At 72.6% G+C, this 56,305-nt stretch carries 51 protein-coding genes, 2 tRNA genes and 2 pseudogenes (2 of these 55 cut by a window edge); 14 read left to right on the top strand and 41 right to left on the bottom strand.

The genetic code is table 11. From position 1 onward, the window contains the following. The 3 genes in view from AC2RP6_RS26440 to AC2RP6_RS26430 are tightly spaced (at most 42 nt apart) and all read left to right on the top strand, a layout consistent with a single transcriptional unit that may run on beyond the window. Positions 1-749, top strand: partial view of a metal ABC transporter ATP-binding protein gene (locus AC2RP6_RS26440; RefSeq protein ID WP_486448444.1) — the 3' portion only. Its footprint begins 70 nt before the window's first position; 749 of the gene's 819 nt are visible here — the last part of the coding sequence; its start codon lies beyond the left edge, outside the window; the stop codon is at positions 747-749. After that, positions 749-1,612 (top strand): metal ABC transporter permease, encoded by an 864-nt coding sequence (locus AC2RP6_RS26435; protein ID WP_486448443.1) that lies wholly within the window; start codon positions 749-751, stop codon positions 1,610-1,612. Before AC2RP6_RS26440 ends, AC2RP6_RS26435 begins: the two co-directional genes overlap by 1 nt. Positions 1,613-1,654: 42 nt before the next feature. Further along, entirely contained in the window at positions 1,655-2,083 is a 429-nt protein-coding gene (locus AC2RP6_RS26430) for a Fur family transcriptional regulator (RefSeq protein ID WP_078626133.1), read from the top strand. A gap of 15 nt (positions 2,084-2,098) precedes the next feature. Here AC2RP6_RS26430 and AC2RP6_RS26425 read toward each other — a convergent pair whose 3' ends face one another. The 5 genes from AC2RP6_RS26425 to AC2RP6_RS26405 form a co-directional block, all read right to left on the bottom strand. Continuing rightward, positions 2,099-2,632: a YcxB family protein gene (locus AC2RP6_RS26425; RefSeq protein WP_486448442.1), complete on the bottom strand. Its 534-nt coding sequence runs from the start codon at positions 2,630-2,632 to the stop codon at positions 2,099-2,101. Positions 2,633-2,655: 23 nt separating this feature from the next. After that, a complete protein-coding gene (locus tag AC2RP6_RS26420) occupies positions 2,656-3,477 on the bottom strand; it encodes an isoprenyl transferase (protein ID WP_486448441.1) in 822 nt (273 codons plus the stop codon). Between the two features lie 11 nt (positions 3,478-3,488). After that, positions 3,489-4,235, bottom strand: a complete 747-nt coding sequence (recO, locus tag AC2RP6_RS26415) for a DNA repair protein RecO (RefSeq protein ID WP_486448440.1) — start codon at positions 4,233-4,235, stop codon at positions 3,489-3,491. 94 nt (positions 4,236-4,329) lie between these two features. Beyond that, the gene (locus AC2RP6_RS26410) at positions 4,330-5,895 is read right to left on the bottom strand and encodes a nucleobase:cation symporter-2 family protein (RefSeq protein WP_486448439.1); all 1,566 of its coding nucleotides are present in this window, start codon (positions 5,893-5,895) and stop codon (positions 4,330-4,332) included. Between the two features lie 536 nt (positions 5,896-6,431). Beyond that, on the bottom strand, positions 6,432-7,127 hold the full coding sequence (locus tag AC2RP6_RS26405; protein ID WP_486448438.1) for a TerB family tellurite resistance protein: 696 nt from the start codon (positions 7,125-7,127) through the stop codon (positions 6,432-6,434). A gap of 150 nt (positions 7,128-7,277) precedes the next feature. On the opposite strand from AC2RP6_RS26405, the gene AC2RP6_RS26400 reads away from it, so the two are divergent. Next, positions 7,278-8,036, top strand: a complete 759-nt coding sequence (locus tag AC2RP6_RS26400; RefSeq protein WP_486448437.1) for an SDR family NAD(P)-dependent oxidoreductase — start codon at positions 7,278-7,280, stop codon at positions 8,034-8,036. 69 nt (positions 8,037-8,105) lie between these two features. Here the strand turns inward: AC2RP6_RS26400 and leuA are convergent, their stop codons facing one another. Further along, on the bottom strand, positions 8,106-9,869 hold the full coding sequence (gene leuA, locus AC2RP6_RS26395; protein ID WP_486448436.1) for a 2-isopropylmalate synthase: 1,764 nt from the start codon (positions 9,867-9,869) through the stop codon (positions 8,106-8,108). A 450-nt stretch (positions 9,870-10,319) separates the two neighbouring features. Here leuA and AC2RP6_RS26390 point away from each other — a divergent pair, with 450 nt between their 5' ends. The 4 genes from AC2RP6_RS26390 to AC2RP6_RS26375 all read left to right on the top strand — a co-directional run bounded on the left by AC2RP6_RS26390 (position 10,320) and on the right by AC2RP6_RS26375 (position 13,378). Next, the gene (locus AC2RP6_RS26390; protein WP_486448435.1) at positions 10,320-11,393 is read left to right on the top strand and encodes a M4 family metallopeptidase; all 1,074 of its coding nucleotides are present in this window, start codon (positions 10,320-10,322) and stop codon (positions 11,391-11,393) included. A 9-nt stretch (positions 11,394-11,402) separates the two neighbouring features. Next, positions 11,403-11,672 carry a protealysin inhibitor emfourin gene (locus tag AC2RP6_RS26385; protein WP_486448434.1) on the top strand — a complete coding sequence of 90 codons (270 nt, stop codon included), beginning with the start codon at positions 11,403-11,405 and terminating at the stop codon, positions 11,670-11,672. 27 nt (positions 11,673-11,699) lie between these two features. Continuing rightward, positions 11,700-12,527, top strand: coding sequence for a GNAT family N-acetyltransferase (locus tag AC2RP6_RS26380; RefSeq protein WP_486448433.1), 828 nt, complete (start codon positions 11,700-11,702; stop codon positions 12,525-12,527). 131 nt (positions 12,528-12,658) lie between these two features. Continuing rightward, complete coding sequence (locus AC2RP6_RS26375; protein ID WP_486448432.1) at positions 12,659-13,378, top strand: SAM-dependent methyltransferase; 720 nt, start codon at positions 12,659-12,661, stop codon at positions 13,376-13,378. A gap of 23 nt (positions 13,379-13,401) precedes the next feature. Here the strand turns inward: AC2RP6_RS26375 and era are convergent, their stop codons facing one another. The 3 genes from era to AC2RP6_RS26360 form a co-directional block, all read right to left on the bottom strand. Further along, the gene (gene era, locus AC2RP6_RS26370) at positions 13,402-14,352 is read right to left on the bottom strand and encodes a GTPase Era (RefSeq protein WP_168714643.1); all 951 of its coding nucleotides are present in this window, start codon (positions 14,350-14,352) and stop codon (positions 13,402-13,404) included. 983 nt (positions 14,353-15,335) lie between these two features. Continuing rightward, positions 15,336-16,646, bottom strand: coding sequence for a WxL domain-containing protein (locus AC2RP6_RS26365; RefSeq protein ID WP_486448431.1), 1,311 nt, complete (start codon positions 16,644-16,646; stop codon positions 15,336-15,338). Positions 16,647-16,762: 116 nt separating this feature from the next. After that, complete coding sequence (locus AC2RP6_RS26360; protein WP_486448430.1) at positions 16,763-17,797, bottom strand: GlxA family transcriptional regulator; 1,035 nt, start codon at positions 17,795-17,797, stop codon at positions 16,763-16,765. Positions 17,798-17,868: 71 nt separating this feature from the next. Between AC2RP6_RS26360 and AC2RP6_RS26355 the strand changes: the two genes are divergently transcribed. After that, positions 17,869-19,152, top strand: coding sequence for an MFS transporter (locus AC2RP6_RS26355; RefSeq protein WP_486448429.1), 1,284 nt, complete (start codon positions 17,869-17,871; stop codon positions 19,150-19,152). A 378-nt stretch (positions 19,153-19,530) separates the two neighbouring features. Here AC2RP6_RS26355 and AC2RP6_RS26350 read toward each other — a convergent pair whose 3' ends face one another. The 12 genes and pseudogenes from AC2RP6_RS26350 to hrcA form a co-directional block, all read right to left on the bottom strand. Further along, positions 19,531-19,890, bottom strand: a complete 360-nt coding sequence (locus AC2RP6_RS26350) for a cytidine deaminase (RefSeq protein ID WP_486448428.1) — start codon at positions 19,888-19,890, stop codon at positions 19,531-19,533. Between the two features lie 57 nt (positions 19,891-19,947). After that, a complete protein-coding gene (locus tag AC2RP6_RS26345; protein ID WP_486448427.1) occupies positions 19,948-20,301 on the bottom strand; it encodes an MmcQ/YjbR family DNA-binding protein in 354 nt (117 codons plus the stop codon). Beyond that, on the bottom strand, positions 20,298-21,602 hold the full coding sequence (locus AC2RP6_RS26340) for a hemolysin family protein (RefSeq protein ID WP_486448426.1): 1,305 nt from the start codon (positions 21,600-21,602) through the stop codon (positions 20,298-20,300). Before AC2RP6_RS26340 ends, AC2RP6_RS26345 begins: the two co-directional genes overlap by 4 nt. Then, positions 21,599-22,097: pseudogene (ybeY, locus tag AC2RP6_RS26335) on the bottom strand (rRNA maturation RNase YbeY). Before ybeY ends, AC2RP6_RS26340 begins: the two are co-directional and overlap by 4 nt. Positions 22,098-22,110: 13 nt before the next feature. Continuing rightward, the gene (locus tag AC2RP6_RS26330) at positions 22,111-23,151 is read right to left on the bottom strand and encodes a PhoH family protein (protein ID WP_486448425.1); all 1,041 of its coding nucleotides are present in this window, start codon (positions 23,149-23,151) and stop codon (positions 22,111-22,113) included. Positions 23,152-23,306: 155 nt separating this feature from the next. Further along, positions 23,307-24,401 carry a carbohydrate kinase family protein gene (locus AC2RP6_RS26325; protein WP_486448424.1) on the bottom strand — a complete coding sequence of 365 codons (1,095 nt, stop codon included), beginning with the start codon at positions 24,399-24,401 and terminating at the stop codon, positions 23,307-23,309. A gap of 179 nt (positions 24,402-24,580) precedes the next feature. Next, the gene (locus AC2RP6_RS26320; RefSeq protein ID WP_486448423.1) at positions 24,581-25,486 is read right to left on the bottom strand and encodes a ribonuclease Z; all 906 of its coding nucleotides are present in this window, start codon (positions 25,484-25,486) and stop codon (positions 24,581-24,583) included. Positions 25,487-25,489: 3 nt separating this feature from the next. Continuing rightward, entirely contained in the window at positions 25,490-25,849 is a 360-nt protein-coding gene (locus AC2RP6_RS26315; protein ID WP_486448422.1) for a histidine triad nucleotide-binding protein, read from the bottom strand. Between the two features lie 79 nt (positions 25,850-25,928). Next, entirely contained in the window at positions 25,929-26,672 is a 744-nt protein-coding gene (locus tag AC2RP6_RS26310) for a 16S rRNA (uracil(1498)-N(3))-methyltransferase (RefSeq protein WP_486448421.1), read from the bottom strand. After that, positions 26,669-27,760: a nitronate monooxygenase gene (locus tag AC2RP6_RS26305; RefSeq protein ID WP_486448420.1), complete on the bottom strand. Its 1,092-nt coding sequence runs from the start codon at positions 27,758-27,760 to the stop codon at positions 26,669-26,671. The genes AC2RP6_RS26310 and AC2RP6_RS26305 overlap by 4 nt, the downstream gene beginning before the upstream one ends. 156 nt (positions 27,761-27,916) lie before the next feature. Continuing rightward, positions 27,917-29,056, bottom strand: coding sequence for a molecular chaperone DnaJ (dnaJ, locus tag AC2RP6_RS26300; protein ID WP_030649843.1), 1,140 nt, complete (start codon positions 29,054-29,056; stop codon positions 27,917-27,919). Then, the gene (hrcA, locus tag AC2RP6_RS26295) at positions 29,057-30,073 is read right to left on the bottom strand and encodes a heat-inducible transcriptional repressor HrcA (RefSeq protein WP_486448419.1); all 1,017 of its coding nucleotides are present in this window, start codon (positions 30,071-30,073) and stop codon (positions 29,057-29,059) included. A gap of 159 nt (positions 30,074-30,232) precedes the next feature. Between hrcA and AC2RP6_RS26290 the strand changes: the two genes are divergently transcribed. Both AC2RP6_RS26290 and AC2RP6_RS26285 read left to right on the top strand, forming a co-directional pair. After that, a complete protein-coding gene (locus tag AC2RP6_RS26290; protein ID WP_486448418.1) occupies positions 30,233-30,952 on the top strand; it encodes an MBL fold metallo-hydrolase in 720 nt (239 codons plus the stop codon). Positions 30,953-30,986: 34 nt separating this feature from the next. After that, positions 30,987-31,796, top strand: coding sequence for a DUF3097 domain-containing protein (locus tag AC2RP6_RS26285; RefSeq protein ID WP_486448417.1), 810 nt, complete (start codon positions 30,987-30,989; stop codon positions 31,794-31,796). A gap of 13 nt (positions 31,797-31,809) precedes the next feature. On the opposite strand, the gene hemW is transcribed toward AC2RP6_RS26285, so the two are convergent. The 3 genes from hemW to lepA all read right to left on the bottom strand — a co-directional run bounded on the left by hemW (position 31,810) and on the right by lepA (position 37,194). Further along, positions 31,810-33,042, bottom strand: coding sequence for a radical SAM family heme chaperone HemW (hemW, locus tag AC2RP6_RS26280; RefSeq protein ID WP_486448416.1), 1,233 nt, complete (start codon positions 33,040-33,042; stop codon positions 31,810-31,812). 158 nt (positions 33,043-33,200) lie between these two features. Next, positions 33,201-35,093, bottom strand: a complete 1,893-nt coding sequence (locus AC2RP6_RS26275; protein ID WP_486448415.1) for an AMP-dependent synthetase/ligase — start codon at positions 35,091-35,093, stop codon at positions 33,201-33,203. 235 nt (positions 35,094-35,328) lie between these two features. Next, positions 35,329-37,194, bottom strand: a complete 1,866-nt coding sequence (lepA, locus tag AC2RP6_RS26270; RefSeq protein ID WP_392577781.1) for a translation elongation factor 4 — start codon at positions 37,192-37,194, stop codon at positions 35,329-35,331. 256 nt (positions 37,195-37,450) lie between these two features. Between lepA and rpsT the strand changes: the two genes are divergently transcribed. Beyond that, entirely contained in the window at positions 37,451-37,711 is a 261-nt protein-coding gene (rpsT, locus tag AC2RP6_RS26265; RefSeq protein WP_030030523.1) for a 30S ribosomal protein S20, read from the top strand. Between the two features lie 250 nt (positions 37,712-37,961). Here the strand turns inward: rpsT and holA are convergent, their stop codons facing one another. Next, positions 37,962-38,954 carry a DNA polymerase III subunit delta gene (holA, locus tag AC2RP6_RS26260; RefSeq protein WP_486448414.1) on the bottom strand — a complete coding sequence of 331 codons (993 nt, stop codon included), beginning with the start codon at positions 38,952-38,954 and terminating at the stop codon, positions 37,962-37,964. A gap of 76 nt (positions 38,955-39,030) precedes the next feature. On the opposite strand from holA, the gene AC2RP6_RS26255 reads away from it, so the two are divergent. Then, complete coding sequence (locus AC2RP6_RS26255) at positions 39,031-39,273, top strand: hypothetical protein (protein ID WP_031145707.1); 243 nt, start codon at positions 39,031-39,033, stop codon at positions 39,271-39,273. A 12-nt stretch (positions 39,274-39,285) separates the two neighbouring features. On the opposite strand, the gene AC2RP6_RS26250 is transcribed toward AC2RP6_RS26255, so the two are convergent. From AC2RP6_RS26250 to AC2RP6_RS26185, 14 genes and pseudogenes are all read right to left on the bottom strand, one after another. Beyond that, entirely contained in the window at positions 39,286-40,167 is an 882-nt protein-coding gene (locus AC2RP6_RS26250; protein WP_486448413.1) for a YceI family protein, read from the bottom strand. A 136-nt stretch (positions 40,168-40,303) separates the two neighbouring features. Beyond that, positions 40,304-42,676 (bottom strand): annotated as a pseudogene (locus AC2RP6_RS26245) (ComEC/Rec2 family competence protein); the annotation flags it as partial. After that, positions 42,673-43,680, bottom strand: a complete 1,008-nt coding sequence (locus AC2RP6_RS26240; protein ID WP_486448412.1) for a ComEA family DNA-binding protein — start codon at positions 43,678-43,680, stop codon at positions 42,673-42,675. The pseudogene AC2RP6_RS26245 and the gene AC2RP6_RS26240, both read right to left, overlap by 4 nt. A 98-nt stretch (positions 43,681-43,778) precedes the next feature. Beyond that, the gene (locus AC2RP6_RS26235; protein ID WP_486448411.1) at positions 43,779-44,624 is read right to left on the bottom strand and encodes a DegV family protein; all 846 of its coding nucleotides are present in this window, start codon (positions 44,622-44,624) and stop codon (positions 43,779-43,781) included. A 499-nt stretch (positions 44,625-45,123) separates the two neighbouring features. After that, positions 45,124-45,819: a hypothetical protein gene (locus tag AC2RP6_RS26230; RefSeq protein WP_486448410.1), complete on the bottom strand. Its 696-nt coding sequence runs from the start codon at positions 45,817-45,819 to the stop codon at positions 45,124-45,126. A gap of 123 nt (positions 45,820-45,942) precedes the next feature. Then, positions 45,943-48,807, bottom strand: a complete 2,865-nt coding sequence (gene leuS, locus AC2RP6_RS26225; RefSeq protein ID WP_486448409.1) for a leucine--tRNA ligase — start codon at positions 48,805-48,807, stop codon at positions 45,943-45,945. Between the two features lie 254 nt (positions 48,808-49,061). After that, positions 49,062-49,134 (bottom strand) — tRNA-Ala (locus AC2RP6_RS26220). A 131-nt stretch (positions 49,135-49,265) separates the two neighbouring features. Next, the gene (locus AC2RP6_RS26215; RefSeq protein ID WP_157854762.1) at positions 49,266-49,439 is read right to left on the bottom strand and encodes a hypothetical protein; all 174 of its coding nucleotides are present in this window, start codon (positions 49,437-49,439) and stop codon (positions 49,266-49,268) included. A 203-nt stretch (positions 49,440-49,642) separates the two neighbouring features. Then, a tRNA-Ala gene (locus AC2RP6_RS26210) sits at positions 49,643-49,715 on the bottom strand. Between the two features lie 123 nt (positions 49,716-49,838). Further along, a complete protein-coding gene (locus AC2RP6_RS26205) occupies positions 49,839-50,504 on the bottom strand; it encodes a histidine phosphatase family protein (protein ID WP_486450453.1) in 666 nt (221 codons plus the stop codon). Then, positions 50,501-50,947 carry a ribosome silencing factor gene (rsfS, locus tag AC2RP6_RS26200; RefSeq protein WP_030027741.1) on the bottom strand — a complete coding sequence of 149 codons (447 nt, stop codon included), beginning with the start codon at positions 50,945-50,947 and terminating at the stop codon, positions 50,501-50,503. The genes AC2RP6_RS26205 and rsfS overlap by 4 nt, the downstream gene beginning before the upstream one ends. A gap of 119 nt (positions 50,948-51,066) precedes the next feature. Then, on the bottom strand, positions 51,067-52,773 hold the full coding sequence (locus AC2RP6_RS26195) for an LCP family protein (protein ID WP_486448408.1): 1,707 nt from the start codon (positions 52,771-52,773) through the stop codon (positions 51,067-51,069). Between the two features lie 24 nt (positions 52,774-52,797). Continuing rightward, positions 52,798-53,415, bottom strand: coding sequence for a nicotinate-nucleotide adenylyltransferase (nadD, locus tag AC2RP6_RS26190; protein WP_486448407.1), 618 nt, complete (start codon positions 53,413-53,415; stop codon positions 52,798-52,800). 36 nt (positions 53,416-53,451) lie between these two features. Next, a complete protein-coding gene (locus AC2RP6_RS26185) occupies positions 53,452-53,619 on the bottom strand; it encodes a hypothetical protein (protein ID WP_037631388.1) in 168 nt (55 codons plus the stop codon). A 140-nt stretch (positions 53,620-53,759) separates the two neighbouring features. Here AC2RP6_RS26185 and AC2RP6_RS26180 point away from each other — a divergent pair, with 140 nt between their 5' ends. After that, a complete protein-coding gene (locus tag AC2RP6_RS26180) occupies positions 53,760-54,854 on the top strand; it encodes a M48 family metallopeptidase (RefSeq protein WP_486448406.1) in 1,095 nt (364 codons plus the stop codon). Here the strand turns inward: AC2RP6_RS26180 and AC2RP6_RS26175 are convergent. Then, a complete protein-coding gene (locus AC2RP6_RS26175; protein WP_486448405.1) occupies positions 54,838-55,986 on the bottom strand; it encodes an SCO2583 family membrane protein in 1,149 nt (382 codons plus the stop codon). The genes AC2RP6_RS26180 and AC2RP6_RS26175 overlap by 17 nt on opposite strands. A 68-nt stretch (positions 55,987-56,054) precedes the next feature. Next, positions 56,055-56,305, bottom strand: the 3' end of a protein-coding gene (locus tag AC2RP6_RS26170) for an SCO2584 family spore wall biosynthesis protein (RefSeq protein WP_486448404.1). It continues 325 nt past the right edge of the window; only the last 251 of its 576 coding nucleotides appear in the window; its start codon lies off the right edge, out of view — the gene reads right to left on this strand; it ends in the stop codon at positions 56,055-56,057.

Below are 56,305 nucleotides of genomic sequence, written 5' to 3'. Positions count from 1 at the left end.
CCCTGCGCGGGGCCAAGGCCTCGCTCGGCTCGCGCCCCGTGCTGCGCGGCATCGACCTCACCGTCCGGCGCGGCGAGGTCGTCGCCCTGCTCGGAGCCAACGGTTCCGGCAAATCCACGGCCGTCCGCGCCGTCGTCGGCCAGGTCCCGCTGACCGACGGCTCCCTCAGCCTCTTCGGCACCGACTTCAAGCGCTTCCGCGACTGGTCCCGCATCGGGTACGTCCCGCAGCGCACCACCGCCGCCGGCGGCGTCCCGGCCACCGTCCGCGAGGTCGTCGCCTCCGGCCGGCTCGCCCGTTCCCGCTTCGGCCTCCTGCGCAAGGCCGACAAGGCGGCCATCGAGCAGGCCCTGGCCCTCGTCGGCATGGACGGGCACGCCGACGTCTCCGTGGACGCCCTCTCCGGCGGCCAGCACCAGCGCGTGCTCATCGCCCGGGCGCTCGCCGTCGAACCCGAACTGCTGATCATGGACGAGCCGATGGCCGGCGTGGACCTCGCCAACCAGGAGGTCCTGGCGAGCGCCCTGCGCGCCCAGGTCGCCGCCGGCTCCACCGTCCTGCTCGTCCTGCACGAGCTGGGTCCGCTGGAGCCCCTGATCGACCGCGCCGTCGTGCTGCGCGACGGCTGCGTCGTCCACGACGGCCCGCCGCCGGAGGCCGTGGGCCAGCACGCCCTGCCCGGCCACGACCACGTACACCCCCACGCGGCGCACGACGCCGAGCACCTGCGGACGGGACTGCTGAGCTGATGGACATCCTCGACTACGCCTTCATGCAGCGAGCGCTGATCGCGGCCGCCCTGGTCGGCATCACGGCCCCCGCCATCGGCACGTACCTCGTCCAGCGCCGCCAGGCCCTCATGGGCGACGGCCTCGGCCACGTCGCCATGACCGGTGTCGCCCTCGGCTTCGTGCTCCAGACCAGCCCGGTCTGGATGGCGACCCTCGTCGCCGTCGTCGGAGCCGTCGGCATGGAGCTGATCCGCGCCCGCGGCCGGACCAGCGGGGACGTCGCCCTCGCCATGCTGTTCTACGGCGGCCTCGCCGGCGGCGTGATGATCATCAACCTCGGCGGCGGCCAGACGGCCAGCCTCCTGGGCTCCATGTTCGGTTCGATCACCACGGTCGCCGCCGAGGACGTGACCGCGATGGCGATCCTCGCCGCGTTCGTCCTCGCCGTCGCGATCGGCCTGCGCCGGCAGCTCTTCGCCGTCTGCCAGGACGAGGAGTTCGCCCGGGTCACCGGTCTGCCCGTGCGCGCCCTGAACCTGCTGATCGCGGTCACCGCCGCGGTCACCGTCACCGTCGCCATGCGCATCGTCGGCCTGCTGTTGGTCAGCGCGATGCTCGTGATCCCGGTCGCCGCCGCCCAGCGGCTCACCCGCAGCTTCGCCACCACCCTGGGCCTGGCCATGGCCATCAGCGTGACCGTCTCCCTCACCGGCACGGCGGCCACGTACTACATCAACGTGCCCTCGGGCGCGACGATCGTGCTGCTCGCGATCGGCGTCTTCGTCGCGCTGACCGCCCTCTCCGCCCCCCTGGCCCGCCGCCGGGCCCGGGCGTCGCTCGCGGCCGAAGAGGTCTGCACGCGCGACGATGTGAAGGTCTAGCGGGCTGGCACAATGGCCGCAGGCCTATACGAGGAGGAACCGGTGGCGACTGCGCCTGGCGAGATGAATACCGCGCCAGTACGAGGACGATCCACCCGCCAGCGCGCCGCAGTGGCGGCGGCGCTGGACGAGGTGGACGAGTTCCGCAGCGCCCAGGAACTCCACGACATGCTCAAGCACCGTGGTGACTCCGTGGGCCTGACCACCGTCTACCGCACGCTCCAGTCCCTCGCGGACGCCGGAGAGGTCGACGTCCTGCGCACCAGCGACGGTGAGTCCGTGTACCGGCGCTGCTCCACCGGCGATCACCACCACCACCTGGTCTGCCGCAAGTGCGGCAAGGCCGTCGAGGTGGAGGGCCCGGCCGTGGAGAAGTGGGCGGAGTCCATCGCTGCCGAACACGGCTACGTGAACGTCGCCCACACGGTGGAGATCTTCGGCACCTGCGCCGACTGCGCCGCCGCCGGCTGACCGGCGAGAGATCGCCTAGAGCCTTCGCAGCTTCCGGCCGAGCAGCTCGCGGATCCGGTCCAGCTCTTCGTCCGTCAGGGCCGCCCGCTTGGGCAGCCACAGCAGCACGCCGTCCTCCATCACCAGCAGGAACAGGTTCCGGCTCTCGCCGAAGCCCCCGCAATGGCTCCACAGGAGGCGGGACGAGGTCCCGTCGGGCATCCGGGTGACCACGCCGCTGTCGGAGTGGGTACAGCGGTACTCACGGTGCCGGGCCGCCCACTCGTAGCGGCGACGCGCCTTCCGGTCCAGGCTCAGGTACGCCCCGTACCAGCCGACGAACGGTCCGAGAACGGCCAGCGCCAGCAGCTGCTCGGCCGCCAAGCCCTGGGCCGCCCCCATCACGACGGGCACCAGGGGTAGGCCCAGCCACATCAGCATGCCGGCGCGCCCCCTCGCCGTCCTCCGGGCGTACCACCTCATGGCCTCGCGGGCATCGGCGAGCCGGGGACTGTAGTACGCCTCGATCTCCGCGCCGACCGCCGGCTCCGCCCCACCTGTCGTGTTCATGGGGGCAGAGCCTAACGACGGGGTCAGCCGGCGGAGCCCTCGGGCTGGTTGGGCACCGCGCCTCCGAAGCGGCGGTCGCGCTGGGCGTACTCCAGGCACGCCGCCCACAGGTTGCGCCGGTCGAAGTCCGGCCACAGCACGTCCTGGAAGACCATCTCGGCGTACGCGCTCTGCCAGATCAGGTAGTTGGAGGTGCGCTGCTCTCCGCTCGGGCGCAGGAACAGGTCCACGTCCGGCATGTCGGGGTAGTAGATGTACTTGGCGAAGGTCTTCTCGTTGACCTTCGAGGGGTCGAGCTTGCCGGCCGCCACGTCGCGCGCGATGGCCTGGGCCGCGTCGGCGATCTCGGCGCGACCGCCGTAGTTCACGCAGAAGTACAGGGTCATGGCGTCGTTGTCGACGGTCTGCTCCTGTGCGACCTGCAGCTCCTGGACGACCGACTTCCACATCTTCGGCATGCGGCCGACCCAGCGGATGCGGATGCCCAGCTCGTTCATCTCGTCGCGACGGCGCCGGATGACGTCGCGGTTGAAGTTCATGAGGAAGCGGACCTCTTCGGGCGAGCGCTTCCAGTTCTCCGTCGAGAAGGCGTAGAGGGAGAGGTTCTTGACACCCATCTCCAGGCAGCCCTTGAGCACGTCGAGCACGACGCCCTCGCCGACCTTGTGCCCCTCGGTGCGGGGCAGGCCGCGCTCCTTGGCCCAGCGGCCGTTGCCGTCCATGACGACGGCGACGTGGTTCGGGACCAGCTCGCCGGGGATCTTCGGCGGGACCGCACCGGAGGGGTGCGGCTCGGGAACCTTGTACTCCCGGCGAGAGCGTCCCAGAATCCCGCGTCGTGCCATGTGCCCCACTCCTATTTCTCGACGTATCGCAGGGAGCGTAGCCCGCGCTCCAGGTGCCAGTGCACGTAGGCGGAGACCAGCCCGCTGCCCTCCCGCACGTGACGCGCCTCACACGCGTCGGCATGCCCCCAGTCGCCCGTCAGCAGGGCGCTGAGCAGGGCGATGGCCTCCGACGAGGGTACGACGCTGCCCGGCACCCGGCAGTCCCCGCATATGACCCCGCCCGCGGCGACGGAGAAGTGCCGGTTGGGACCGTGGATCCCGCACTTCGCGCAGTCCTCGAAGCTGGGGGCGTAGCCGTTGACGGCGAGCGAGCGCAGCAGGAAGGCGTCCAAAATGAGGTGTGGTTCGTGCTCGCCGCGCGAGAGCGTGCGCAGGGCCCCGATGAGCAGCAGGTACTGCTGCACGGAGGGCTCGCCCTCGTTCTCGGTGAACCGCTCGGCGGTCTCCAGCATGGCGGTGCCGGCGGTGTAGCGGGCGTAGTCGGTGACGATGCCGTTGCCGTACGGGGCGATGATCTCGGTCTGCGTGCAGAGCGGCAGGCTGCGGCCGACCAGGTCGCTGCCGCGGGCGAAGAACTGCACGTCGGCATGGGAGAAAGGTTCCAGCCGGGCGCCGAACTTGGACTTCGTGCGCCGCACCCCGCGGGCGACGGCCCGCACCCGGCCGTGGCCCCGGGTCAGCAGCGTGATGATGCGGTCCGCCTCACCCAGCTTCTGGGTGCGCAGCACGATGCCGTCGTCGCGGAACAGACTCATGGGCCCATTGTCCCGTACGGGGAACCGCCCGGAGACAGCGACGGCCCCTCGCCCGGAGACGGTCCGGGCGAGGGGTCGGCACCCCTTGGGAGGCTCAGGAAGCGGACGGGGACGGCGCGGGGTCGGCGTCGTCCGCCTTCTCGGCCGAGGCGGCGGGGGCTGCGGCCTGGGCCGGCACCGCCGCCGGGGCCTCGGCGGAGGTCTCGGCGGGGGCCTCGGCGGCGGTGCCGTCGGAGCCGGGCGCCGTGTCGACCTCTGCCTCGGCGAGGGCCCGGGCCCCCGCCTGCGGGGCGTCGTGGGCGTCGTCCTTCGCCAGGCCGTTGAAGATGAGGTTGAGCACGATGGCGGCCGTGGCACCGAGGGTGACCCCGCTGTTGAGCAGCGAGGACAGGTCCGCGTCCATGTGCTTGGTGAAGAACACCGGGACCGTCGCCGGGAGCAGCGCGAAGGCGAGGGACACGCCGACGATCAGCGCGTTCTTCTCCTCCTTGAGGTCCACCTTGCCCAGGGTCTGGATACCGGCCAGGGCGACCATGGCGAACATGACGGTCGCGGCGCCGCCGAGGACTCCGTGCGGGACGGCGGCGACGATCGCGGCGGCCTTCGGGAGCAGACCGAGGACGATCATGAAGACGCCCGCGGCGACGACCACGAACCGGCTCTTCACCTTCGTCATGCGCACCAGGCCGACGTTCTCGGCGAAGGCGACGTACGGGAAGGAGTTGAGGACGCCGCCGAGGGCGGTGGCGGCGCCGTCGGCGCGCAGGGCGCGGGCCACGGTCTCGCTGTCGACCTCCTTGCCGACGATGTCGCCGACGGCGTAGGTGTCACCGGTCGTCTCGACCATGGTGATCAGCATCACGATGAGCATCAGGACGATCGGGAACCACTCGAACTTCGGGACGCCGAAGTGGAAGGGGGTGGTGACGCCGATCCAGTCGGAGTCGCCCACGTCGCCGAACTTCGCGTCGCCGAGGAGGAAGGCGACGCCGGTGCCGACGACCAGTCCGAGGAGGATCGCGATGCTGGAGAGGAACGGCTTGCCGAGCTTCATCAGGACGAGGATGAAGAGCATCGTGCCGCCGGCGTAGGCGAAGTTCTCGGGCTCGCCGAAGTCGGGGCTGCCGAGGCCGCCGGCGGCGTCGTTGAGGCCGACCGGGATCAGCACGATGCCGAGGACGGTGATCACCGTGCCGGTGACGACCGGCGGGAAGAGCCGCATGACCGTCCGGAACGCCCTGGCGGGCAGCCAGGCGAAGGCGAAGGTGGCGATGCCGGCGGTGATGACCGCGCCGTAGATGACCAGCAGGGCGGCTGTTCCGCCGCCCGCTCCCAGGCCTATGGCGATCATCGGGGACACGGCGGTGAAGGTCACGCCCTGGATCAGCGGCAGGCGCGCGCCGATCCGGCCGATGCCCCAGGCCTGGATGATCGACGCGATGCCGCAGGTGAAGAGGTCCGCGTTGATCAGGTAGACCAGCTGTTCAGGGCTCAGCTTGAGTGCGCCGCCCACGATGATCGGGACGATCACCGCGCCGGCGTAGAAGGCGAGTACGTGCTGGAAGCCGTACAGCGCGAGCTTGGGGAGGGGGAGCACCTCGTCGACCGGGTGGGTGCTCTGCTTTCCGTCGGCGGAAAGCCGGGCGGCGACACGTGCCATCTCAGCCTTGCCCTTCACGGTAGGTAAGTGAGAGGAGATCTGGTGTCCCTGGACGAAGTGGGTCGCTAACCCGTTGGTTCGCCAGGGTTTCCGTACGTTCACGTGGGTCGAAGTCCCGCTGTGCGGGGCGGCGGCTTCTCGGCGTGTGACCGGAATTGAACGCCTGTGGGGGGCCTCACAGATATCGTCGACTTCTACAAATTGTTGACCGCGCGCGACGTCAGATCTGTAGGTTTCTCCAGTGGTGGAGGCTCCGGCGCAGGAGTAAGAGCCGGAGCTTCCGCATGATCGGCGCCCGGCCCGTGCGCGGACCCACCGGACCGGCCGTGAGCTGCAACGACGCGCTGCACGGCTCCCTCGGCGGCGCACATGAGAAGGGCCCGTTCCGGCGCCCTCGCGGGCAGCCCGAACGGGCCCGGAGTCGTCCACTCCGCCCTTCACACCGTGTTCACCAGGCGAGATTTCGGCCCTCGCGAGGCCGGATCGTTACGTCGGACCGGCTCGTTCCGGACGCTCCGGGGCGGTCCCGGCTCCCCTCAGGGCGCCCGTACCGCCGACAGCAGCCGGGCCACCTCGTCCGCGCCGATCCGCAGCGCCGACCCGACGGTGGCGAGCACCTCGCGCTCGGCCGGGATGTACGGGCCGTCCGCGAGGGCGATCCGCGCCCCCTGGAGCAGGATCGACTCCCGGCCCGGGCCGGCCAGGTGCGGGGCGAGGGGCTCCAGGGCCTCGTGGAGCTCTATCGACAGCGCGGCCCCGCAGCACTCCGGGATGTCGTACAGCCCGAGCCGGCCCTCGTCCGAGGACAGCGCCTCCACGAGGGACTCCAGCTGCTCCTCGGTGCAGTCCTGGAAGCCCGCGGCCCGTACGGTGCACACGGCGGCCTCCAGCGCGCTGCGCGAGGCCGTCCCGCCCGCCGTGAGCACGGCCAGGGCCACGGTGTGCACGGCGTCCCGCAGCAGCGCGGTGAACCGGGTGGTGGTGAGGTGGTCCAGGACGTCGGTGCCGAAGCGCGCCCGGCAGCCCTGGCACTCGACGACGGGCCCCGCCTGGCCGCGCGGCAGCACCGGCACCCCGAGCACGGTGAACCGGCGGCGGCCGGTGCGCCTGCGGTAGTTGCGGTCCCCACCGCAGTCCGGGCAGAAGAACTCCCCGTCACCCACGGTGCTCCAGGTGGTACGGATGCCCCAGACCGTCAGCTTCCGGCCGTCCCCACCCCGAACTGGCAGCACGTCGCACCTCCGTGGTCGTCCGGCAGCATCGCCGGGTTGGCGTGATGTTAGCCACATCGGTGAGGATGCGTCAGCCGTGCGACAAGACAACATGTCCCCCGGCCGGGAGTTGGCCGATCCGCACCCCCGGTTCCGCTTATGGTCTGCCGCATGGACGAGAAGTCGTGTCTGGTGACGGGGGCCGCGAGCGGGATCGGCCGGGCCACCGCGGTACTGCTGGCCCGCTCCGGCGCCCGGGTGACCGCGGCCGATATCAATGGCCCCGGGGTCGAGGCGCTGCGTACGGATCTGGCCGCCGAGGGCCTGACGGTCACCGCGGTGCGCGGTGACGTCTCCGATCCGGACGAGAACCGGGCGATGGTCGCCGCCGCCGTGGAGGCCTACGGGCGGCTCGACGTCGCCGTGGCGAACGCCGGGGTGCTCCCCCTTTCGGACGTACGGGAGACCACAGCGCGGGACTGGGACCACGTCATGGCGGTCGACGGCCGCGGCATGTTCCTGACCTGCAAGTACGCCATCGAGGCGATGACCGCGCAGTCGCGGCCCGGCGGGGCGCTCGTCTGCGTGTCCTCGATCTCGGGCGTGGCCGGGCAGGCGCGCCAGGCGGCCTACGGGCCGGCGAAGTTCGTCGCGTCGGGGCTGACCAAGCACCTCGCGGTCGAGTGGGCGGCGCACGGGATCCGCGTCAACGCGGTGGCTCCCGGAACGATCCGAACGGAGCGGGTGATCGCGCTGCGGGACGAGCCGGGCGGGCCCGCGTACCTGGAGGAGGTGACGCGGGCGCACCCGATGGGCCGGCTCGGCGAGCCGGAGGAGGTGGCCCGGGTCATCGCCTTCCTCGCCTCGGACGCGGCGTCGTTCGTGACGGGCGCGATCGTGCCCGTGGACGGCGGCTACCTGGCCCGCTGACGTCCCGCGGCCGCGGACGGAAGGACCCCGCTCCTCCAGTGGTGAGGAGCGGGGTCCCCGTACGAGGGGTCAGCGGCCCGCGCGGTTGACGGCGGAGATGACCGCCTTCAGGGAGGCGCGGGTGGTGTTGGCGTCGATGCCGATGCCCCACAGGACGCGGCCGTCGATCGCGCACTCGATGTAGGAGGCGGCCACGGCGGACGCGCCCTCGCTCATGGTGTGCTCGGTGTAGTCCAGCAGGCGGGCGTCCACGCCGATGCCGGCCAGCGCGTCGAAGAAGGCGGAGATCGGACCGTTGCCGGTGCCGTTCAGGACCGTCTCCACGCCGTCCACGACCGCCTCGACGGTCAGCGTGTCCGTGCCGTCCTTGTCGGTGGCCGTCGAGCCGGAGCGCAGCTGGATGCGGCCCCAGGGGTTCTCGGGGTTGGGCAGGTACTCGTCGGAGAAGACGTCCCAGATCGCCTTGGGCGTGACCTCGCCGCCCTCGGCGTCGGTCTTGGCCTGGATGATCCGGGAGAACTCGATCTGCATGCGGCGGGGCAGGTCCAGCTTGTGGTCGTTCTTCAGGACGTAGGCGATGCCGCCCTTGCCGGACTGCGAGTTGACCCGGATGACCGCCTCGTAGGAGCGGCCGACGTCCTTGGGGTCGATGGGCAGGTACGGGACCGCCCACTCGATGTCGTCGACGGTCGTGCCCCGGGCCGCCGCGTCGGCCTCCATGGCGTCGAAGCCCTTCTTGATGGCGTCCTGGTGGGAGCCGGAGAAGGCGGTGTAGACCAGGTCGCCCGCGTAGGGGTGGCGCGGGTGGACCGGCATCTGGTTGCAGTACTCGCTGGTGCGACGGATCTCGTCGATCTGCGAGAAGTCGATCTGCGGGTCGATGCCCTGGGAGAACAGGTTCATGCCCAGGGTGATCAGGTCGACGTTGCCGGTGCGCTCGCCCTGCCCGAACAGGCAGCCCTCGATGCGGTCGGCGCCGGCCATCAGGGCCAGCTCGGCGGCGGCGACGGCGGTGCCGCGGTCGTTGTGCGGGTGGACGGAGATGCAGATGTGCTCGCGACGGGTCAGGTTGCGGGCCATCCATTCGAAGCGGTCCGCGTGGGTGGACGGCGTCGAGCGCTCCACGGTGGCGGGCAGGTTCAGGATGATCTCGCGGCCCTCGGCCGGCTGCCAGACGTCACAGACGGCCTCGCAGACCTCCAGGGCGAAGTCCAGCTCGGTGTCGGTGAAGATCTCCGGGCTGTACTGGTAGCCGAAGGTGGTCTCCGGACCCAGCAGCTTCTCCGCGTACTCCATGACCAGGCGGGTGCCGTCGACGGCGATCTGCTTGATCTGCTCCTTGGAGCCGCGGAAGACGACCCGGCGGAAGGTCGGCGCGGTCGCGTTGTACAGGTGCACGGTGGCGCGCCTGGCGCCGACCAGGGACTCCACGGTCCGTTCGATCAGGTCCTCGCGGGCCTGGGTCAGTACGGAGATGGTCACGTCGTCCGGGATCGCGCCCTCTTCGATGATGGAGCGCACGAAGGCGAAGTCGGTCTCGCCGGAGGACGGGAAGCCGACCTCGATCTCCTTGTAGCCCATGCGCACCAGCAGGTCGAACATCTCGCGCTTGCGGGCCGGGGTCATCGGGTCGATCAGCGACTGGTTGCCGTCCCGCAGGTCGGTGGACAGCCAGCGGGGAGCCTTGGTGACGCGGGCATCGGGCCAGGTGCGGTCCGGGATGTCCACCTGCTCGTACGAGCCGTACTTGTGGATCGGCATCCCGGAGGACTTCTGGGAGTGGGTCGCGTTGGTGATGGGCGTGGGGCGACCGACAAAAGGCTGCTGGCTCATGGCGTTGGGCTCCTCGCGTGTCCGCGGTAGTTCGCTGGGACGGCCGACGGCGGTAGTGAAAACCGCAACACCAAACTCCGCGGGGAGGGGGCCGGCCTACGACTACAGACCCTCGCCGCGGCAGCTAAGGAGAAGCAGCCCGAAACGCATGATGGACCGAGCCTAGCCGAGCCGCGCCGTAACGCGAGGACCTGTTTCAGTATGCAAGACCCGCGCGTCCGATTTGCACCAAATGTGAGCCAAGCCTCGTTCGCTCCCCGCTGGTCGGGGCGATCGCCCGAAGCCCTCACGGACCGGCCGTGCGATCGCACCGGGCGGCCGGCCGCGACGGCACCCCCGGCGACCCCGCGCGGACCAGGCACGTTTCTGCAGCGGCGCGGGGTGACACAACCGAATGAATCATGGTTGCAGCTAGTGACATCACAGTGACTCGGTGCCACATTGCCGGGCATGGATGCCTCCCGCGCTCACCGCCACCCCGTCTTCTGCACGGTCGTGCCGCCGCACCTCCTCGACAAGGCCGCCCTGTCCGGCGACGCCCGCCGCGCCGACCTCGCCCAGCGCACCCTCGAACGCGACTCCCTCCTGCGCACCCGGCGCCGCGTCACCGCCGTGCGCGGCATCGTGCCCACGCTCGCCGCGCCGGCCGGCGACGACCCGCGGCGGACGATCTGCGACGCCCAGCACCGCACGCAGCTGCCCGGGACGAAGGTCCGCGAGGAAGGCGACCCGCCGAGCAAGGACGCCACCGTCAACCGTGCCTACGCGGGCCTCGGCGCGACGTACGAGCTGTTCCTGAAGGGCTTCGGGCGCCGCTCGATCGACGATTCCGGACTCCCGCTGGACGCCACCGTCCACTACGGCGAGGAGTACAACAACGCCTTCTGGGACGGCCGGCAGATGGTGTTCGGCGACGGCGACGGCGACCTCTTCCTCGACTTCACCGTGTCGGTGGACGTCATCGGACACGAGTTGACCCACGGCGTCACCCAGTACACGGCGAACCTGCGCTACCGCGGGCAGTCGGGCGCCCTGAACGAATCGATGTCGGACGTCTTCGGCTCCCTGATCAAGCAGTACTCGTTGGAACAGACGGCCGACCAGGCCGACTGGCTGATCGGTGCCGGGCTGCTCGGCCCCAGCGTCACCGGGGTCGCGCTGCGCTCGATGAAGGCGCCGGGCACGGCCTACGACGACGACGAGCTCGGCAAGGACCCGCAGCCGGCCACCATGGACGACTACGTCAGCACCCACAGCGACAACGGCGGCGTCCACATCAACTCCGGCATCCCCAATCACGCCTTCTACATCGCGGCGACCGAGCTGGGCGGCAAGGCGTGGGAACGGGCCGGGCAGATCTGGTACGACACCCTGACCGGCGGGGACCTCACCCCGAAGGCGGACTTCGCCGACTTCGCACGGCTCTCGACGGCGGCCGCCGCCACCCGGTACGGCGACGGCGGGGCGGAGCACCAGGCGCTCCAGAAGGCGTGGTCGGCCGTGGGCGTGCCGTTCACGGGGTAGAGGGCTCCCATGCGGATTCAGGTGGTACGGACGGGCGGCTTCGCGGGCATCGAGCGGCGCGCCGAGGTGGACACCTCGGGCCTGCCGGACGAGGCGGAATGGCAGGCCCTGGCCCGGCTCGCGCTGCGGCCCGGTCCGCCGGGCGACCCGGCGGACCGGGTGCGGGACGGCTTCTCCTACCGGATCACGGTGGACGGTCGGACCGTCTCCTGCGCCGAGCCGCGCCTGTCCGAGGCCCAGCGGGCGCTGATCTCACGGGTCCTGAAAGAAGGTGCCTGAGGAAAGGCCCTTTGCTTGGATGGCCGGATGACCAATCGCATGATCGAACCGACGCTGTCCGAGCTGGAGAAGTACTACGACACGGTGCCGCGGGTGGGCGGGGCCCGGGCCGAGGACTTCGGGCCGCTGACCCTGTTCGTCCAGGAGGGCTCGGGCTGGCCGTTCTACGCCCGGCCCGCGCTCGGCGGGCCCGACGCGACGGCCGCCGACGTGGAGCGGGTGCTCGCCCGCCAGCGCGAACTCGGCGTGCCCGAGGCCTTCGAATGGGTCGCCGAGACCAGTCCCGCGCTGCGCGCCGCCGTGGAGGCGGCGGGGCTCCACGTCCACGCGCACCCGCTGATGGTGCTGGAGGCGGGCGAGGAGCTGCCGCCGCACCCCGAGGTGCGGCTGCTCGACGCCGAAGACCCCCTGCTGTCCGCCGCGGTGGCGGTCCCGGCGCTGGCCTTCGCCGACCCGGGGACCGCCGTGGGCGAGGCCGGCCCGGCGGAGCTGGCGGCCGCGGCCGCGGACCCGGCTGCGGAGCCGCGCCGGGCGAACGTCGCGGCGAAGCTCGCCGCGGGCACCTCGGGCATGGCCGCGGCGGTACGGGACGGCGTGGTGCTGTGCTCGGGCATGTTCAACCCGGTCGGCGACGTCGCCGAGGTGGTGGGCGTCGGCACCCTCCCCTCCGCCCGCCGCCAGGGCCTGGCGCTCGGCGTCACCGCGGCCCTGGTCGCGCAGGCCCGCGAGCGGGGCGCCCGTACGGTCTTCCTGTCCGCGGGCGACGAGGACGTGGCCCGGATCTACGCCCGCGCCGGCTTCCGCCGGGTGGCCACGGCCCTGATCGCGGAGCCGCAGGGCGAGCCCGGCGCGTGAACCGTCGGTGCCGGCCGCCGCGGGGGCGGCCGGCATCCCCGGCGTTTTGCCGGGACGGCAACAACGTTTGCCAGGGGGCCGGGGGCGGGCGCAGCATCGGGGGCACGAGACGCCGAGCGGGAGAGGCCCCCATGTCGAAGCACGACCACCACGCCCACGACCACCACGCCCACGAGCACTCCACGCACGAGCACGTCCACGGGAACGCGACGGACGACGGGAACGGCCCGGTCGCCGGGGGCGAGGAGTTCTGGGACGAGCGCTACAGCGAGAGCACCCGCATCTGGAGCGGCAACCCCAACGCCCTCCTGGTCCGCGAGGCCCAGGACCTGGCTCCCGGCCGGGCCCTCGACCTCGGCTGCGGCGAGGGCGCCGACACCGTCTGGCTGGCCCGCCGCGGGTGGCGGGTCACCGCCACCGACATCTCGAAGGTGGCCCTCGGCCGGGCGGCCGAGCACGCCGCCGAGGCCGGGGTCACCGACCTCGTGGACTGGCAGCGGCACGACTTCGCCGAGTCCTTCCCCGAGGGGGAGTTCGACCTCGTCTCCGCGTTCTTCCTGCACAGCTACGGGGAGTTCCCGCGCGAGCGGATCCTGCGCCGGGCCGCCGCCGCGGTGGCGCCCGGCGGAACCCTCCTGGTGGTGGGTCACGCCGGCGGTCCGTCATGGAACCCGGAGGCCCTCGCGGACATTCACTTCCCGACCCCGCAGGAGGTCCTCGCGCAGCTGGAGCTGCCGGAGGGCGCCTGGGAGGTGCTGGCCACGTCCGAGCACCTCCAGCCCATGACCGACCCCGAGGGCCGGCCCGCCACCCGCCCGGACAACCTGCTGAAGGTGCGGCGCAAGGCCTAGGTAAGCGGTGGCCGCGGGGCGGGTCAGAAGCCGAGCTTGCGGAGCTGCTTGGGGTCCCGCTGCCAGTCCTTGGCGACCTTCACGTGGAGGTCGAGGAAGACGGGGGTCCCGAGCAGCGCCTCGATGTGCTTGCGCGACTTCATCCCCACCTCCTTCAGGCGGGAGCCCTTCGGGCCGATGATGATGCCCTTCTGGCTCGGCCGCTCGATGTAGACGTTGGCGTGGATGTCGAGCAGCGGGCGGTCCGCCGGACGGTTCTCGCGCGGGATCATCTCCTCGACCACCACGGCGATGGAGTGCGGGAGCTCGTCCCGTACGCCTTCGAGCGCGGCCTCACGGATCAGCTCCGCGACCATGACCATCTCGGGCTCGTCGGTGAGGTCGCCCTCCGGGTACAGCGGCGGGCTCTCCGGCAGCAGCGGCGCGATCAGGTCGGCCAGCAGCTGGACCTGGCTGTCGCCGACCGCCGAGACGGGAACGATCTCGGCCCACTCGAAGCCCAGCTCCTCGGCGAGCCGGTGGACGGCGATGAGCTGCTCGCCCACCACCTTCGACTCGACGAGGTCGGTCTTGGTGATGATGGCGATCTTGGGGGTCTTCTTGATCCCCGCGAGTTCCTTGGCGATGAACTTGTCGCCGGGGCCCAGCTTCTGGTCGGCCGGCAGGCAGAAGCCGATGACGTCGACCTCGGCCCAGGTGGTGCGCACCACGTCGTTGAGGCGCTCGCCGAGCAGGGTGCGCGGCTTGTGCAGGCCGGGCGTGTCGACGAGGACGAGCTGGGCGTCGGGGCGGTGCACGATGCCGCGGACGGTGTGGCGGGTGGTCTGCGGCCGGTTGGAGGTGATCGCGACCTTGGTGCCCACGAGTGCGTTGGTGAGGGTCGACTTCCCGGCGTTGGGACGGCCGACGAAGCAGGCGAAGCCCGCACGGTGCGGGGCGGTGGACTCGGGGGAACGATCGCTCATACGGGCCATTCTCCCCGATGCCGCTCCCAGCGCCGACCAGACCAGCGCGATGAGGGCGAGGACGGTCGCGAGCGGCGGGTGCGCGGCGTGGGCGGCACGGCCCTGAGCTGTGCTTCCGTCGGCCCGCGCACGCACCGTGACCTGGGCCCATTCCGCGTCGGGCGGGCCGTCCCAACGGGTTGCGAGGTGTACCTCCTGACCCGGCAGCAGTTCGGCGGGCAGCCCGGTGAGCCCGCGGTCGAGCAGCCGGCGGCCGAGCGCGCCGGTGACCGTCAGGCCGGCGCGGGGCCGGAGGGTGACGTTGCCGGAGTTGAGGAGCGTGTACGAGATCTCCGCGGCGGCGCCGCGCCGGTGCACGGTGACGTCACGGACGGCGAGGGCGGGCGCGGTGGGGCCCGTCACCCGCAGGTACACCCGGGCGGCGACGGCCTGCTGCACCCCGATGCCCGCGGTCGACGCGGCCCCGGCGCCCGCCCCGGGCCGCTCCTCCAGGGCCACGACGGCGCCGGGGTGGTCCCCCGGTTCCGCGCGGTCGGGCACGGTGAGGGTGAAGCCGACGCCGACCGTCCCGCGGGCCGGTACGGTGACCCGCTCCCGGTCGAGCTTCGTCCACGCGGCGGTGGCCCGGCGCGGCTCGTCGGGTCCGCGGAGGGCGAAGCCGCCGTCGCGGGCGGTGTTGTAGGCGTCAGCGGCGTAGAGGCGGAAGGTGCGGGGGTGGTCGCTGCGGTTGGTGAGGGTGACGGCGTCGGTGACGCGCTGGCCGGGTGCGGCGGCGAGGTAGAAACAGGGCCGCCGCCCCAGGGTGTTCGCGGCGGGCAGCACGGACCACCGGCCGTCCCCGGCCTCGGCCGTCCCGGGGATCGCGGCGACGAGCGCGGCGGCGGCGAGCACGGACGCGACCACCGCCCGGAGCGGTCTCCCGACTCCGCCCTTCGGCCGGTTCCCGGGGATGCGCCCCGCGCCCCGCGCGGACGACGGAGGGGCCGTCCCGGTCACGACAGGGTCAGGGTCAGCACCGCCGTGTAGGCGCCCGGTGGGGTGTACGGCGGCACGTGCAGGGTGACCGTCGCCTCGACCGTGAAGGTGCCGCCGGCCGGCGCCCCGTCCGGGGTGGAGGCCAGCACCGCACCCTCCGGGCCGACGACGCCCGCGCTGCCCGGCGTACAGCCGCTCCGGCTGCCCGGGGCCGCCGTGCAGGACGGCGTCCAGGACAGGGACGCGCCCGGGATGCGGATCCCGCCGGGGCCGGTGAAGTCGGTGACCTTGCCGGTCAGGGACCAGCCGGCCGGGCCGCCGCGGTCGTCGGTGACCGTCACCGTGCCGATCCGGCCGGGCGCCGGGCCGCCACCGCCGTACGGGACCGCGCCGAGGGTGATGTCCTGGCCGGCCTGGGTCATGCCGAGCGCGCCCGGCTCGACGGTCACGGTGACCTTCTGGGTCGCGGCCGGCGGCGGGGCGGCGTCGACGACCGTGTACGCGGCCGGGCCGGAACCCTGGCGCGCGGACCAGGCCGTGCCCTCGTAGGCGACGACCGCGGTGGTCGTACGGTCGGTGACCGGCAGCTCCACGACGGCCGTGCCCCGGCCGTCGGCGGTGGCGCGCACCCGGTCGGCGGTCTCGGCGGCGCCGGCCCGTCCGGCGACGGTCACGGAGGCGCCCGGCGGGAACCCGGCGGCGGTGACCACGACCTTGGCGCCGGGCCTTCCGTGGGCGGCGGCCAGGAAGACGCTGCGCAGGTTGGCCGTGGGCAGTGCGGTGGCGGTGAGGCGTGCGGAGACGGGGGCCGCGGACGGACCGGACGCGGCGCAGGAGGTGTCGAGATCCACGAGGTGGCCGGTGTGCAGGGTGTAGGGGCCGGGGGCCAGGGTGATCCCGCCGGGCGCGGTGACGGTGAAGGTGCCGGTCATGGTGACGGCGGGCAGGGGCGCGCCGGCCGGGACGGGGTCGTTGCGCTGCGCGCCGACGACGGTGACCTCGCCGCTCTGGGCGCCCCCGAGCTGGATCCGGCCGGCCGGGGTCAGCACGTCGGCCGGGAGTTCCGCGCCGGTCCCGTCGGCGCCGCCGAGCGGGTTCCGGGCCGGCGTCCCGAGCACCTGGTAGGTGACGGTGACGGTGTCGCCGACCCGGGGCGCCGGGTCGTCCACGGTGATCCGGGCGGTGGTGGGCCCGTCGGCGGGCGGGAGTCCGGTCTCCTGGGGCGCCAGGCACTGCGTGGGGAACTCCACCTGGCCCGGGGGCGTTTCCCCCTCGGCGGCCGCGGGGACGCCCAGGGCGCCCCCGGCCGTGGCCGCGAGGACGGCCACCGCGACCGCTGCCGACCATCTCCGGTTCCGCGCCCCTGTTCGCACTTCCCGCCCCCTGGGTTCCCTCGCGCCGCGCCCCGCGCCGGGGGCCATTCACGAGCGGGCGGCGGGAGAAGTCAATGCGCGGGCCCGGCACCGACTGATGGCTCATCAGGAGATGACAGCGTGGCGTCCCCTGCTCCGGCGGCGCGGAACGTACGCCGGTAGGCCGTCGGGCTCACCCCCAGCGCCGCCTGCACGTGCTTGCGCAGCGACTGCGCCGTCCCGAAGCCGCTCTCCCGCGCGACCCGTTCCATCGACAGCTCCGTCTCCTCCAGCAGTTGCCGCGCCCGTTCCACCCGGCGGCCGGTGATCCACTGGCCGGGGCTGATGCCCGCCTCCTCACGGAAGCGGCGCGTGAACGTCCGTACCGACATGGCCTCCTGCCGGGCCATGTCGGTCAGCCGGAGCGGCTCGTGCAGCCGGTCCAGCACCCAGGCGCGGGCCGCCGTGGTGGTCGCGAGCTGCGGCTCCGGCATCGGGCGTTCGACGAACTGCGCCTGTCCGCCCTCGCGGTGGGGCGGTACGACGGTCCGCCGGGCCGCCTCGTTCGCGACGGCCGCGCCGTGGTCGCGGCGCACGATGTGCAGGCACAGGTCGATGCCCGCGGCGACGCCCGCCGAGGTCAGCACGTCCCCGTCGTCGGTGTAGAGCACGTCGGGGTCCACCCGTACGGCCGGGAAGAGCCGCTGGAAGTGCTCGGCGGAGGCCCAGTGGGTGGTCGCGGGCCGGCCGTCGAGGTAGCCGGCGGCGGCGAGCACGTAGCCGCCGGTGCAGATGGAGACGAGCCGGGTGCCGGGCCGCAGGTGCGCGAGGGCCGCGGCGAGCTCGTCGGTCAGCCTGCCCTCCTCGAAGGCCGGTCCCAGTTCGTACGAGGCCGGTACGACCATCGTGTCGGCGGTCGCGAGCAGCTCGGGGCCGTGCGCGACGTGGATGTCGAAGTCGGCGTCGGTGGCGACCGGGCCGGGCGCGAGACCGCAGGTGAGGATCTCGTACAGCGGCAGTCCGGCCGGATCCTTGGCCCGGCCGAAGATCCGGTGCGGGATGCCGAGCTCGAAGGGCAGCAGCCCCGGGAGCGCCAGGACGACGACGCGGTGCGGCGCGGTTTTCATGGCCCGATCGTATCGAAGCATGACAGTCAGGCCACTGTCGTCCCGTGCCCCGTCGGCCGGAAGCTTCTCGCGTGACCCAGACAGCCGCCGCCCCCGACGCCGCCCCCTCACCCCCCCGCTCCCCGCGGCGGACCAGACGCGTCCACCGTGCCTGGTCCGTCGCCGCCGTCACCTTCGTCACGATCATCGGCGCGGCCGGCTTCGCCTCGCTGCCGGGACTGCTCGTCGAGCCGCTGCACGAGGAGTTCGACTGGTCGCGCGGCACCATCGGCGTGGCCGTCTCCGTCAACCTCGCCCTCTACGGGATCACCGCGCCCTTCGCCGCGGCGCTGATGGACCGCTTCGGCATCCGCCGGGTCGTGGCGGTGGCCCTGACTGTCATCGCGACCGGTGCGGTGGCCACGGTGTGGATGACCGCGCCCTGGCAGCTGGTGCTGTGCTGGGGCGTCCTGGTGGGGCTGGGCAGCGGCTCGATGGCCCTGGCCTTCGCCGCGACGGTGACGGCGCGCTGGTTCACCGCCCGGCGCGGCCTGGTCACCGGCATCCTGACCGCCGCCGGCGCCTCCGGGCAGCTGGTGTTCCTGCCGCTGCTGGCGTGGCTGGTGGACCGGCACGGCTGGCGCCCGGCGACGGTGACGGTCGCCGTGGCGGCGCTGGCCGTCGTGCCCTTCGCCTGGCTGCTGCTGCGCGACCACCCCGCGGACGTGGGGCTCGCCCCGTACGGCGGCACGTACGCGCCCAGGCCGGCCCCGGCCCGCGGCGCGGCGCGGCGGGCGCTGAAGGTCCTCGCCGACGCCGCCCGGACCGGCCCGTTCTGGCTGCTGGCGGGCACCTTCGCGATCTGCGGGGCCTCGACGAACGGGCTCGTGCGGACGCACTTCGTGCCCGCCGCGCACGACCACGGCATGCCGGTGACGGCGGCGGCCGGGCTGCTGGCGGTGATCGGCGTCTTCGACGTGGCCGGCACGGTGTCGTCGGGCTGGTTCACGGACCGCTTCGAGTCACGGCGGCTGCTGGCCGTCTACTACGCCCTGCGCGGGGTCTCGCTGCTCCTGCTGCCGCTCCTGCTGGCGCCGTCGGTGCGGCCGCCGCTGGTCTTCTTCATCGTCTTCTACGGTCTGGACTGGGTCGCGACGGTGCCCCCGACGATCGCGCTGTGCCGCGAGCACTACGGGGACGACGGCGCGATCGTCTTCGGCTGGGTGCTCGCCTCGCACCAGATCGGCGCGGCGGTGGTCGCCTTCCTCGGCGGGCTCGCCCGTGACCTCACGGGCTCGTACGACGTGGTCTGGTACGCGTCGGGGGCCCTGTGCGCGACGGCGGCCCTGATGTCGATGGTCATCCGCCGCCGCTAGCCTCCCGGCGGGGCGGCCGAACCCCTGGGGCTCTGCCCCAGACCCCGCGCCTCGATCGCCGGCGGGGCTCGGTGGTGCGGGGAGGTGCCCCGCCGGAGTGTCTCCTCGGCTCGCGCGGTGCTCCGGATCGCGGTGGTGCCCGGCGGTGCGCGCTCGTCCTGCGGGGACACTCCGCCGTATCCCCAAGTACAGCCCGTGCAGTGCCAGGACGCGCCGCGCCGAGGAGACACCCCTGCCCGGCACCGCGACCCGCCCGCACCGCGCCCGGATCCCGACCCGCAGGACGGGCGGGGCAGGCGCAGCCGAACCCGGCCCCGCCGGAAACGGCGCGGCCCCGGCCGAGCGGTGGTGGCGACCAGAGCCGCCGGGCAGGCGGGACTACGCGGACCCGGCCGGGGTCGTGGACCTCAGGGTGCCGTCAGGGGCCGCCAGGAGGACAGGGGTGTCGGGGCCGCCGAGGTCGCGGACCGCCGCGCGGTCGGCCTCCGCCGGGGCCTCGGCCGCGCTCACGACGGCCGCGGCCTCCAGGGAGCGCGCTCCGCTCGCCACGGCCATCGCGACCGCGGTCTGCAGCGCGCTCAGCTTCAGGGAGTCGAGCTCCACCGTCCCCGCGACGTACGTCCGTCCGGTCTCGTCCCGCACCGCCGCCCCCTCGGGCACCCCGTTGCGGGCCCGGGCGCTGCGCGCCAGCGTGATGATCTTGCTGTCCTCGGGGTCGATCCCGGTGCTCTCCGTCATGGTCGAAAGCATAGGAGCGCGGCCGTCCGGCCGTGCAACGACCCCGCCGCGGCCGGATCAGGGGCGGTCGAGCTTCAGGCGCTCCGCCCTCGGCAGCCCCGCCACCACCAGGTCGTAGGAGTCCTCGACGAGCTCGCGCAGCATCGCCTCGGGGACCCCGCCCACGGTCACCGTGTTCCAGTGCCGCTTGTTCATGTGGTAGCCCGGCGCGATCGCCTCGTGCTCCTCCCGCAGCCGCACCGCCAGCTCCGGTTCGCACTTGAGGTTGATCGTCAGCGGCTCGGCGTCCAGCCGGCTGAGCGCGAACATCTTGCCCATCACCTTGAACACCGAGGTCTCGGGCGTGAAGGGGAACTCCTCCACCGCCGCGTTGAAGCCCAGCAGGAACTCCCGCAGCTGCGCCGGGGTCATTCCCCCTCCTCCCCCGCGGTCTCCGCCGCGGCCACCGGTTCGACCAGCACCGTCACGATCTTGTTCCGCCGGCCCGCCGGCGACTCCGCCGTCAGCCGCAGCGGCCGCCCGTCGGGCAGTTCGACCACCGCCGAGGCGCCCGCGATCGGCACCCGCCCCAGCGCCTTCGCCAGCAGGCCGCCGACCGTCTCGACGTCCTCGTCGTCGAACGCCTCGACCTTGAAGAGCTCGCCGAGGTCGGTGATGTCGAGGCGCGCCGTGACCCGGTAGCGGTCGTCGCCGAGGTCCTCGACCGGCGGGAGCTCCCGGTCGTACTCGTCCGTGATCTCGCCGACGATCTCCTCGAGGATGTCCTCGATGGTGACGATGCCGGCCGTCCCGCCGTACTCGTCGATGACGACGGCCACGTGGTTGCGCACCTGCTGCATCTCGCGCAGCAGGTCGCCCGCGTTCTTGGTGTCGGGCACGAAGACGGCCGGCCGCATCGCCGTCGACACCAGGTCGGCCTCGGCGTCGCGGCTGATGTGCGTCTTGCGGACCAGGTCCTTCAGGTAGACGATCCCGACGATGTCGTCCTCGTTCTCCCCGGTGACCGGGATGCGCGAGAAGCCCGACCGCAGGGCGAGCGTGGTCGCCTGACGGACCGTCTTGTAGCGCTCGATGCAGACCAGGTCGGTGCGCGGCACCATCACCTCGCGCACGAGGGTGTCGCCCAGCTCGAAGACCTGGTGCACCATCCGGCGCTCGTCGTCCTCGATCAGCGATTCCTTCTCGGCGAGGTCGACCATCGCCCGCAGCTCGGCCTCGGAGGCGAAGGGGCCCTTGCGGAAGCCCTTGCCCGGCGTGAGCGCGTTGCCGACGAGGATCAGCAGCTGCGGGATCGGCCCCATGATCCGGGCGAGCGGGACGAGGACGTACGCGGCCGCCGTCGCCGTGTTCAGCGGGTGCTGGCGGCCGATCGTACGGGGGGAGACGCCCACGGCGACGAAGGAGACCAGCACCATCACGGCGATGGCCACCAGCAGCGCGGTCCAGTTGTCGCCGAACTCGTCGAGGCAGACGTAGGTGACGAGGACCCCGGCCGCCATCTCGCAGGTGACCCGGACCAGCAGCGCCACGTTGAGGTAGCGGGTGGGGTCGCCGGCGACCTGGGCTAGCTTCTCGCTGCCGCGCCTGCCCTCCCGTACGGCCTGCTCGGCACGGAAGATCGAGATGCGGGCGATGCCGGACTCCGCGCACGCCGCGAACCAGGCCACGACCACCAGCAGCACCGCGCCGGTGATCAGTTGCGGGGCGCTCACGAGACGGTGGGAGCCGGGGACGGGCCGGTCAGCCCGTGCTCACCGCGCCAGCCGTCCACGATCGCCGCCTGGAGGCCGAACATCTCGGCCTTCTCGTCCGGCTCCTCGTGGTCGTAGCCCAGCAGGTGCAGCACCCCGTGGACGGTCAGGAGCTGGAGCTCCTCGTCCATGGAGTGCTGCGTCGGGGCTTCCTCACCCTGCTTCTTCGCGACCTCGGGGCAGAGCACGATGTCGCCGAGGAGCCCCTGCGGGGGCTCCTCGTCGTCCTTCGTCGGCGGACGGAGCTCGTCCATCGGGAAGGACATCACGTCGGTCGGGCCCGGCAGGTCCATCCACTGGATGTGGAGCTGCTCCATCGCGTCCTCGTCGACGATGATGACGGAGAAGCTCCGAGAGCGGATGGATCCGCATCCGGGTGAGCGCGTAGCGGGCGATGTCGAGGATCGCCTGCTCGTCGACCTCGGTTCCGGACTCGTTGTTGACGTCGATCGACATGGTGCGCTGGGTTCTACTTCCGCTGGTAGCCGTGGGCGGCCTGCTGGCCGTCGTCGTACTTCTCGTACGCGTCGACGATACGGCCGACCAGCTTGTGCCGGACGACATCCTCGGACGTGAGCCTGGAGAAGTGGATGTCCGGTACCCCGTCGAGGATTTCCTGAACCTGCCGCAGGCCGCTCCTCGCCCCTCCGGGAAGGTCGATCTGGGTGATGTCACCGGTGATCACGATCTTCGAGTCGAAGCCGAGCCGGGTCAGGAACATCTTCATCTGCTCGGTCGTCGTGTTCTGGGCCTCGTCGAGGACCACGAACGCGTCGTTGAGCGTGCGTCCGCGCATGTACGCCAGCGGCGCGACCTCGATCGTGCCCGCAGCCATGAGCCGCGGGATCGAGTCGGGGTCGAGCATGTCGTGCAGGGCGTCGTAGAGCGGGCGCAGGTAGGGGTCGATCTTGTCGAAGAGGGTGCCCGGCAGGAAGCCGAGCCGCTCCCCCGCCTCGACGGCGGGCCTGGTCAGGATGATCCGGCTGACCTGCTTGGACTGCAGGGCCTGGACCGCCTTGGCCATGGCGAGGTAGGTCTTGCCGGTACCGGCGGGGCCGATGCCGAAGACGATCGTGTTCTTGTCGATCGCGTCGACGTACCGCTTCTGGTTGAGGGTCTTGGGGCGGATGGTGCGGCCGCGGCTGGAGAGGATGTTCTGGGTGAGCACCTCGGCGGGCGTCTCGGGCCCGTCGCCGTTGCCGTTCGCGCTCGCCTTGAGCATGGCGATCGAGCGTTCCACTGCGTCCTCCGTCATCGGCTGCCCGGTGCGGAGCACCAGCATCATCTCGTCGAACAGTCGCTGGATCAGAGCGACTTCCGCCGCCTCTCCGATCGCGCTGACCTGGTTGCCCCGAACATGGATGTCGGCCTTCGGGAAGGCCTTCTCGATCACGCGCAGCAGGGCGTCGCCCGAGCCGAGCACCGTCACCATCGGGTGGGTGGCCGGTACGGTGAAGTGCGCTCGCGCCTGCCCCGGCGCGGGGATGTGGGCTGTCGATGTCTGAGTCATGGGCCGGCACTGTGGCCTGCGCATACCTCCCGCTGAGGGGCCGCGCCGATCGACGACCTCCGGAATACCAAGCGTACGTCGCCGCCGCGGCATCCCCGAGAGGTTTTACCCGCCGCCCGCGCCGCGGCCCGCGCCCCCGCCCCGCGCTCCCCCGGCTACGCGGAGTGCCGGAAGCCGATGGTCGGCACGGCCCTGCGCCGGGCGGCCGGGGTCGCGGCCGAGGGGATCAGGTCGTCCAGGAAGCCGTAGCGGCCGCGCAGCGCGTGCGGGGCGGCCCGCCACCAGTGGGCCACCTCCGGCCAGCCGGGGGCCGACAGGGAGCCGCCGAACTCCTGGACCGACAGGGCCGCGGTCAGCCCCGCGAAGGCCAGCCGGTCCGCCAGCGGCCAGCCCGCCAGGGTGCCGGTGACGAAGCCCGCCACGTAGACGTCCCCCGCCCCGGTGGGGTCCAGGGCGTCGACGGCGATGCCCGGGACGTGGGCCGTCTCGCCGGTGTGCCCGTCCACCGCGTACGAGCCCTCCGGGCCCATGGTCACCACCGCGATCGGCACCTTCTCGGCCAGGGCGCGGGCCGCCGCCCGGGGACACTCGGTGCGCGTGTACCGCATCGCCTCGCCCGCGTTCGGCAGGAAGGCCTCGCAGTGCTCCAGGTCGGCCAGGGCCTCCAGGTCCCAGCGTCCGCTCTCGTCCCACCCGACGTCCGCGAAGACCCGCGCGCCGCGCCGGGCGGCCTCGCCGATCCATTCCTCGCCGCGGCCGGGGCCCAGCGAGGCCACGGCGGCGCGGGCGCGCGGTGGGCACGGCGGGAGGGGCCCGGGGTCCGCGGGCGGAGGGGCCTCGTGGCCGTGGGAGACCATCGTGCGCTCGCCCTCGTACGCCATCGAGACGGTGACGGGGCTGTGCCAGCCGGGGACGATCCGCGACATGGACAGGTCGATGCCCTCGCCCTGCTCCAGGGCGTCCCAGCAGTACTCGCCGTAGTGGTCGTCGCCGAAGGCCGCGGCCAGCGAGGTGCGCAGGCCGAGCCGGGCCAGGGCGGTGGCCATGTTGGCGACGCCGCCGGGGCTGGAGCCCATGCCGCGCGCCCAGGACTCCGTACCGCGCACGGGGGCCGAGTCGAGGCCGGTGAAGATGATGTCGAGGAAGACCGTTCCGGTCAGGAAGACGTCGCAGCCCGGTTCCTCCGGGTCGCGCACCGGACCGAGCGGGTCGAGGGCTGCGGTGCGGCTGTCGAGGTCCCCACTGGTCACGGTGGTCTCCCCTGTCGGTTTCGAAGGGCCGTTTCTCGGTGAAAGCTGCCAGGTCTTCCCGCCCCGGGCGGGATCAAAACCCAGTGTGGCGCAGGTCACCCGGGACGTGCCCTCCGGGCCGATCACCTGAACCCGTGCGAGCCCGGCCCGGGGGCGGCGCGCACCCCGGGCCGCCCGTGTCAGCCCCGCTTCGGCAGCGGTACCCGCATCAGGTCCGCGGCCACCGTGAGTTCCCCTTCGAAGCCCGCCGCGCGCGCCTGGCGCTCGAACTCGGCGGGGTCGGTGTAGCGCTGCGAGAAGTGCGTCAGCACGAGGTGCCGTACGCCCGCGTCGCGCGCCACCCGCGCCGCCTGGCCGGCGGTGAGGTGCCCGTGGTCGGTGGCGAGGCGTTCGTCCTCGTCGAGAAAGGTCGACTCGATCACCAGCATGTCGCAGCCCTCGGCCAGCTCGTCCACACCGGGGCAGAGCCGGGTGTCCATGACGAACGCGAAGCGCTGCCCGGGCCTGGGCTCGCTGACGTCCTCCAGCGTCACCCCGCCGAGCCGTCCCTCGCGCTGGATCCGGCCCACGTCGGGGCCCTTGATCCCGTGCCGGGCGAGCTGTTCGGGCACCATCCTGCGCCCGTCGGGCTCGACGATCCGGTAGCCGAAGGACTCCACCGGGTGGGAGAGCCGCCGCGTCTCCAGGACGTACGAGGCCGCCCGGGCCACCGGCCCGTCCTCGGACACCGGCTCCTCGCGCAGCGGCACGGTCTCCCGGTAGGCCGTGGCGTACCTCAGCCGGTCGAAGAACTTCTGCCCGGACGCCGGGTAGTGCGCGGCGACGGGGTGCGGGACCTGGTCGAGGTTGATCCGCTGGATCACCCCGGCGAGGCCGAGGCTGTGGTCACCGTGGAAGTGGGTGACGCAGATCCGGTTGATGTCGTGCGCGGCCACCCCGGCACGCAGCATCTGGCGCTGCGTGCCCTCGCCCGGGTCGAAGAGGATCCCTTCCCCGTCCCACCGCAGCAGGTAGCCGTTGTGGTTGCGGTGGCGGGTGGGCACCTGGCTTGCGGTGCCCAGCACCACGAACTCTCTGACGGACACGTGCTATCCCGGGGGCCACTGGAGGCCGCGGCCGCCCAGGACGTGGGCGTGGGCGTGCCAGACGGTCTGTCCGGCGCCGGAGCCGGTGTTGAAGACGATCCGGTAGCCGTGGTCCTCGATCTTCTCGTCGGCGGCGACCCGGGCGGCCTCACGCAGCACGTCGGCGGCGACGCCCGGCTCGGCGGCCGCGAGGGAGGCCGCGTCGGGGTAGTGCACCTTGGGGATGACGAGCACGTGCGTGGGCGCCTGCGGGTTGATGTCCCGGAAAGCGACGGTGGTCTCGGTCTCCCGGACCACCGTCGCGGGGACGGCCCCCTCGACGATCTTGCAGAACAGGCAGTCGGCCTGCGGTTCCCCGGCCATTGCGCACCCTCCCGTGATGGTGATCGGTCGGGGCATCGTATCCAGCCGGACGCCCGCGGCGGGCGTGCGTTCCGGCCGGTCAGGCCCAGCGTCCGGTGCGGGCCAGCAGGACCGCCGCGGCCGCGGTGCCGGCGGTGGACGTCCGCAGGACGGAACGGCCCAGGCGGTACGGGTGCGCCCCGGCCGCGGCGAAGACCTCCAGCTCCTCCGGGGAGACCCCGCCCTCCGGGCCGACCACCAGGACGACGGAGCCGGAGGCGGGCAGCTCGGCCGTGGCCAGTGCCTGCGAGAGGGTGTCGCGGTCCTCGTGCAGGACCATCGCCAGGTCGGCGCCGGCCAGCAGCTCGGCGACCTGCTTGGTGGACATCGCCCCGGCCACCTCCGGGAAGCGGACCCGACGGGACTGCTTGCCCGCCTCCCGGGCCGTGGCCCGCCACTTGGCCAGGGACTTGGCGCCGCGGTCGCCGCGCCACTGGGTGATGCAGCGCGAGGCCTGCCAGGGCACGATCGCGTCCACACCGGTCTCGGTCATGGTCTCCACGGCCAGCTCGCCGCGGTCCCCCTTGGGCAGGGCCTGGACCACGGTGATGCGGACCGCGGGCTCCTCCTCCCGCCCGGCCGAGGTGACCGCGACGACGAGCCTGTCCTTGCCCTCGGCCGCCTTCACGACCGCCTCCGCCCAGCCGCCCCGGCCGTCGGTCAGGACCACCTGCTCGCCCGGGTTCAGCCGTTTCACGGACACGGCGTGCCGGCCCTCGGGGCCGTCCAGGACGTAGTCCGCCCCCGCGGGAACCTCTTCGACCACGAACACCGGGGCCGTCATGACGCACTCCTCATCTGCATTTCCTTCAACGTGTGCCGTGCCTCGGCCAGTTCCGCCGCCAGCACCTCCACCAGCTGCGCCGCCGGCAGCGCCCGGGCCAGCCGGTGCCCCTGGCCCGCCCACAGGGCCATGCCCTGGGGGTCGCCGGCCGCGGCGGCCGCCTTGCGCAGCCCGGAGGTCAGGTGGTGGACCTGGGGGTAGGCGGCCGGGGCGTAAGGGCCGTGCTCGCGCACGAAGCGGTTGACCAGCCCCCGCGCGGGCCTGCCGGAGAAGGCCCGGGTCAGCTCCGTCCGGACGAAGAGCGGATCGGTCAGCGCCTTCTTGTGCACGGGGTCCGCGCCCGATTCGGGACAGACCAGGAACGCCGTCCCGAGCTGCGCCGCAGCCGCGCCCGCCGCCAGCAGGGCGGCGATCTGCGCCCCCCGCATGACGCCGCCCGCCGCGATGATCGGCAGCCCCACGGCCTCCCGCACCTGCGCCACCAGCGCGAGCAGTCCCACGGACGCCGTTCCGTCGATCTGCGGGTCGTCGCGGTGGGTGCCCTGGTGGCCGCCGGCCTCGACGCCCTGGACGCAGACGGCGTCGGCGCCCGCCCGCTGCGCACTGCGGGCCTCCTCCACCGAGGTCACCGTGACGACGCTGTACGTACCGGCCTTGCGCAGGGCGGCGAGGGCCGCGGGGGCCGGACAGCCGAAGGTGAACGACACGACCGGGACCGGGTCCTCGAGCAGGATGGCGAGCTTGGCGTCGTAGCCGTCGTCGCTGGTGCCGATGATGTCCTCCTCGGCGAGGGAGATCTCGTACCAGCTGGCCTCGCCGGCCAGCTGCCCGCGGTACGCCTCCACCGCGGCCGGGTCGGCGCAGCCGGTTTGCGGCATGAACAGGTTGACGCCGAAGGGGCGCCGGGTGAGCGCGCGGACCTGCTTGATCTCCTGGTACATCCCGTCGGCGGTCTTGTAGCCCCCGGCCAGGAAGCCCAGCCCGCCCGCCTCGCACACGGCGGCCACGAGCGGCGGGCACGAGGCGCCGCCCGCCATGGGGGCCTGCACGATCGGGTGGGAGGAGAGACCGTTCGCCGCGGTGGACATGGACTGCATCGTGCCACGTCCGGCCCAGGGGGCCGAATCACCGCATTCGCCTGGCATAGTCCGCTTCCCGGCGTGCCAGGGGGCGGCTGAGGGACCACGCGAAGAGCCCGGCCGGGGTGTCCCCGGGCCGGGCTCGAAGCGGTGCTCGCGCTAAGGTCAGCGACCGTTGAAAGCGTCCTTCAGGCGGCTGAACAGGCCCTGCTGGCCCGGCGCGAACTGGCCCATGGGCCGCTCCTCGCCGCGCAGCTTCGCCAGCTGGCGCAGCAGCTCCTCCTGCTGGGCGTCCAGCTTGCCCGGGGTGGTGACCTCGACGTGGACGATCAGGTCGCCGCGACCGCCGCCGCGCAGGTGCGTGACGCCGCGCCCGTGCAGCGGGATCGCCTGGCCGGACCCGGTGCCGGGCCGGATGTCGATCTCCTCCAGGCCGTCGAGCGTCTCCAGCGGGCATTTGGTGCCCAGTGCGGCCGCCGTCATGGGGATGGTGACCGTGCAGTGCAGGTCGTCCCCGCGCCGCTGGAAGGTCGGGTGCGCCAGCTCGTGGATCTCCACGTACAGGTCGCCGGCGGGGCCGCCGCCGGGGCCGACCTCGCCCTCGCCCGCGAGCTGGATCCGGGTGCCGTTCTCGACACCGGCCGGGATCTTGACCGTGAGGCTGCGGCGGGAACGCACCCGGCCGTCGCCCGCGCACTCGTGGCACGGGGTCGGGACGACGGTGCCGAAGCCCTGGCACTGCGGGCAGGGCCGCGAGGTCATGACCTGGCCCAGGAAGGACCGGGTGACCTGCGAGACCTCACCGCGGCCGCGGCACATGTCACACGTCTGCGCCGAGGTGCCGGGGGCCGCGCCCTCGCCGGAGCAGGTGGTGCAGACGACGGCCGTGTCGACCTGGATGTCCTTGGTCGTCCCGAAGGCCGCCTCGTCCAGCTCCAGGTCCAGGCGGATCATGGCGTCCTGGCCACGGCGGGTCCGCGAGCGCGGGCCGCGCTGCGAGGCCTGGCCGAAGAAGGCGTCCATGATGTCGGAGAAGTTGCCGAAGCCGCCCGCTCCGAAGCCGCCGGCGCCACCGCCGCCGCCCGAGGAGGACAGCGGGTCGCCACCGAGGTCGTAGACCTGCTTCTTCTGCGGGTCCGAGAGCACCTCGTAGGCCGCGTTGATCTCCTTGAAGCGCTCCTGCGTCTTCGGATCCGGATTCACGTCCGGGTGGAGTTCACGCGCGAGGCGCCGGAAGGCCTTCTTGATCTCGTCCTGAGATGCGTCGCGGCGTACGCCGAGGACGGCGTAGTAGTCCGTGGCCACTTACGACTCCGCCAGGATCTGTCCGACGTAACGTGCCACTGCGCGTACCGCTCCCATCGTTCCGGGGTAGTCCATGCGGGTCGGTCCGACCACGCCGAGTTTGGCGACCGTTTCGCCGCCCGAACCGTAACCGACCGAGACGACCGACGTGGAGTTGAGCCCCTCGTAGGCGTTCTCGTGCCCGATCCTTACGGCCATTCCCGACTCGTTGGCCTCGCCGAGCAGCTTGAGGAGCACGACCTGCTCCTCCAGCGCCTCCAGCACCGGCCTGATCGTCAGGGGGAAATCGTGTCCGAAACGGGTGAGATTGGCGGTACCGCCGATCATCAGCCGCTCCTCCGCCTCCTCGACCAGGGTTTCGAGGAGGGTCGACAGCACGGTGGAGACCGTGCCGCGGTCGTCGGCCTCGAAGGACTCCGGGAGGTCCTTGACCAGCGGCGGCACGTCCGTGAAGCGACGGCCGACGACCCTGCTGTTGAGCCGGGCCCGCAGATCGGCCAGCGCGGCCTCGCCGAAGGGGTTCGGGCAGTCGACGAGCCGCTGCTCGACGCGTCCGGTGTCCGTGATCAGTACGAGCATCAGGCGCGCGGGAGCGAGCGAGAGCAGCTCCACGTGCCGGACGGTCGACCGGGTCAGGCTCGGGTACTGGACGACCGCGACCTGCCGGGTCAGCTGCGCGAGCAGCCGCACCGTACGGCCGACGACGTCGTCGAGGTCGACCGCTCCGTCGAGGAAGTTCTGGATGGCCCGGCGTTCGGGCGTCGACAGGGGCTTGACCCCCGCCAGCTTGTCGACGAAGAGCCGGTAGCCCTTGTCGGTGGGGATCCGGCCGGCACTGGTGTGGGGCTGCGCGATGTAGCCCTCCTCCTCCAGCACGGCCATGTCGTTGCGCACGGTGGCGGGCGAGACGCCGAGACGGTGCCGCTCGGTGAGCGCCTTGGAGCCGACGGGCTCCTCCGTCCCGACGTAGTCCTGGACGATGGCGCGCAGCACTTCGAGTCTGCGTTCGCTGAGCATCGCGCACACCTCCAGCGTGATCCGTTGCCGTGTTCTGCTTCTGCCGTGTTCTGACGTTCGTTGGCACTCTGTACGTTCGAGTGCCAGGAATCCCCCGCTCAGTGTACGGCCGGGTAGTAAGCCCCTGGCAAGGGAGGCCCGCCAGGGTAGCGTCGCGGCATGGACGTGCATTGGGAAGAGGCGGGCTGGGAACGGCTCACCGGACGGGCCGGCCGACGGCGTCTGCCGGTGTGGGACTGCACGGTGGGACTGGTGGTGGGGGACGAGTCGGTCCTTCTGGTCGACCCCGGTTCGAGCGTCCGCGAGGGCGCGGAGGTGCGTGCGCAGGCCGAGCGGTTGACGGGACGGAGCGTGACCCATCTCGCATTCACGCACGGTCATTTCGATCACGTCCTGGGCGCGGCCGCCTTCTCGGGGGTCGAGGTCTTCGGGGCGGTCGGGCTGGACGCGCTGCTCGCGTCGGGCCGTGAGGAGCTGCGCGGGGACGCGGTGCGCCACGGGCTCGGGGAGGAGGAGGCGGCCGAGGCGGTGGACCTGCTGGTGCTGCCCGGTCACGCGGTGTCCGGCGAGTGGACGCTGGAGCTGGGCGGGGTGCAGGTGCTGCTGGCCAACGTGGGACCCGGGCACACCGGGCACGACCTGGCCGTCTTCATCCCGGGCGAGCGCGAGACCGTGTTCTGCGGGGATCTGGTGGAGGAGTCGGGCGAGCCGTCGGCGGGCCCGGACGCGGTGCCGCGGCAGTGGCCCGCCGCCCTGGACCGGCTGCTGTCGCTGGGCGGCGAGGACGCGCTGTACGTGCCGGGTCACGGAGCGGTGGTCACCGCGGACTTCGTGCGTGCGCAACGCGCCACACTGGCGGCCCGTTCCGGCGTGTCGTAGGCGGAAGGCGCAGGGCTCTCCTAAGGTCGGCCGGATGCGCGAGTACTCCCCCGACCTGACCCCGCAGTGGAAGCGACCCAGGACCGTGCCGGAGGTCGCCGCGGAACCGGACCTCGTGGTCGAGGTGGCGGGTACGGACTTCTGCGGCGCGGTGGTGGCCTGCGAGGCGGGCACCGTGACCCTGGAGGACCGCTTCGGCAAGCGCCGGGTGTTCCCGATGGAGCCCCGGGGCTTCCTGCTGGACGGCGCGGTGGTCACCCTGGTCCGCCCGCCCCGGGGGCCGTCGGTGCCGTCCCGGACGGCCTCGGGGTCGATCGCCGTCCCCGGCGCGCGGGCGCGGGTGGCCCGGGCGGGCCGGATCTACGTCGAGGGCCGGCACGACGCCGAGCTGGTGGAGCGGGTCTGGGGCGACGACCTGCGCATCGAGGGCGTGGTGGTCGAGTACCTGGAGGGCGTCGACGACCTCCCGGCGGTGGTGGCGGAGTTCGGTCCGGCGCCGGACGCCCGGTTGGGGGTGCTGGTGGACCACCTGGTGCCGGGTTCGAAGGAGTCCCGCATCGCGGCCGCGGTGACCTCGCCGGACGTGCTGGTGGTGGGGCACCCGTACGTGGACGTCTGGCAGGCGGTGAAGCCGTCCGCGCTGGGCATCCCGGCGTGGCCGGTGGTCCCGCGCGGCCAGGACTGGAAGACGGGAGTCTGCAGGGCGCTGGGCTGGCCGGAGAACACCGGGGCCGCCTGGCAGCACATCCTGTCCCGGGTGAACTCCTACAAGGACCTGGAGCCCACCCTGCTGGGCCGCGTGGAAGAGCTGATCGACTTCGTCACGGCCGGCGGCGACGCCTGAACCGGTCGGGCGGTCAGTCGACCAGGTCGCGGACCACGGCGTCGGCCAGCAGCCGCCCCCGCAGGGTCAGGACGGCCCGCCCCGCCTCGTAGGGCGCGGGCTCCAGGAGGCCGTCCGCGAGGGCCTTGCGGGACGCGGCGAGACCGGCCGGGGCCAGCAGGGACAGCGGAACGCCGTCCACCAGGCGCAGCTCCAGCAGGATCCGCTCCACGCGGCGGTCCTCCTGGGACAGGAGCTCGCGCCCCGCGCCCGGGGAGCGGCCCTCCGCGAGGGCGGCCGCGTAGGCGCCGGGGTGCTTGACGTTCCACCAGCGCACCCCGCCCACGTGCGAGTGGGCGCCGGGGCCGGCGCCCCACCAGTCGGCGCCGCGCCAGTACAGCTCGTTGTGCAGGCAGCGTCCGGCCTCAGAGGTGGCCCAGTTCGACACCTCGTACCAGGCGTAGCCGGCCTGTGCCATGACCTCGTCGGCGATCAGGTAGCGGTCGGCGTGGACGTCGTCGTCGGTCATGGGGACCTCGCCGCGGCGGATCCGGCGGGCCAGCTGCGTGCCCTCCTCGACGATCAGCGCGTAGGCGCTGACGTGGTCCGGGCCGGCTCCGAGGGCGGCGGCGAGGGAGTCCCGCCAGTCCTGGTCGCTCTCGCCGGGGGTGCCGTAGATCAGGTCGAGGTTGACGTGCTCGAAGCCCGCCGCGCGCGCCTCGGCGACGCACGCCTCGGGACGGCCGGGCGTGTGGGTGCGGTCCAGGACCTTCAGGACGTGCTGCTTGGCGCTCTGCATGCCGAAGGAGAGCCGGTTGAAGCCCCCGGCCCGCAGCTCGGCCAGGTACGCCGGGTCCACGGACTCCGGGTTGGCCTCGGTGGTGATCTCGGCGTCGTCGGCCAGGCCGAACTCGTCCCGGATCGCGGCGAGCATCCGGACGAGGTCGGCGGCGGGCAGCAGCGTCGGCGTGCCGCCGCCGACGAAGACGGTGCGCACGGGCCGCGGGTCGTCGCCGAGGACCTTGCGCGCGAGGCGGACCTCGTCGATCAGGGTGTCGGCGTAGTTCTCGCGGGAGGCGAGCACGCCACCGGTGCCGCGCAGCTCGGTGGCCGTGTAGGTGTTGAAGTCGCAGTAGCCGCAGCGCGTGGCGCAGTACGGGACGTGCAGGTAGAACCCGAGCGGCCGCTCCCCCGCGCCCGCCAGGGCGTGCGACGGCAGCGAGCCGTCTTCGGGCATGGGTTCACCGTCGGGGAGTGCGGAAGGCATGCCCCCATCATCCCGCACCCGGTGCCGCGCTCCGCCCCGCGCGCCCCGGGCACTCGGGCCGTGGGGGCGGGGCGGGTGCGCGGAAGGGTGCGCGAACGGGTGTGCGGACGGGTGCGCGGGGCGGGCACGGCCCCGCCCCGCACGGGCCGCGGCGGCCGTCAGGCCTCGCGCGACCCCTCGTACATCTCCTCGATCAGGTGCTTGAACTCACGCTCGACCACCGGCCGCTTCAGCTTCAGGCTGGGGGTGAGGTCGCCGTGCTCGACGTCCAGGTCACGCGGCAGGATCCGGAACTTCTTGACCGTCTGCCACCGCTGGAGGCCCTCGTTCAGGGTCTGGACGTAGGTCTCGATCAGCCGGTCGGTCTCCGGCGCCGCCAGGACCTCCTTGTACGTCCGGCCCTCCAGCCCGTTCTCGGCCGCCCAGCCCAGGATCGACGGCTCGTCGAGCGCGATCAGGGCGGAGCAGAAGTTCCGGTCGGCGCCGTGCACGACGATGGTCGACACGTACGGGCAGATCGCCTTGAACTGGCCCTCGATCTCCGCCGGGGCGACGTACTTGCCGCCCGAGGTCTTGATCAGGTCCTTCTTGCGGTCGGTGATGCGCAGGTAGCCGTCGGCCGACAGCTCGCCGATGTCGCCCGTGTGCAGCCAGCCGTCGGACTCCAGGACCTCGGCGGTCTTGTCCGGCTGCCCGTGGTAGCCCTGCATGATGCCGGGGCCGCGCAGCAGGACCTCGCCGTCGTCGGCGATGCGGACCTCGGTGCCGGGGAGCGGCTTGCCGACCGTGCCGGTGCGGTAGGCCTCGCCCGGGTTGACGAAGGAGGCGGCGCTGGACTCGGTCAGGCCGTAGCCCTCCAGGATGTGGACGCCCGCGCCGGAGAAGAAGAAGCCGATGTCGGGGGCGAGGGCGGAGGCGCCGGAGACGGCAGCGCGCAGCTTGCCGCCGAAGGCGTCGCGCAGCTTGGAGTAGACGAGCGCGTCGGCGACCTTGTGCTTGGTGGTGAGCCCGAAGGGGGCGGTCGCGCGGCCTGTGCGGCGGAAGTTGTCCTGCGTGACCTTGGCGTACTCGCGGGCGACGCCCACCGACCACTGGAAGATCTTGTACTTGGCGCCGCCGCCGGCCCTGGCCTTGGCGGCCACGCCGTTGTAGACCTTCTCGAAGATCCGCGGAACGGCCGCCATGTAGGTCGGCTGGACCACCGGCAGGTTCTCGATGATCTTGTCGATCCGGCCGTCAACGGCCGTGACGTGCCCGGCCTCGATCTGCCCGGAGGTCAGCACCTTGCCGAAGACGTGGGCCAGCGGCAGCCACAGGTACTGGACGTCCTCCTTGCCGATCAGCCCGGTGGCGACCATGGCCTTGGCCATGTACGACCAGTTGTCGTGCGGCAGCCGGACGCCCTTGGGGCGACCGGTGGTGCCGGAGGTGTAGATGAGGGTGGCGAGCTGCTCGGGGGTGATGGACGCGATGCGCTCGTTGACGGCCTCGGGGTGCTTCGCGAGGTACTCCGTGCCGCGCGCCTCCAGGTCGGCCAGCGAGAGCACCCAGCCCTCCGGGTCGCCCTCGGCGGCGACCGCGTCGGCGGCCTCCAGGACCACGACGTGGCGCAGCCGCGGCAGGTCGGCGCGGCGCTCGCGCGCCTTCGCGAGCTGCGCGGCGTCCTCGGCGATGAGGACCCGGCTCTCGGAGTCCGCGAGGATGAACGCCGACTCGTCGGCGTTGGTGCTGGGATAGATCGTGGTGACCGCGCCGCCGGCGCACATCACGCCGAGGTCGGAGAGGATCCACTCGATCCGGGTGTTGGAGGCGAGCGCGACGCGGTCTTCCGTTTCCAGGCCGAGGGAGATCAGTCCGGCCGCGATGGCGAAGACCCGCTCGGCGGCCTGGCTCCAGCTCAGCGATTTCCAGTCGTCCGCGGCACCCTGTCCGCCGGCGGCGGGCACCGGGTAGCGGTAGGCCTCGTCGTTCGGCGTCGCTGCGACGCGCTCGCGGAAGAGCACCGCCACCGTGGGCGGGCGGTTCTCGAGATAGGTCTGTGTGTCGCTCACGACATCCTCCGGACCGGTCCACGCGGGCAGTGCGTGGGCGTGGGGCGCTGGGGGCGCTTGGGACTGGCGGGTTTGCAGCCGTTGACTTTCTTAACTGGCGAGTAACCGTCGAGCAGTGATCAGACTAGAGCGCGTCCGGCGTGCGCGTAAGAGCCCGCGAGCGGCCGCTTCATAACGAAACAGGCCCCCGCGCGGTGCGCGGGGGCCCGTGTACTCCGGGTGACGGAAGCGGTGGCTACTTCTTCTTCGCGCCGGACTCGTCACTGGAGAGGACGGCGATGAAGGCCTCCTGCGGGACCTCCACGGAGCCGACCATCTTCATGCGCTTCTTGCCTTCCTTCTGCTTCTCCAGCAGCTTCCGCTTACGGGAGATGTCACCGCCGTAGCACTTGGCGAGGACGTCCTTGCGGATGGCGCGGATGGTCTCGCGGGCGATGACGCGGGAGCCGATGGCGGCCTGGACGGGCACCTCGAAGGCCTGCCGCGGGATGAGCTCGCGCAGCTTGGCGACGAGGCGCACGCCGTAGGCGTAGGCGGCGTCCTTGTGGCAGACGGCGGAGAAGGCGTCGACCTTGTCGCCGTGCAGCAGGATGTCGACCTTGACCAGGCTGGAGGCCTGCTCGCCGGTGGGCTCGTAGTCGAGGGAGGCGTAGCCGCGGGTCTTGGACTTCAGCTGGTCGAAGAAGTCGAAGACGATCTCGGCGAGCGGGAGGGTGTAGCGGATCTCGACGCGGTCCTCGGAGAGGTAGTCCATGCCGAGGAGCGTGCCGCGGCGCTGCTGGCACAGCTCCATGATCGCGCCGATGAACTCGGTCGGGGCGAGCACCGTGGCCCGGACGACCGGCTCGAAGACGTCCTTGATCTTGCCTTCGGGGAACTCGCTCGGGTTGGTGACGGTGACTTCCTTGCCGTCCTCCAGGACCACCCGGTAGACCACGTTGGGCGCGGTCGCGATGAGGTCGAGGCCGAACTCGCGCTCCAGGCGCTCGCGGACCACGTCCAGGTGGAGCAGGCCGAGGAAGCCGACGCGGAAGCCGAAGCCGAGCGCCGCGGAGGTCTCGGGCTCGTAGACCAGGGCGGCGTCGTTGAGCTGGAGCTTGTCGAGGGCCTCGCGCAGGTCCGGGTAGTCGGAGCCGTCGAGCGGGTAGAGACCCGAGAAGACCATCGGCTTCGGGTCCTTGTAGCCGCCGAGGGCCTCGGTGGCGCCGTTGTTCAGGCTGGTGATCGTGTCACCGACCTTGGACTGGCGGACGTCCTTCACGCCGGTGATGATGTAGCCCACCTCGCCGACGCCGATGCCGTCGGCCGGCGTCATCTCCGGGGAGGAGACGCCGATCTCCAGCAGCTCGTGGGTGGCGCCGGTGGACATCATCCGGATGCGCTCGCGCTTGTTGAGCTGGCCGTCGACCACACGCACGTACGTGACGACGCCGCGGTAGGAGTCGTAGACCGAGTCGAAGATCATCGCGCGGGCGGGGGCGTCCTTGACGCCGACCGGGGCCGGGACGGTGGCGACGACCTTGTCCAGCAGCGCGTCCACGCCCATGCCGGTCTTGGCCGAGACGCGCAGCACGTCGTCGGGGTCGCAGCCGACCAGGTTCGCGAGTTCCTCGGCGAACTTCTCCGGCTGGGCGGCCGGCAGGTCGATCTTGTTGAGGACGGGGACGATCGCGAGGTCGTTCTCCATCGCCAGGTACAGGTTGGCGAGGGTCTGCGCCTCGATGCCCTGGGCGGCGTCCACCAGCAGGATCGTGCCCTCGCACGCGGCGAGGGAGCGCGAGACCTCGTAGGTGAAGTCGACGTGCCCGGGGGTGTCGATCATGTTGAGGATGTGGGTGCTGCCCTGACCCTCGCCCGTGGTGGGCGCCCAGGGCAGTCGCACCGCCTGGGACTTGATCGTGATGCCGCGCTCACGCTCGATGTCCATGCGGTCGAGGTACTGGGCGCGCATCTGCCGCTGGTCGACGACACCGGTGAGCTGGAGCATCCGGTCGGCAAGCGTCGACTTGCCGTGGTCGATGTGCGCGATGATGCAGAAGTTGCGGATCAGCGCCGGGTCGGTACGGCTCGGCTCGGGCACGTGGCTGGGGATCGCGGGCACGCAGTGTCCTGATTCTCGGGTCGCAGTCGGAAGCGTTTGCGGAGCGTCGGTCGGAGCGGACAGTCCGGCTCCGGTCGCTCTCGGCGGCACGATGTCGGTCCATACGCAGGCTCCCATGGTCCCATGGACGGGGCAGTGCGCTCGGTTTGGGCCGCCCGGAGCGCGCCTGGTAGCCTGGGCAGCTGTGTCTCGTATGCCCTCTCAGCTGTCGGGACACAATCCGAAGATCAAACTCTGAACCTGAAAAGGCTCTTTCGTGGCGAACATCAAGTCCCAGATCAAGCGGAACAAGACCAACGAGAAGGCTCGCCTTCGCAACAAGTCGGTCAAGTCCGAGCTGCGCACCTTCATCCGCAAGGCCAACGAGGCCATCCTCGCCGGCGACGCGGAGAAGGCCACCGCTGCGGCCCGCCTGGCTTCCAAGAAGCTGGACAAGGCCGTCTCGAAGGGTGTCATCCACAAGAACGCCGCCGCCAACAAGAAGTCGGCGCTGGCCTCCAAGGTTGCCGCCATCTGAGTTCCGCACTCGATGTGATCGCCGGAAGGGACCCAGCGGGCCCTCTCTCCCGCTCCTGACCGGCACCCCGCTCCGCACACGAAGCGTTCGCCACGCGGGTGCGGCGCAATCCGAGCAGTGACCGAAGGCCCCGTCCGCCACCCTTCCCCAGGGTGACGGACGGGGCCTTCGCGCTGCTCAGGCGGCCGAGTGGCGGGGCCGGGCGACGAGCCGGGTGACGGGGGCCGGCTCCCCGTGCACGACCGGCGTGTCAGCGGCGCTGGGGGCGGGCCGCGCGGGCCACGGCGACGACCGCCTTCTCCAGGGCGTACTCGGGGTCGTCGCCCCCGCCCTTGACCCCCGCGTCGGCGGCGGCCACGGCACGCAGCGCGTCGGCGACGCCGTCCGCTGACCAGCCCCGCATCTGCTGGCGGACCCGGTCGATCTTCCACGGCGGCATGCCGAGGTCACGGGCGAGGTCCCCGGGCCGGGCCCCGCGCGCGGCGGAGGCGAGCTTGCCGATCGCCCGGACCGCCTGCGCCAGCGCGCTGGTGATCAGGACCGGGGCCACACCGGTGGCCAGGGACCAGCGCAGGGCCTCCAGGGCCTCGGCCGCACGCCCCTCGACCGCCCGGTCGGCGACCGTGAAGCTGGAGGCCTCGGCCCGGCCGGTGTAGTAGCGGCCGACGACGGCCTCGTCGATGGTCCCCTCGACATCGGCGCACAGCTGCGCCGCTGCGCTCGCCAGCTCCCGCAGGTCGCTGCCGATGGCGTCGACCAGCGTCTGGCACGCCTCCGGGGTCGCCGAACGGCCCAGCGTGCGGAACTCGCCCCGGACGAAGGAGAGCCGGTCCGCCGCCTTCGTCATCTTCGGGCAGGCGATCTCCCGGGCGCCGGCCTTGCGCGCCGCGTCCAGCAGGCCCTTGCCCTTGACCCCGCCCGCGTGGAGGAGGACCAGCGCGATCTCCTCGTAGGGCGCGGCGAGGTAGGCCTTGACCTCCTTGACCGTGTCGGCGGACAGGTCCTGCGCGTTGCGCACGACCAGCACCTTGCGCTCGGAGAAGAGCGAGGGGCTCACCAGCTCGGCCAGCGTGCCGGGCTGGAGCTGGTCGGAGGTCAGGTCGCGGACGTCGGTGTCGGTGTCGGCGGCGCGGGCGGCCGCCACCACCTCCCGCACGGCGCGGTCGAGCAGCAGCTCCTCCTGCCCCACCGCGAGGGTGATCGGGGCAAGCGGATCGTCGGTGGGGTTCTTCCTGGTGGCCATCGCCTCCAGCATCCCACGCCGCACTGACAACCCCCCGCGCCCCGGCCCCCTCCACCGGGTGTCCGACAATGGCCCGGTGAACGTGCGACATGTACTCGTCCTGCCCGACCGCGACGCCGCCGAGGAGGTGGCGCAGGAAGCCGTGGACCGCTTCGGCCTCCCGGAGGAACCGCAGTTGGTCCGCGACGCCCTGGCCGGTGAGGACGACGCCGAGGACGCCCAGTGGCTGGTGGTCGTCGAGGACCCGCGCGAACGGCTCGACACCACAGCCCTGGACGACCTCGCCGCCGAGTACGAAGGCTGGCTGGAGGCCCCCTGAAGCCCCTCCGGGTCAGGCCTTGCGCACGATCTGGACGTCCAGCGTCACGTCGACGCTCGGACCGATCGCCGCGATCCCGTGGGCCAGCATCGACTGCCAGTTGAGGGTGAAGTCCTCGCGGTGCAGTTCGGCGGTGGCCCGGCAGGCCGCCCGGACCTCGCCCTCCATGCCCGTGCCGAGACCCAGGTACTGGGTGTCCAGGGTCACGGACCGGCTCACACCGTGGAGGGTCAGGGCGCCCGCGACGGCCCAACGGCTGCCGGTGCGGTGGATGAACCGCTCGCTGTAGAACTCCACCGTGGGGTGGCGGACCGCGTCCAGGAAGTCCCCCGACCGCAGGTGGTCGTCCCGCAGCCGGACCCCGGTGTCGATGCTCGCCGCGTCGATGATCACGTGCATGGAGGAGTCCTCCATGCGGTCGGCTATCCGCACCGCCCCGGCGAACGTGTTGAACCGTCCGTTGATCCGGGCGAGGCCGATGTGCCGGGCCGTGAAAGCGATGGACGAGTGCGTCGGGTCCAGCTCCCAGTGGCCGGGCTGCGGCAGGATCGGCGGCTCGACCGCGTCGAGGATGATCTCCGCCGTACCGGGCTGGGCCGGGTCTCCCACGAGCGTGACCCCGTGGAACGGCGTGTACCCCTCCGCGGTGACGGAGAGCCGGTACTCCCCCTCCGGCACGGCGGCCGTGAAGCCGCCGAACGGATCGGTCTCGCCGCTGACGATCCGGCGGCCGATCGGATCCGTCACCTCGAACGCGGCCTGCCGGACGGGCCGGTGGACCGTGTCGAGGACCCGGCAGCTGAGCAGACGCGCCGTCGGCGGCAGCGTCAGTGTCGCGGATGTGTGCGGGCTGGAACTTCCGGCCGACTCCATCCCCCGTCGGCGACCGAACATGACGTGTGCACCCCCGTGCTGTGTGGCATTGGACCGTTCTGGCGACGACGCATTCGATCATGCTGTCGGGTTGTGGGCAAACAGAGCGGTCGTGCCCGGTATGCCCGCGTCGCATACGTCGTCTCCTGGCTGGAAACGCACGCAGCCGGACCCCGGTTCCACTGACGGCGATCGAACCGTCGGTGTCGGTGCGCAGCACCGTCGCCCCCACGGCCCGCAGGCGGGCGAGCGTGCCCGGTGCGGGGTGCCCGTACCGGTTGCCGGCGCCGACCGGCACGATCGCCAGCCGGGGCCGGATCCGCTCGTGCAGGCCGGGATCCTGGTGTGCGGAGCCGTGGTGGGCGACCTTGAGGACGTCCACCGGGCCCAGCTGCGGATGCCCCCTCAACAGGGCCTGCTGCGCCTCGGGTTCCAGATCGCCGAGCAGCAGCAGGGTGAGCCCCGCCCCGCGCACCAGCAGCACGACGCTCGCGTCGTTGGGCCCCTCGAAGGGCGAACCGGCCGGCGGCGGCCACAGCACCTGCCAGGTGAACGGGCCGGCCCGGCGCCGCTCCCCCTGCATCGCGGGCACGACCGGCACCCCGGCGGCGGCAGCCGTGCGGCGGACGAACTCGGCCTGCCCGGGCGGCTCTTCCAGCACACTGGCCTGGATCATCCCCACCGACCGGCCCCGCAGAACGCCCGCCAGGCCACCCACGTGATCAGCGTGGAAGTGCGTCAGCAGGAGCATCGGCACCCGGTGCACGCCCAACTCCCGCAGGCACGCGTCCACCGGCCCGGGATCCGCGCCGGCGTCCACCACCACCGCCTCCCCCGGGCCGACGGCGAGGACGGCGGCGTCCCCCTGCCCGACGGCGCACTGGACGTAGCTCCAGTCGGGCGGGGGCCAGCCGGTGAGCGTACGGGTGAGCTGCGGCGGGCGCAGTACCGCCAGGAGCAGCAGCACCGCCAGCGCGGAGCAGAGCCGGCGTCGACGCCCCCACCGGGCGGCCACCGCCACGACCGCCAGGGTGGCGGCGGCCAGCAGCAGGCCGCCGGTGAGCCCGCCCGGCCAGGGCAGCTCCGCGCCGGGGAACCTCGCCCCGGTCCGCGCCACGGCGGCGATCCACCCCGCGGGCACCCCGGCGCACCGGGCGAGCACCTCCGCGGCGGGCATCCACAGCGGGGCCACCGCCAGCGCGGCGAAGCCGAGGACGGTCGCCGGACCGGCCGCCAGCTCGGCCAGCAGGTTGCACGGCACCGCCACCAGGCTGACCCGGGCCGCGAGCACGGCGACCACCGGCGCGCACACCGCCTGGGCGGCTGCGGCGGCGCCCACCGCCTCGGCGAGCCGGGGCCCCATGCCGCGCCGCCGCAGGGCGCCGCTCCACCGCGGGGCGAGGGTCAGCAGCGCCCCGGTGGCCAGTACCGAGAGCAGAAAGCCGTAACTGCGGGCCAGCCACGGGTCGTAGAGCACCAGGAGCAGTACCGCGGCCCCCAGGGCGGGGATCAGGGACCTGCGCCGGCCGGTGGCGATGGCCAGCAGGGTGACCGCCCCGCAGGCAGCGGCCCGCAGCACGCTCGGCTCCGGCCGGCACACCACCACGAACGCCAGGGTCAGGCCCGCCCCGCACAGGGCGGTCGCCCGCAGGGAGAGTCCGAGGCGGGGCGCCAGCCCGCGCCGCTCGGCCTGCTGCGCGCGGCCCGGTGGCCCGATGAGCAGGAACAGCACCACGGTCAGGTTCGACCCGGAGACGGCCAGCAGATGGAGCAGATCGGTGGCCCGGAAGGCCTCCTGCAGGTCGGGCGGGACCCTGGACGTGTCCCCGACGACCAGCCCCGGCAGCAGGGCCCGCGCGTCCGGCGCGAGCCCCTCGGTGGCTTCGCGCAGCCCGGCCCGCAACCGCCCCGCCAACCGCTGGGCGGCGTCCGGGCCACCGGTCACCCCCGGCGGTGTGTCACCGGCCGGGCGGAGCAGGGCCACGGCCCGCTCCCCGCCCCGCGCGGGGGCCAGCCGGGCCACCACCGCCACCCGCGTGGAGGGCAGCAGCCGGGCCCACCCCGCGTGCCCGGCGAGCACCCGCACCGGGGTCTCGACCCGTGTGCTCGCCCCGTCGGGGCCCGTCACCCGGTTCACCACCGCGTCCAGCACCACCACCGGCGGGCCGTTCCCGCTCCGCGCGGTCCGGGGGTCGGAGCCGACGGTCAGTTCGACGAGGACCCGGGCGTGCCGCCCCGCCAGCCCCGCGACCGGCCCGGCCCGCGCCTCGGCCACCTGGAGCCCCGCCACGCCCGCTCCGGCGGCCGCGGACAGCAGGGCCGCCGCCACGGCCGGGGCAACCCGCCACAGCGTCCCCGGGCGCCCTCCGTGCAGCAGCAACAGCAGCCCCGCGCCGGCCACCGCCAGGGCCGCGCCGACGGCGGTCCGCCGGACGGGCGCGCCGAGGGCGAGCGCGGCCGCCGCCCAGGCCGCCACGGCGGGCACTGCCAGACGCAGGTCCACCGGGCCCGCGCCCTCGGGCCGGTTCACGGCCGCACCAGCTTGCGCAGGTCGGCGAAGCGCCGTTCGCCGATGCCGTTGACCTGGCGGAGCTCCTCCACGGAACGGAAGCCGCCGCGGGCGGTGCGGAAGTCGACGATGTGCTGGGCCAGGACCGGCCCCACCCCCGGCAGACCGTCCAGCTGCTCGACGGTGGCCGAACCCAGGCTGAGCGGCCCGGCGGGCGGCCCGCCCGTGGCGCCTCCCGGCGGTGGCTGCGCCGTCACGGCCACGCCCACCAGCACCTGTTCGCCGTCCACCAGCACCCGGGCCCGGTTCAGCCCGGTGGTGTCCGTGCCCGGCCGCACTCCCCCGGCGGCCGCCAGCGCGTCCTCGACCCGGGAACCGGCCGGCAGCCGCCGCACCCCCGGGTCCCGGACCTTGCCGCCGACGTCGACGACGATCCGCGCGGGCCCCGCCCCGCCGCCCGCCGGGGCCGGTGCCCCGGCGGAGGCGGAGGCGGAGGCTGCCGCCGGAACCACCGCGGGGGCGGTCACCTCGCGCGGCCGTGCGGACCAGTACTGCTGGCCGGCGAAGCCGACGGCGGCGACCAGCACCACCCCGACCGCGGCCACCGTGCGCGGCTCCACCGCACACCGGGCCTGGAGCCACACCGGCAGCCGCTCCCGCACCGCCAGCCTGCGCGCCGTGCCGGCGGACAGGGCGGGCACCTCTCCGGGCGGCGCGGAGGGCTCCACCGCCACCGGGGACGCCGACGGCGGGCCGGCACCGCCGAACAGGGCTTCGGCCCGCCGACGCACCGCGCCCGCGTCCCGCTCCCGCCCGGCACCCGGACCGGGACCGGTCGTCGGGTCGGTCACCGGGTCGGTCGCCGGAGCGGGAGCCGCGTGCGGAGGATGGGCGGGCGCGGCGCGGAGGACGTGCCGGCGCCGGTCGCGGCCGCGGGTGTGCCGCAGGCGGCTGTCGGAGAGTCGGGAACGTCCCGGGCCACTGGTGGCGCCCGACGGATACGGAGTACGCGTGCGAAGAGTCATGTCCCGACCGTAGGGGCAGATCCCGACAGCCGTTCGGACGCTTCAATTCCGGTGGATGAAGGCCCCGTTGTGGATAACCGAGCCACTCGTTCCGGTGATCAGCGGGGCGATACGACCGCCGCCAGCAGCCCCGGCCCCGTGTGCGCGCCGATCACCGCCCCGACCTCGCTCACATGCAGTTCGACCAGGCCGGGGATCCGCTCGCGGAGCCGCTCGGCGAGCTTCTCCGCCCGCTCCGGTGCCGCCAGGTGATGCACCGCCACGTCGACGCCGGCGGATCCGGCGCGCTCGACGGCCAGCTCCTCCAGGCGCGCGATGGCCTTGGAGGCCGTACGCACCTTCTCCAGCATCTCGATCCGCCCGCCGTCCAGGGTCAGCAGCGGCTTCACCGCCAGGGCCGAGCCGAGCAGGGCCTGCGCGGCCCCGATCCGGCCGCCGCGGCGCAGGTAGTCCAGGGTGTCGACGTAGAAGTACGCCGCCATGTCCGCCGCCCGCTTCTCGGCGGCCGCCACGGCCTCGTCCACGGAGCCGCCCGCCTCGGCGACCTCGGCCGCGGCGAGCGCGCAGAACCCGAGGGCCATCGCGACCATGCCGGTGTCCACGACGCGCACGGGCACGGGCGCGGTCCTGGCGGCCACCACGGCGGCGTCGTAGGTCCCGGAGAACTCGGCGGACAGGTGCAGGCTCACGATGCCGGTCGCGCCGGCGTCCGCGGCCACCTGGTAGGCCCGTACGAACTCCTCCGGGCTGGGGCGGGAGGTGGTGACCGAGCGGCGCTTCTGCAGGGCCAGGGCCAGGCTGCGCGCGGAGATCTCGGTGCCCTCCTCCAGTGCCTCGCCGCCGAGCACCACGGTGAGCGGAACGGCGGTGATTCCGTGCCGCGCCATGGCCGGTCGGGGCAGGTAGGCCGTGGAATCGGTGACGATGGCGACATGGCGGGACATGAGGCGGAGGTTACCGCCCGTGGGGGCGGGGCGGCAGCCGGGGCCCCTGCGGGGGCCGCGGGAGGGGCGGCGGCGGGCTGGTGCCGGGGCCCTGCGGGGCTCTCCCCACCCCACCCCTTCCCGAAACTCGGGGCTCCGCCCCGAGACCCCGTTCCCCGGGGCCGGCCCCGGACCCCCGAGGGGCTCCGCCAGGTCCCGGTCGAACCGCGCGGGCTCCGCCCACAAGACCCCGTCGAACCGACGCCCGGACCCTACTAGGGCTCCGCCCCGAGACCCGATACCGGAACCCGGCCCGCGGCACCTGGCAGCGCCACCCCGAGGCGCCGTGCACGGACCGCGGGGCTCCGTCCTTGGATCCCGTACCGGGTCGGCCCGAGCACCCGGGGCTGCGCCCCCGGCCGCGTCGAACCGGCCCCGCACCCCGAAGGGCTCCGCCCAAGGTCCCGGGCGAATCGCGCGGGTTCTGCCCCAGGGGGCGGCGCCGCGGGGCCTGGGGTGCTCAGCCTGCGCTTTCCGGGCGGGGGGTCTTCTGCTGCCAGGGGTACTGCACCGTCGGTGTGGGCGGGTTCAGGGCGGCCGGCTCGGGGGTGGTCGGCTTCGGCTGGGTGGCGTCCCATTCGGCGGCCGCCGCCGCCAGGTCGTCCACCGGTTCGCGGGACCAGTCGCGCAGTGCGCCCGATTCCATCTCGATCTGGTCCGACAGCAGCGAGAGGTCGTCCTCCGCGAAGCGCCGGGCCCGGTCCCGGGCGGCCCACCGCAGCGAGTCCGCCGCCTGGATGATCTTGGAAGCGCGCTCCCGCAGGTCCGGCAGGAGATCGGCGGTGCGCCTCCGGTCGGGCTCCTGCTCCAGTCGCTTCATCTCCCCGTCCAGCTCGTGCCCGTGCGCACTCAGCCGCTCGAACAGCGCGAGCGACTCCCGCAGCGAGGCGTCCTCCCGGGCCCCCTCGGCCAGCGCCTGCTGGGTGGCGCGCATCGACGTCCGCAGGTCCAGCCGCAGCTGTGCGAGGGCTCCCACCACTCCGACCTGCCCGAAGCTCTTGGCCCGCAGCGTGGTGTCCTCCACCGTGCGCCGGGCCTGCACGACGGTGCGCTCCACACCCCGCTTGGCCGCGCCCACCGCCTTGACCGTGAGGTACGCGCCGAGGCCGACGATGGCCAGCAACATCAACGCGAAGATGATCAACGCGGCCTCCATGACGGCCCCTTTCCCCAGGCGTCCGCTCTTCCCCTCCACCGTAAACGCCACGGGCAGGCCAGGGGTTCCCATCGAACCCCCAACCTGCCCGTACGGGATCCCCCCTACTCCGGGGGTGCGTCCTCAGATGACGATGTTCACCAGCTTCGGCGCGCGGACGATCACCTTGCGGATCTCCGCGCCGCCCAGCGCCGCCACGACACCGGCGTCGGCCACGGCCAGCTGCTCCAGCTCGGCGTCCGTGATCGACGGCGACACCTCCAGGCGCGCCTTGACCTTGCCCTTGACCTGCACCACGCACGTCACGCTCTCGTCCACGACGTACGCCGGGTCCGCGACCGGGAAGTCCTGGTGGACCACGGACTCGCTGTGGCCCAGCCGGTGCCACAGCTCCTCGGCGATGTGCGGGGCCAGCGGGGCGACCAGCAGGACCAGCCTCTCGGCGACGGAGCGCTCCAGCGGGCGGCCCGCCTTCGTCAGGGCGTTGTTCAGCTCGGTGATCTTGGCGATGGCGGTGTTGAACCGCAGGCCCGCCATGTCCGCGCCGGCCCCGTCGATCGCCTTGTGCAGGGCGCGCAGCGTGTCCTCGCCCGGCTCGGCGTCGACGACCGTCACGGCGCCGGTCTCCTCGTCCACGATGTTGCGCCACAGGCGCTGCAGCAGGCGGTACTGGCCGACCACGGCGCGCGTGTCCCACGGGCGCGAGACGTCCAGCGGGCCCATCGCCATCTCGTACAGGCGCAGGGTGTCGGCGCCGTACTCCTCGCAGATCTCGTCGGGCGTGACGGCGTTCTTCAGGGACTTGCCCATCTTGCCGTGCTCGCGCTTGACCTGCTTACCCTCGTGGAAGTACGCCCCGTCGCGCTCCTCGACCTCGGCCGCCGGGACGTACACACCGCGCTCGTCGGTGTAGGCGTACGCCTGGATCATGCCCTGGTTGAACAGCTTGTGGAACGGCTCCGCCGACGACACGTGGCCCAGGTCGAACAGCACCTTCGACCAGAAGCGGGCGTACAGCAGGTGCAGCACCGCGTGCTCGGCGCCGCCCACGTACAGGTCGACACCGCCGTGCGGGGCGCCCTCGCGGGGGCCCATCCAGTACTGCTCGATCTCCGGGTCGACCAGCGCGGAGGCGTTGTTCGGGTCCAGGTAGCGCAGCTCGTACCAGCAGGAACCGGCCCAGTTGGGCATGGTGTTGGTCTCGCGCCGGTAGGACTTCACGCCGTCGCCGAGGTCCAGCTCGACGTTGACCCAGTCGGCCTTGCGCGACAGCGGGGTCTCGGGCTGCGAGTCCGCGTCGTCCGGCTCGAAGGTGCGCGGGGAGTAGTCCTCGACCTCCGGCAGCTCCAGCGGCAGCATCGACTCGGGCAGGGAGTGCGCGACGCCGTCCTCGTCGTAGACGATCGGGAAGGGCTCGCCCCAGTACCGCTGGCGGCTGAACAGCCAGTCGCGCAGGCGGAAGTTGACCGTGCCCTCGCCGATGCCGCGTGCGGCCAGCCAGTCGGTGATCGCGGCCTTCGCCTCGACGACGCCCAGGCCGTCCAGGGAGATGCCCTCACCGGTGGAGTTGACCAGCTTCGCGTCGTACGAGACGAAGGCGTCGTCCCACTCGGCCGGGTCGGTGCCGCGGCCGTCGGAGGGCTGCACGACGCAGCGCATCGGCAGCTCGAAGGCGCGCGCGAACTCGAAGTCCCGGCTGTCGTGCGCCGGAACGGCCATGATCGCGCCGGTGCCGTAGCCCATCAGGACGTAGTCGGCGATGAAGACCGGCACCTTGTCGCCGCTGACCGGGTTGATCGCGTACTCGCCGGTGAAGACGCCGGTCTTGTCCTTGGCCTCGGCCTGGCGCTCGACGTCCGACTTGGAGGCGGCCTGCTTGCGGTAGGCGGTGACGGCCTCCGCCGGGGTGGCGTGCCCGCCCGTCCACACGTCGTGGGTGCCCTCCGGCCAGGCGGCCGGGATGAACTTCTCCACCAGCGGGTGCTCGGGCGCCAGCACCATGTAGGTGGCGCCGAACAGGGTGTCGGGGCGGGTGGTGAAGACCGTGATGGCCTCGTCGCCCAGCGCGAAGTCGACGCGCGCGCCCTCGCTGCGGCCGATCCAGTTGCGCTGCTGCAGCTTGATGGCCTCGGGCCAGTCCAGCGCGTCCAGGTCGTCCAGCAGCCGGTCGGCGTACGCGGTGATCCGCATGTTCCACTGGCTCAGCCTGGACTTGAAGACCGGGAAGTTGCCGCGCTCGGAGCGGCCGTCGGCGGTGACCTCCTCGTTGGCCAGTACGGTGCCCAGCCCGGGGCACCAGTTGACGGGCGCGTCCGAGGAGTACGCCAGCCGGAAGCCGTTCAGCACGTCGGCCCGCTCGGCGGCGGTCAGCCCGGCCCAGGCGCGGCCGCCGGGGACCTCGCGGGAGCCGTCCTCGAAGGCGGCGACCAGCTCGGCGATCGGCCGGGCCTTCTTCGCGTCCGCGTCGTACCAGGAGTTGTAGATCTGCAGGAAGATCCACTGGGTCCACTTGTAGTAGTCCGGGTCGATCGTGGCGAACGAGCGGCGCTTGTCGTGGCCCAGGCCCAGCCGGCGCAGCTGGACCTTCATGTTCTCGATGTTCGCCTCGGTCGACACGCGGGGGTGCGTGCCGGTCTGCACGGCGTACTGCTCGGCCGGCAGGCCGAACGCGTCGAACCCCAGGGTGTGCAGGACGTTGTGGCCGGTCATCCGCTGGTGGCGGGCGTAGACGTCGGTGGCGATGTACCCGAGGGGGTGACCGACGTGCAGGCCCGCACCGGACGGGTACGGGAACATGTCCATGATGAACTTCTTGGGCCGCGCGACGACCGCCGGGTCTCCCGCCAGGTCACCGGTCGGGTTCGGGGCCTCGTAGGTGCCCTGCGCGTCCCATACGTCCTGCCAGCGTGCCTCGATGTCGGCGGCCATGGCAGCCGTGTAACGGTGCGCCTCGGCCGCCTCGGGGGCCGGGGTGTTCGTCTCGCTCATGATTCCTGAAGCTCCATCGATCGTCTCTGCCGTCTCTGCCTGCCCAAACGAAAAAACCCCTCGCACAGGAGGGGGCGCCGCGCCGAGGCCGACCGTTCGAAGGTCGGTACTGATCAGCGCGGCTCGGTAAGCAGGAGGCGTACGGCACGCATGGCGTCAGGGTACCGCAGCGGCCCCCGCCGACGCTCGGCCGTTCCACCGGGTGACACAACGAGAAGCGGGCCACCCGATCCGGGTGGCCCGCTTCTTCATTGTGGAGCTAAGGAGAATTGAACTCCTGACCTCCTGCATGCCATGCAGGCGCTCTACCAACTGAGCTATAGCCCCTTGCCCTGCTTGCCGCTTCGGTTTCCCTTGCCGGTTCCCCTTGGCGACGTCCCAAACATTACACGGTCATGGCCCTGGTCCAAAAATCGGTTTCCGCCGACCCGGGGCCATGTCCGATTTGCAACGGTCTGTCACGCTCTCGCGAACTGGTAGAAGCGTTTGAGCGTGCAGTGCTCGTCGAGCAGCCGACCGTAGATCGGCTCCCCTTCCAGCTCGCGGTACGTCTCGATCGGGTCGCCCTTTATGATCAGCGCCCGCGCGCATTCCTCGCACCAGTACTGGTAGTCGGGATTGACCGGGTCCATGTCCCGCACGATCGGCGTCCCGTTGTTGCACCAGTCGCACCGGCGCCGGTGTGCACCCATCCGTTCGCGACTCCCTCCCGCGTCGGGCCGTCGACTCCCCCTCCGGCTGTCCGATTCTGCCACGCCGGTGCGGGCCAGGTCAGCAAACGCAAAGGGTACAAAAACAAGGATCCCGCCCCCACTTGGGGACGGGATCCTGATTGTGGAGCTAAGGAGAATTGAACTCCTGACCTCCTGCATGCCATGCAGGCGCTCTACCAACTGAGCTATAGCCCCGCTCTCCGCTGCGCTTCCCCCGTCTCCGGTGTTCTTCGCTGCGAACAAGAAGAACTCTAGCCTGGGACCAGCCGGAAAGTGAAATCCGGGTCGGAGCCCCGGTGGGAAGCGGCAGGGAGCCGCTCAGTCGTCGTCGCCGAGCACCGGTTCCGGCAGCGTGCCGGCGTTGTGCTCCAGCAGACGCCAGCCGCGGGCGCCCTCGCCGAGGACGGACCAGCAGCAGTTGGAGAGCCCGCCCAGGCCCTCCCAGTGGTACGGCTCCAGGCCCAGCAGGCGCCCGATCGTCGTACGGATGGTGCCGCCGTGGCTGACCACGACGAGCGTGCCGGTCCGCGGCAGCTTCTCGACGTGCTCCAGCACCACGGGCGCGGCGCGCTCGGCGACCTCGGTCTCCAGCTCACCGCCGCCGCGGCGAACCGGTTCGCCGCGCTTCCACGCCGCGTACTGCTCGCCGTACTTGTCGAGGATCTCCTCGTGCGTCAGGCCCTGCCACTCACCGGCGTACGTCTCGCGCAGCGCCTCGGTGTGCGTCACGGGCAGCCGCGTGAGCGCGGCCAGCTCGGCCGCGGTGGCCGCCGCCCGCCGCAGGTCCGAGGCGACGATGGCGTCCGGCTTCAGGGAGGCGAGCAGCCGCGCGGAGCGGCGCGCCTGCGCCAGACCCGTCTCGGTCAGCTCGATGTCCGTGGATCCCTGGAAGCGCCGCTCCAGGTTCCAGGAGGTCTGGCCGTGCCGCCAGAGGACGATCTTCCTGCTGGACCTGGCCGGCTCGGCCGTCTCGGTCGCGCTCAGAACAGATCACCGTCCAGGTCGTCGTCGCCCGCCGCCTCGCGCAGCTTGGCGTGCTCCTCGGCCTTGCCGATGGTGAGCTTGGCGTCCTCGGGGAGCTCGATCTCGGGGCAGTCCTTCCACAGGCGCTCCAGCGCGTAGAAGACCCGCTCCTCGCTGTGCTGGACGTGGACGACGATGTCGACGTAGTCGAGCAGGATCCAGCGGGCGTCGCGGTCGCCCTCGCGGCGCACCGGCTTGGCGCCGAGCTCCTTCTGCAGGCGCTCCTCGATCTCGTCGACGATCGACTTGACCTGACGGTCGTTGGGCGCCGAGGCGAGCAGGAAGGCGTCGGTGATCGACAGCACGTCGCTGACGTCGTACGCGATGATGTCGTGCGCGAGCCGGTCGGCCGCGGCCTGGGCAGCGGTGGTGATGAGCTCGATGGAGCGGTCCGTGGCGGTCACTGGCCATGCTTTCGGGTTGGCGGGCAGGTCCTTACAAGGGTCTCATGTACCGCCGACGGCGCCCGCGCGGAACGTTCCGCACGGGCGCGAGCGCCCCTCCCGGCCGGCCCGCGGCCCGCTCAGGACGCCTTGTAGTCCTTGCCGAGGATCACCACGACCTCGGCGTTCACCACGTTCTCGGCCTTCTTCACGACGGTCTCGGGCAGCCCCAGCGTCTTGGCCACCTCGATCGCGCGGTCGCGCTGGGCATCGTCCTGATAGGTGATCTGCGAGGCGGACGCCGTCTTGTCGGCCTTGCCGCCGTCCACGAAGGTGTAGCCGCCGTTCATCAGCGCCGCCTTCGCCGCGACCTGCGCCTTCTCGTCGCCGGTGGCGTCCTTGAGTCCGACGCGCGGGGTGGCGCCGGGCTGCGCCGCGTCGGCGGAGCCGCCGAGGACCTCCTTGACGACCTTCTTGTTGGCCTCGTCCGTGAGCGTCCCGTCCGGCTTCACCGCGATGACGTCGGTGCGGTACGCGCCCACCTTGGCGTGCGCGCCCAGCTTGGACAGCAGCGCGCCGAGGGTCTGCGCGTTGAGCGCGGGATCGAGGATCTGCCCGATGCTCTCGACCGTCACGGCCGCGGCCTTCGGATCGCCGGGAACCTTGCGCAGGACCGCGTGGAGCACCTTGCCCGTGCGCTCCAGCTGCTTGGCCTCCGGTTCGCCCTGGGCGCGGTACGTGGCGAACGCGACGGCCATCGGGCCGCTCAGGCTCTGCTTCTGGCCCTGGGCCACGGCCGGTGTCCTGGCCGCGTCGTCGGCCGGGACCGCGGTGTCGGTGTCGACCTCGATGCTGCCGACCAGCTCGACCAGGTTCTCCAGGAAGGGGGTGTCCAGGCGCCAGGTGCCGCCGATGTGGGTGCCGAGCACGGAGTCGAGGGCCTCGCGGGTGCCGAGTCCGCCCTCCTCGACGGCCTTGCCGAGGGCCGTGGCGGTGCCGTCCTGGCCGGTCACGGCGAGGGCGTTCGGCAGCAGGACGGTGGCGCCCTGCTGGGTGGTGACGTTGTCGACGAGCAGCGCCGAGGAGGTGCCGCCCTTCTTGGTGTTGTGCAGGTGCACGACGATCATGTCGCGCTTCTGCGCCGCCGCGTCCGCGGCGGTGGCGGTCTTCTTCGAACCGGGGCCGTCGAGGAAGGGCAGCTTGCCCGCGTACCAGAGGTAGCCGGCGCCGCCGACGACGAACACCGCCAGGACGACGATCAGCGCGACGACCCGGTTGCGGCCGCGGCGGCGGGCCTCCTCGCGGCGTTCGGTGCGGCTCTCGGTGAACTTGAGCCAGTCGATGACGTCCTCGGAGTCCTCGTCCGGCTGGTCGATGAAGGCGAACATCTCTGTGCGGTAGTCCCGGCCCGCCTCGGAGCCGCCCTCGGGCCGGCGCGGCTCGGGGACCGGCGCGGCGGACGGCCGGTCCGCGGGGGCCCCCGGCTGCTCGGCGGCCCGGGGCTCGGGCGCCGCCTGCTGCGGGATCCACTGCGGGGCCGGTACCTGCGTCTGCTGCGGAGCCTGGTGCTGGGCCTGCTGGGCCTGCTGGGCGTCGTAGCCGTAGGAGGGCGCCTGGGGGTACTCCTGCCCGCCGTACTCCTGCGCCGCGGGCTGCTGCGGGTAGTACTGCTGCGGTTGCTGCTGGCCGTAGCCCTGGTAGTCGTAGCCGTAGCCCTGCTGCTCGTACTGGGGGGCCGCGGGCTGCGCGGGCGCCTGGCCGTACACCGGCCGCCCGTACGCGTCGTAGCCGATGAGCTGCTGCTCGTGCGCGGCATACGGGTCGTACGGATCCTGTCGGTCGTTCACCGCGGGGCCCCTCTCTCCGGAAGCTCAGGCTCCCCGGTACAGCTCACGCTTGTCGATGTAGCGCACCACACCGTCCGGCACCAGGTACCAGACGGGATCCCCCTTGGCGACCCGCGCACGGCAGTCCGTGGACGAGATCGCCAGCGCGGGCACCTCGACGAGCGAGACCCCGCCCTCGGGCAGCCCGTCGTCGGTGAGCACGTGGCCCGGCCGGGTGACTCCGATGAAGTGGGAGAGGGAGAACAGCTCGTCGGCGTTGCGCCAGGTCAGGATCTGCGCGAGCGCGTCGGCACCCGTGATGAAGAACAGGTCGGCGTCGTCGTTCAGCGCCTTCAGGTCCCGCAGGGTGTCGATCGTGTACGTCGGCCCGCCGCGGTCGATGTCGATGCGGCTCACCGAGAACTGCGGGTTCGAGGCCGTGGCGATGACCGTCATCAGGTAGCGGTCCTCGGCGGGCGAGACGGCCCGCTGGGACTTCTGCCACGGCTCACCGGTCGGCACGAACACCACCTCGTCGAGGTGGAAAAGGGCGGCCACCTCGCTGGCGGCCACCAGGTGTCCGTGGTGGATCGGGTCGAATGTCCCGCCCATCACGCCGAGCCGGCGCTTGACCGGACCGGTAGGCATCTCCTGCTCTCCCATGAGCGCAGAGCCTACTGGCCCGGCGGACCGGTCCGACTAGCGGTCGCGGTTCAGGCGCGTGGTGACCCAGAGCATCAGCATGAGGATCACGAAGGCGGCGCCGCCGGTCAGGTACGGGTTGAGGCTGTCGTGGTTGCCGCCGTGCTGCTCGGCCCCCTCCGAGGCGAGGACGACCAGGTTGTGGGCGGTGGAGGAGAGGCTCATCAGGCAGGTACCTATCGAGTCGGGGAGCGGGCGGAGACTTCGCTCACATCGTATGCGGGCGCCCGGGGCACGCTCGCGCCGACTCAGGCGTTGGAGAGGATAGACGCATCGTCGAGCAGTTCCATCAGGGGAGGGCGCACATGACGCAGACGGGATTCGAGAAGACGCCGGCGCGGGACCGCAGGAGGTTCCCCGGCATCTCCTCGCGTGCGTACGAGCATCCGGCGGACCGCTCCGCCCTGGTGGCGCTGCGCAAGCTGAGCGGCTTCGACACGGTCTTCAAGGCCCTCAGCGGCCTGCTCCCCGAGCGGAGCCTGCGCCTGCTGTTCCTGTCGGACTCGGTGCGGGTGGGCGAGACGCAGTTCCCGCACCTGCACGCCATGCTCCGCGACGCCTGCTACATCCTGGACCTGGAGAAGGTCCCGCAGATGTACGTCCAGCAGGATCCCCGGCCCAATGCCATGTGCATCGGGCTGGACGAGCCGATCATCGTGGTGACCACCAGCCTCGTCGAGCTGCTCGACGAGGAGGAGATGCGGGCGGTGGTCGGCCACGAGGTGGGCCACGCGCTGTCGGGGCACTCCGTCTACCGCACGATCCTGCTGTTCCTGACGAACCTGGCGCTGAAGGTCGCCTGGATCCCGCTGGGCAACGTGGCGGTGATGACGCTCGTGACCGCGCTGCGGGAGTGGTTCCGCAAGTCGGAGCTGTCGGCCGACCGGGCCGGGCTGCTGGTGGGGCAGGACGTGACGGCCTCGATGCGCGGCCTGATGAAGCTGGCGGGCGGCAACCACCTCCACGAGATGAACGTGGACGCCTTCCTGGAGCAGGCCGACGAGTACGAGAAGGGCGGCGACCTGCGCGATTCCGTGCTGAAGATCCTCAACATGCTGCCGCGCACGCACCCCTTCACCACGGTCCGGGCGGCCGAGCTGAAGAAGTGGTCGGAGAGCCGGGACTTCCAGCGGATCATGGACGGCCACTACCCGCGGCGCGACGAGGACAAGGACGCCTCGGTGTCGGACTCCTTCCGGGAGTCGGCCGCCCACTACGCCGATTCGGTGCGCACCAGCAAGGACCCGCTGTTCAAGCTGGTGGGTGACATCGCGGGCGGAGCGGCGGACATGGGCGGCAGGCTGCGGGACAAGTTCACCGGTGCCGGCGCCGGAGGCGGCTCGGCCACGGGCACCGGCACGGGCCGCGAGGGCAAGGGCGGGGCTACGGAGCAGGGCTGACCGGGGCGCCGGGAGTCGCCGCGGGGGCCAGTACGCCGCACAGCCCGGCCGTGCGCCTCGGGTCGCCGCTGGCGTACGGGTCGCTCGCGGCCGGTCCCACGGTGGTGGGGCCGGCCCCGGCCAGCAGCGGGCGGAAGCCTCCGGCAGGGTCGGCGGAGCAGTCCTGCGGCCCGGCCATCACGTAGGCCGAGGCCAGCTCCAGCCGCCGGACGCTCAGGTCGTCCCGGTCGAAGCGCAGCCGCAGCTCGCGCCGCACGGTGAAGAGCGACGCGCCGTCGGCCGCGGCAGGGGCTCCGGTGGCCGGCCGTACGGCGTACACGAAGGTGTGATCGGTGGTGATCTCCAGTACGTCCCGGCCCACCTCCTCGTAGGCCAGGGTGCCGCTGACCCTGACCCGGGGGTCGGCCACGACGGCGGTGTCCGGGTCGAAGCGGACCAGCCAGCCGGTGGCCGCGTGCCGGCCGTCGCCGGAGGGCGAGGTCATGCTGCGGTCGAACTGCTCCAGCTGATCGGGGTCGAGCAGCACGCGCACGGGCCGGGTGGCGGTCCCGGCCAGCACGTCGGGGTCCAGCGAGGACTGCACCAGGTAGTCCTTGGCGATGGACAGCGCGGTGACGACCTGGACGTCGGTGAAGTGCTGCGTGCGCCGCACCCCGGGCAGGCTGATCCCGGCCGCCCCGACGCGGTAGTCGGCGGCGGGGCTCTTCGCGAACAGCTCGGGCGGCAGGCCGCCGGGCACGGCGGTGGTGGGCGCGAGCGGGACCACGGTGCTGGCGAGCGGCTGGGCGGGCCCCCCGGGCGGGGGCACGTAGGGGTTGCGCAGGCCCATGTAGACGGCGACGGCGAAGGCCGTGGCGATGAGCAGCACGAGCAGCATGCCCTGCCGCGCGCCGCGCCCGGGCGTGCTGGTCCGGGGCGCGGAGCCCGACCAGATGGACCGGCTGCGGACGGCCCGGGCGTGCTCGCCCATGCGTTCCTCGGCGGAGTACTCCTGGAGCCGGGCAGCACGGACGAAGTCCTCGTCGAACACCACCGATCGGTATTCGTCTCGGTACTCCTCCGGCCGGAACTCGTCATCGCCCCCGCCGGTGCCGTCGGGGGTACCGTTCGGTGGGTCTCCTGGCACGGCCATCGCTTCTCCCCGCTGTCCCCGCTTCAGAGAAGCCCCCAGCTCCGGCGAACGCGAGTGGGGTCGTACCTTCAGGGTTGGCGTACTGAGGGGTACGTAAACGCGCCGACGCCGGTGACTTCGCGCCTGGGGGTGCTGGCGGGCGCCGGAGCGGGGTCCGCTTCGCCCGCGGCACTGCGGTAGACGGCGCTGAAGGCGAGCGCCACCATGCCGAGGCCCATCACGAAGGCGAGCACCCAGGCGACCGGCCGCAGCCACGGGGCGCGGCCCCGGTAGGGGCGCAGGCTGCCGCCGTAGGCGCCGTACGGCCCGTCGGGGTGGC

Source organism: Streptomyces sp. WAC03905 (genome assembly GCF_057371075.1).
Note: the sequence above shows the minus strand (reverse complement) of the source record. Positions and strands in the feature narration are given on the sequence as shown.

Excerpts from the sequence above, each read along its gene's own strand:
- AC2RP6_RS26285 (WP_486448417.1), top strand. The coding sequence starts at position 30,987 with ATGCGCGAGTACTCCCCCGACCTGACCCCGCAGTGGAAGCGACCCAGG.
- AC2RP6_RS26350 (WP_486448428.1), bottom strand. The coding sequence starts at position 19,890 with ATGACGGAGAGCACCGGGATCGACCCCGAGGACAGCAAGATCATCACG.
- AC2RP6_RS26410 (WP_486448439.1), bottom strand. The coding sequence starts at position 5,895 with ATGGCACGTGTCGCCGCCCGGCTTTCCGCCGACGGAAAGCAGAGCACC.
- AC2RP6_RS26185 (WP_037631388.1), bottom strand. The coding sequence starts at position 53,619 with ATGAGCCTCTCCTCCACCGCCCACAACCTGGTCGTCCTCGCCTCGGAG.
- AC2RP6_RS26375 (WP_486448432.1), top strand. The coding sequence starts at position 12,659 with ATGTCGAAGCACGACCACCACGCCCACGACCACCACGCCCACGAGCAC.
- AC2RP6_RS26180 (WP_486448406.1), top strand. The coding sequence starts at position 53,760 with ATGACGCAGACGGGATTCGAGAAGACGCCGGCGCGGGACCGCAGGAGG.
- AC2RP6_RS26345 (WP_486448427.1), bottom strand. The coding sequence starts at position 20,301 with ATGACCCCGGCGCAGCTGCGGGAGTTCCTGCTGGGCTTCAACGCGGCG.
- AC2RP6_RS26360 (WP_486448430.1), bottom strand. The coding sequence starts at position 17,797 with ATGAAAACCGCGCCGCACCGCGTCGTCGTCCTGGCGCTCCCGGGGCTG.
- AC2RP6_RS26235 (WP_486448411.1), bottom strand. The coding sequence starts at position 44,624 with ATGTCCCGCCATGTCGCCATCGTCACCGATTCCACGGCCTACCTGCCC.
- era (WP_168714643.1), bottom strand. The coding sequence starts at position 14,352 with ATGGCCCGTATGAGCGATCGTTCCCCCGAGTCCACCGCCCCGCACCGT.
- AC2RP6_RS26175 (WP_486448405.1), bottom strand. The coding sequence starts at position 55,986 with ATGGCCGTGCCAGGAGACCCACCGAACGGTACCCCCGACGGCACCGGC.
- holA (WP_486448414.1), bottom strand. The coding sequence starts at position 38,954 with ATGGCCACCAGGAAGAACCCCACCGACGATCCGCTTGCCCCGATCACC.
- hemW (WP_486448416.1), bottom strand. The coding sequence starts at position 33,042 with ATGCCTTCCGCACTCCCCGACGGTGAACCCATGCCCGAAGACGGCTCG.
- AC2RP6_RS26385 (WP_486448434.1), top strand. The coding sequence starts at position 11,403 with ATGCGGATTCAGGTGGTACGGACGGGCGGCTTCGCGGGCATCGAGCGG.
- AC2RP6_RS26435 (WP_486448443.1), top strand. The coding sequence starts at position 749 with ATGGACATCCTCGACTACGCCTTCATGCAGCGAGCGCTGATCGCGGCC.
- AC2RP6_RS26310 (WP_486448421.1), bottom strand. The coding sequence starts at position 26,672 with ATGACGGCCCCGGTGTTCGTGGTCGAAGAGGTTCCCGCGGGGGCGGAC.
- AC2RP6_RS26240 (WP_486448412.1), bottom strand. The coding sequence starts at position 43,680 with ATGACTCTTCGCACGCGTACTCCGTATCCGTCGGGCGCCACCAGTGGC.
- AC2RP6_RS26290 (WP_486448418.1), top strand. The coding sequence starts at position 30,233 with ATGGACGTGCATTGGGAAGAGGCGGGCTGGGAACGGCTCACCGGACGG.
- AC2RP6_RS26330 (WP_486448425.1), bottom strand. The coding sequence starts at position 23,151 with ATGACTCAGACATCGACAGCCCACATCCCCGCGCCGGGGCAGGCGCGA.
- AC2RP6_RS26315 (WP_486448422.1), bottom strand. The coding sequence starts at position 25,849 with ATGGCCGGGGAACCGCAGGCCGACTGCCTGTTCTGCAAGATCGTCGAG.
- AC2RP6_RS26305 (WP_486448420.1), bottom strand. The coding sequence starts at position 27,760 with ATGTCCACCGCGGCGAACGGTCTCTCCTCCCACCCGATCGTGCAGGCC.
- AC2RP6_RS26230 (WP_486448410.1), bottom strand. The coding sequence starts at position 45,819 with ATGGAGGCCGCGTTGATCATCTTCGCGTTGATGTTGCTGGCCATCGTC.
- AC2RP6_RS26390 (WP_486448435.1), top strand. The coding sequence starts at position 10,320 with ATGGATGCCTCCCGCGCTCACCGCCACCCCGTCTTCTGCACGGTCGTG.
- AC2RP6_RS26380 (WP_486448433.1), top strand. The coding sequence starts at position 11,700 with ATGACCAATCGCATGATCGAACCGACGCTGTCCGAGCTGGAGAAGTAC.
- AC2RP6_RS26250 (WP_486448413.1), bottom strand. The coding sequence starts at position 40,167 with ATGTTCGGTCGCCGACGGGGGATGGAGTCGGCCGGAAGTTCCAGCCCG.
- AC2RP6_RS26425 (WP_486448442.1), bottom strand. The coding sequence starts at position 2,632 with ATGAACACGACAGGTGGGGCGGAGCCGGCGGTCGGCGCGGAGATCGAG.
- AC2RP6_RS26215 (WP_157854762.1), bottom strand. The coding sequence starts at position 49,439 with ATGGACCCGGTCAATCCCGACTACCAGTACTGGTGCGAGGAATGCGCG.
- AC2RP6_RS26420 (WP_486448441.1), bottom strand. The coding sequence starts at position 3,477 with ATGGCACGACGCGGGATTCTGGGACGCTCTCGCCGGGAGTACAAGGTT.
- AC2RP6_RS26400 (WP_486448437.1), top strand. The coding sequence starts at position 7,278 with ATGGACGAGAAGTCGTGTCTGGTGACGGGGGCCGCGAGCGGGATCGGC.
- nadD (WP_486448407.1), bottom strand. The coding sequence starts at position 53,415 with ATGGGAGAGCAGGAGATGCCTACCGGTCCGGTCAAGCGCCGGCTCGGC.
- leuA (WP_486448436.1), bottom strand. The coding sequence starts at position 9,869 with ATGAGCCAGCAGCCTTTTGTCGGTCGCCCCACGCCCATCACCAACGCG.
- leuS (WP_486448409.1), bottom strand. The coding sequence starts at position 48,807 with ATGAGCGAGACGAACACCCCGGCCCCCGAGGCGGCCGAGGCGCACCGT.
- hrcA (WP_486448419.1), bottom strand. The coding sequence starts at position 30,073 with ATGCTCAGCGAACGCAGACTCGAAGTGCTGCGCGCCATCGTCCAGGAC.
- recO (WP_486448440.1), bottom strand. The coding sequence starts at position 4,235 with ATGAGTCTGTTCCGCGACGACGGCATCGTGCTGCGCACCCAGAAGCTG.